The sequence below is a fragment of the Gemmatimonadaceae bacterium genome, from assembly GCA_016720905.1.
GTDB lineage: Bacteria > Gemmatimonadota > Gemmatimonadetes > Gemmatimonadales > Gemmatimonadaceae > Gemmatimonas.
The window spans coordinates 403,003-460,545 of the sequence record JADKJT010000029.1 but is presented as its reverse complement, the minus strand read 5'-3'; the positions used below and the strand labels follow the sequence as shown (position 1 = coordinate 460,545).

Sequence of the window (57,543 nt, the reverse complement as noted above, 5' to 3'; positions counted from 1 at the left end):
GGACGGCCTACGGGATTTCATACTCGGCGCTCCCGGTGACGACGGATTCGTTCGCGGCAATCCCCAGTCCCTTCGCGGCCGATGCGCGGTCGTTGGCCAACGGCCGACTGGAGTATCAGATCAATTGCGCGGTGTGCCACGGATATGCCGGAGATGCCAACGGGGGTCTCAAGCGCGTCAACGCTGGCTACGCGTTTGCGCCCAGCCTCCTCACGGACCTCGCGAAGACGAGAACGGTGGGATACATCTACGGCATCATTCGGAATGGTCGTGGCGTCATGCCCACCTACAACCGCGTTGAAGAAGCGGACCGGTGGGACGTTGCCAACTACGTGAAGGCGCTGCAGGCCGGTACCGCAGATACCACGATGGCCGGCATGCCCGGCGAGAACGGAACCACGGTGCCCGGCCCGTCGCAGACCGCTCCCACGGTGCCGTCGCGGTTTGCGCACCCCACGGTGGTGCCCACACGTGGCTCGTTGAACATCAACTCGGCCACCTTCAAGGGCGCGGAAATTAAAGCCCCTGAAGGCGCGGCGAGCAAGGAGAAGCCGGAGTGAGTCAGCACTATCACTACCCGACGCGCGAGGAATTCGCGCGACGCCTGGTCAACAAGCCGTTCCCCAAGGGGCTCAAGACGCTCTTCGCGGTGCTGGCGCTGATCGGGTTGGTCACCTTCCTGGGCGGTGTCTTCACCGGTCAGGAGCGCGCGTGGCATGCGTTGCACTTCAACTGGCTCTACTTCACCGTCATCAGCACGGCTGGCACGGCGTTCGCGGCTGTGCAGCGCATCGTCACGGGACGCTGGTCGCGACCCATCGTGCGCTTCGCCGAGGGCTTCGTGGCGTTCGTGCCCGTTGCGTTCGTGATTCTGCTGGTGATCCTCCTGTTCGGTAAAGAGCACATCTTCACCTGGGCCGGCCGGGAAGCCATCACGGTGCAGGAGAAGGCCACCTATCTGGCACCTGGTTTCTTCCTCGCCCGCGGCATCCTGATTTTCGGCCTGATCACGGTGCTGCAGCTGTGGTTTGTCTGGAACTCGGTGCGGCTGGACGTGGCGGTCATGCCGGAATACGGCGCCAAGTGGGCGGCGGGGCTGCGGGCCAAAATGCGGGCCGGCTTTGGTGATGAGCGCCGCGAGCTGCACTCGCAACACTCGCTGCAGGGCAAGGTGGCCATCGCCGTGTGCATGACCTTCGTGCTGGGATGGTGCGTGATGGCGTGGGACTACTCCATGACCCTGTCACTGCACTTCCAGCAGACCATGTACGCCTGGATTGTGTTCATGGGCGGGTGGGTGAACATGATCATGGCGGTGGCGCTGCTGGGCATGTGGTGGCGCAACCACCTCGGCATGAAGGACCTGGTCACCATCGACCACTTCTGGGATCTGGGCAAGTTGGGCTTCGCGTTCACAGCGTTCTTCGGTTACATCAGCTTCAGCCAGTATCTGGTGATCTGGTACGGCAACATGCCCGAAGAAACGTTCTTCTATCGCCTGCGACTGATGGGCGTGTGGAAGCCGGTGACGGCGCTCATCCCGATTTTTGGCTTCGTGCTGCCGTTCTTTGGCCTGATCTCGAAGGCGGCCAAGGTGTACCTGCCCACGTTCGTGGTGTTCGCCATCTGCAGCCTGATTGGCGTCTACCTGCATAGCTACATCGAGGTGTATCCGTCCATCTACGGCGAGGCCGCCAGCCTTCCCTACGGCATCTGGGAGGTCGGCATCACGCTGGGCTACCTGGGCGTGTGGGGACTGTGTTACGCCGCCTTCATGGATGCCTTCCCGGTCATGCGTGTGTTCATGATGACCTCACCGTTCCGGGACGAAGTGCAGGTGCCGGTGGATGCCCGCACCATGGAGCCGCTGCCGGCGCACGAGTAGATTGGTGGTATCGGCACGACGATCCCGGTCGTCGTGCCGCAGTGACGGGGCGTTAGCTCAGCTGGGAGAGCACCGCCTTTGCAAGGCGGGGGTCGTCGGTTCGATCCCGACACGCTCCACTCGATTTGCCTGTTTGGGGAAACGGAGAACCAATAGCGGGCCACCAAGAATTTTGGTGGCCCGCTTTCGGTCTCAGCCCGTGCCGTCTCGGCCGCCTTCCTCATGTCCTCGCGGTGTCGGGGACCACGCCATATACTCGACCCGGCCCCGGCTGGAAGTGCTACCCGCACGATCAACCGTGGCCGCTCGGCGCACCGGCGCGTGCGCTTGGCCGGTTCTCCGACGGCGTGCGTGCATTTCCCACTCGAGGAGGCATGAAAATGTGGCGTGCAAGCTCTGAGGCGGTCGCCCTGCTTCTGGCCATCGGCGCCACCGCATCCATCGCGCACGCTCAGGCGCCGAAATCTCGGGACAGCGCCGGCGTGCGGATTGTCGAGAATTCAGCGCGGGCCACGGCACGGGTGCTGTACACGCTCGGCCCTGTGGCGCGATTCGACGTGGGGGGGCTTGAACAGAATCCGGATATGGAGTTCAACCCGAACCAAGGGTACCTGCGAGGCGCGTGGCTCTCGAATCAGGGTCTGGCGGTGATCGACGAGGTTCGAGTGCACGTATTTGACAGCAAAGGCAAACGACTGACGATCGCGGGGAGGAAGGGGAAGGGGCCGGAGGAGTTCACATACATCACGTCGATTTGTCGTACGCGTTGCGACACGCTTGTCGTGAACGATGCCAATAGCCGTCGCGTGGCCGTTCTCACCGGAGCCGGTTCAGCGGTGCGCACCTTTCCCCAGGACTCGCTGGGTTCGCCTCCGTTCAGCGGGTGCTTCGATGACGGAACCGTGGTGTTGAACAAGTCGCTCAACAGCGCGCCCGGAATGCCGGCCACCATGCGATTGACAAGGGTGCGCGTAGATGGCACGCCGGTGAATCGGATTGGCGATTTCGATGCTGGAACGTTCGACATGGTGACGCAGAGCGCTCCTACGGTGGTCGTATCTGGTCAACGCATGTACTGGGGCGATCCGCGAACCAGCGAAGTGCGCGTCTTCAGTGCCACGGGGAAGTTGTTGAGCATCGTCCGGAGCGCCGACGTGGGCGCCGCCATTTCGAGTAGCGAGGTCGAACAGCGATTCCGTTCGACGATACCACGCAACACGCCGGAGTCAGAAGTAACGAAACGCCTCGACCGGATGCGCAGTCTCCCTCACGCCACTCATTGGCCGACGTATCGGGATATTCAGGTGGATCCGGCCGGACAGCTTTGGATCCAGGACTACGCGACGACCTACCCGTCGGCCGACGGTTGGACCCTGTTTGATGCAAAGGGCACCTTGGTCGGCCGTCTGGTAATTCCCGCTCCGAAAGAGGGTGAGCGCCCGCTCCAGATCATCAGCTTTGGCAGCAACGAGATCTTCGTGAGACAGAGCGATGCCGACGGCGCCGCGCACCTCAGGGTGTATCCACTTGTCATGAGGCGGTAACGCGCGCTCAAATCAGGCGGACTGTCGGCCATGCTCTATATTGTTGAAACTTCGCGACGGCTCGGTCCGAGAGCGTCAGAAACCATTACTCCCGCGACGACATGACAACGGCAGCCATCAACCCAATCAGAGTCGGCGATATCGCGCCAGATTTCAACTTGTGGTCAACCGCCGGAATAAATGTGACATTGTCCAGTTTTCGCGGACAGTCGCTGGTGCTGGTGGCATTCTTTCCATTGGCGTTCACCAGTACCTGTACCGCGGAACTGTGCGGGTTCAGCGAAGACTTCGATGTCTTTGGCGCCGAAGGCGTGGAAGTCCTTCCAATCAGTGTAGATGCGGTCCCATCCCTCAAGGAGTTTCGCAACAAGTATGACATGAAAGTGCACCTCTTGTCTGACTTCAGGCGTGCGGCATCTCGAGGCTTTGGTGTGATGCGTGAAGACACCCTCGTCGCCGTGCGTTCATACTTCCTGATTGACCAGGCAGGCGTGGTGCGATGGGCACATGTCGAGGAGAAAAGCGGTCAGAAGCGCGAGAACTCCGAGATTCATGCCGCGATCAAAGCGGTCACTGGCTGACGGAAAGTGCAGACGCTGATCGGTCAGCTTGCCCGATCAGCGACCGGGTCCTACTTTCCGTTTGTGACCCGGTCTCGTGTATCCCGATGAAGTCCGATTCGACCCTCGCCGAGCTCGCCGCACTCTTGGGCGAAACGTCGGCGTCGTCCACGCCCGAATCGCTGCGGCTGGTCTCGGACAAATTGCGAGGCCGTCTTGAGGTTCTCACGCCTGACGAGCGCGCAGTTTCTGCCGTGTGCGCTGACCTGCTGGCGCTGGTGGCCGCCCGCACCGACCAACTGCGGGTGCTGGAAGCCGAGCTTCATGCGCGGGTAAATGAAGTGGCCAGCCAGCGGACCTTCATCGAATGCGTCGTCGACTCGCTGCCGTTCGGCCTGTATGTGGTCGATCGCGAGTACCGCATCCATGCCTGGAATCACAAGCGCGAGACCGGTCTCCAGGGTGTGGCTCGTACCGACGCCATTGGCCGGACGATCTTCGAGGTCCTGCATCGCCAGCCGGCCTCGCTGCTCAAGCGCGAGTTTGACGAGGTGTTCGCCACCGGGCGCCTGCAGCAGTTCCAAATGGAAAGTGACGCCTTTGGCGACACCCGGACGTTCCGGATTTCCAAGATCCCCATGAGCGTCGATGGTGAGGCCGTCAGCCATGTGATCACCGTGGGGGAGGATATCACGGATTGGCGCGCGGCTATAGACCGCACGGCGCAATCGGAGAAGCTGGCGGCCCTTGGGCAGCTGGCGGCTGGGGTCATGCACGAGATCAACAATCCGCTGGCCACTATCGCGGCCTGTGGCGAGTCGCTGTCCCTGCACGCCGAGTTGGCGGCCGCGCTGCCGCCCGGCGCACCGGTGCCAGGGGCCAACCCCACCGAGATGCTGCGGATCATTGACCTGGAAGTGCATCGCTGCAAGCGCATCGTGAACGGGCTGCTGGACTTTGCGCGACCCAAGCCCGCCCAGCGCGAAACGCTGGACCTCAATGCCGTGGTGCGGCAGGGGCTCTTCCTGCTGCAGCACCATCCGCGATACAAGCGGGTGAAGATGGTCACGGAAATCGAGGAGTCGCGCCCGTTGTTGGTGGCCGGCGATGCCGATCAATTGGTGCAGGTGCTCATCGCCCTGGCGATGAATGCCCTGGACGCGACACCGGAGGGCGCGAAGATCATCATTCGCACCACCACGTTGCGTGGCGAAACCGGGGTGCCCAGTGTCGCGCTCGAGGTGGCCGATGAGGGCCCCGGCATCCCGCGGGCGTTGCAGTCCAAGGTGTTTGAACCGTTCTTCACCACCAAGCCACAGGGGCAGGGAACGGGACTCGGATTGGCCATCTGTTACGGCATCGTTATGGACCACGCGGGCCAGCTTGAGCTCGTGAGTGGCGAAGGGCATGGCGCCACATTTCGGGTGCTGCTGCCGGAAGTGACGCTGCTGAGTGGTGCCGTCGCATGACGATTCCGCAGACTCCGGCGCGCGGCGCGGAAAGTCTTTCGCCAATTCGGGTGTTGCTGGCCGAAGACGAGACGCACCTCGGGACGATTCTCGAGCAATACCTGACGGCGCGTGGCTTCGCGGTGACGATCGTGCGCAACGGACGCGACGCCCTCGACCGTCTGCGCGCGGAAACATTTGATGTGGCGCTGCTGGACATCGTGATGCCCGAACTTGACGGGTTGGAAGTCCTGCGCCAGGTCCGCGAAGAACCGTTGCCCCCGGAGATCATCGTCATCACCGGGAACGGCACCATTGAGACGGCCATCGCGGCACTCAAGCTGGGAGCGTACGACTTTCTGTCCAAACCATACCGCATGGCGGAAATCGATGCGCTGGTGCGACGGGCGTGGGAAAAGCGTATGCTCACGCGCGACAATCATGTGCTGCAGTCCCGGCTTCGCCGTTCCACTGGCGCGCCGCGCTTCGTTACTCAGTATGCGCCATTGGTGGCGGTGCTCTCGCTGATTGAGCGTGTGGCGCCGAGCGCTTCACCCGTACTCATCAGCGGAGAGTCGGGGACGGGCAAGGATCTTGTCGCCCGTTTGCTGCATGAACATGGCGGGCGCCCCGACGGACCGTTCATCGATCTCAATTGTGCCGCGCTGGCAGAGCCGCTGCTGGAGACGGAATTGTTTGGCGTCGAGAAGGGTGCGTTCCCCGGAGCGGATCAGCGCAAGCTGGGGCTCATCGAGTTGGCCGCAGGTGGAACGCTGTATCTGGACAACGTCGGCGATCTTGATCTCAAGTTGCAGGGCAAGTTGGTACGCGCGCTCGAGACCGGCGCGTTTTACCGCGTGGGCGGGACGCAGAAGGTCGAAGTGCAGGTGCGTATTGTCGCCTCCACCACGCGTGATCTGTCGCGCATGGCGGCGGCTGGCGGATTTCGTGACGACTTGCTGCATCGCATCAACACGATTCGTGTGGCGCTTCCGCCATTGCGCGAACGCCTGACGGATGTGCCGCTGCTGGCCGAACATTTCCTCTCGCAGTTCGGGAGTGGTGCGCCACCGCTGATCACCCCCGATGCCCTGTCGGTGCTGGAGCGCTATCGATGGCCGGGGAATGTGCGTGAGTTGCGCAACGTGATTGAACGCGCGGTTCTGCTTACCACGGACGGCAGCATTCGGGCGTCGGATCTGCCATTGGGGACCGATGTGGGCGCCGCCGGCCGAGCCACACCCACGGCCATGGTCACGCTCGAGGAACTCGAGCGCCGGCATATCGGCGACGTCCTTGAACGGACGCAGTGGCATCAGGGGCGCGCGGCCGCTCTGTTGGGTATTTCCCCCAAGACACTGTATCGGAAGATCCGGGAATTCGGCTTCCACCGGCCATCGGGCCGCACCTGACATGAACGACCCCACACGGGCACAGGTCCATTCGTGAAAATTCTGGTCATTGAAGACGACCCGACCGTGGGCGAGTTCGTGCGCCGCGGGCTCGAGGAGCAGCGCTGGCATGCAGACCTCGTGGCCAATGGCATCGATGGGGAGCGCATGGCACTGTCGCAGCCATATGACCTCATCATCCTGGACATGCGTTTACCCGGGCGCAATGGACTTGACGTGCTGCGTACGCCGGCGCACGCGGACTGGAACGACCGGTGCTGGTGCTCACCGCGCAGGATGCGGTGGACGCGAAGGTGGAGACGTTGCGCGCCGGCGCCGACGACTATGTCACCAAGCCGTTCGCCTTTGAGGAATTGCTGGCGCGCGCCGAAGCGTTGCTGCGTCGCCCGCGCGCCTTGGCGTCACCGCAATTGCGGGTGGGCGATCTGGGGCTTGATCAGGGCACGCGCGAAGTGCGCCGGGGCGAGGAACTCATCGAGCTCACGCCCAAGGAGTTTGCGGTCCTTGAGTATCTGATGCGACACGCGGGACGGGTGATGAGCCGCACGCTGATTACCGAATACGCGTGGGGCTATCACTTCGATCCCGGCACCAACATCGTGGACGTCGTGATCAACCACCTGCGCAAGAAGATCGACGCCAATCACGAGAAGAAGCTGATCACCACGGTGCGTGGGGTTGGCTACATGGTTCGCGCGTAGGTCGGGAGCGACCCGCCGGTGTGGTCCATCAGAGGTCGGCTGACGTCGGCGTATGCCGCGGCCATGATGGCCACGCTGGTGCTGTATTCGCTGACGTTGTTGTCGGTGCGACGAACCACGCTGATGAATGCGCTGCACCAGCGCGTGGCGGCGGAAGCCGACCAGGTGGTGCGTGCGGTGAGCCTGGCGCGTTCGAGCGGCATGGAAGCCGTCATCGCGGAAGACGATCCCTTGGCCGTGCGACGGGTCTCGATTCGCATGACGCTGTTCCTGTCGCTGCTGGAAGGCTACGTGCTGGTACAGGACAGCTCGGGGTACGACATCTACGCCTCGCCGTCGGTCCAGTCGCTCTCCGTCGAAGGGCGCGAAACGTTCAGCCGGGCGGCGCGCAACGACGTGCCCAACGGCACGACGCGACTGGTCGTGACGCGCGATGATGATGTGCTGCTGGCGGCGCGGGAGGCGCCCCTGGGCAAGGACTCGCACTATCGCGTGTTCGCGGGACTCAGCACCTCCAGCGTCAGCTACACGCCGCGCGATCTGGTGTCGACGATGCTGGTGATCGCGCCGCTGTTGCTGGGCGTCTCGCTCACCTTCGCCTATATCATCGCCGGCCGCTCGTTCCGGCCCATCGATCGACTGGTCGATCAGGCCGAGGCCATCAGTGATGGCCGCTCACTGCATCGTCGTCTCAATATCGGGGCCGCCGGACAGGAGCTCGCGCGACTGGCCGGCACCCTCAACGAAATGATCGGGCGCCTGGAAACCACCTTCGGCGCGCTGCGGCGGTTCACCGCCGATGCCAGTCACGAACTGAAGACACCGCTGGCCGTCATGCGCGTGGACGTGGAGCGCGCCATGTCGTCAACGGCCAGTGCCAACGACAAGGCGATCGCACTGGAGGAAGCGCTTGAGCAGGTGACGCGCATGGCCGACCTGGTGGATTCACTGCTGACCCTGGCGCGCGCCGACGAAGGCCGATTCGACTTGTTTCGCGAACCCGTACCGCTGGCGCCCGTGGTGCGAGAGGTCGTGGAGACGGCGCGGTTGCTGGGGGAGGACGCCGAGCTCGAAATTGATGCGCCGCACATCGAGGAGGCCGAAGTCCTTGGTGACCTCACGCGCCTGCGGCAGCTGATGCTGAACCTGGTGACCAACGCCATCAAGTACACGCCGCGTGGCGGTCACGTGACCATCGCGCTGATACGCGGCGAGGAAGTGGTCAGTCTCACGGTGGAAGATACGGGGATCGGCATCGCAGCCGCAGATCTGCCCTACGTGTTCGAACGATTCTGGCGCGCTGATCGCGTCCGCTCTCGCGCGTCGGAACGAGGGGGATTCGGACTGGGCCTCGCGATTTGCCAGTGGATTGCGCAAGCGCACGGCGGCCAGCTCACGGTGCAATCGCGACTCGGACGCGGCAGCACATTCACGGTGACGTTGCCGCTGGCGGGTGCGCCCGGCTCCGGCATGACTGGCGAGTACCCGGCGACGATGCCGGACGAGAGCATCGAATCGTCATGACGCCTTCATCGTTTATTCAGCACGTCGACATCGAGTGTTAATGCGTCAATCGTAGGCTGAGAACAGGACACGTCGCATCGGTCACCCGCACCGGAGGATGTCATGTTCCAGCTCCTGCTCGAATCCAATGCCGCATCGACCCCACGCGTCGGCGGATCGCTCGTCTCGACCATTGGGCATGTCGCGCTGGTGGCGGCGGCTGTGGCGCTGACGGCCTCGCCGCCCGAACGCATCGCACCGCCCGAAGAGCACCCGCTCACCTGGGTGCCCATCCCACCGCCGCCTGTGCTGCCATCTCCGCCGATCGATCGGGTATTCCAGAATACTTCGTCGTCACCCTCGGCCTATGGCACGCCCAGCCTGACGACCGTCATCGATATTCCGATTGGACTTCCCGCCATCGACCTGAACGGCCCTGCGACGCAATCGACCGACTTTTCAGGCGGGCCGCGCGGGATGCCAGACGGTAGCGGACACAGCAACGCCATCGGCTCCGGTGAGGCGGGAACCTATTCGGCCGAACAGGTTGAAAAGCCGGTGGTGCTGCGTCCGGGCGCGCGTGTTCCGGTCTATCCGGACGTGCTGCGTTCGATGGGTCTCTCCGGCACGGTGGTGGTCGAATTTGTCGTCGACACACTGGGACGCGTTGAACCGACCTCGCTGCAGACCCTCCAGGCTGACCACGATCTCTTTTCGGTCGCCGTCGGTCGGGTGGTGCCCACCCTCCGTTTTATCCCGGCAGAAGTGTCGGGGCGCAAGGTCCGGCAACGGGTGCGGCTGCCATTCCGCTTCGACCTGCATTCCTGACGAGGGAATACTCACCACGGATTAATCCGATCCTAATGTTCTTTCCATTGCTGGATCATGTCAGCGGCGTAGAATCGCCAAGTCGGTTCGCCGGGGACCCACCCGGCAACTGCACGTGGTCGTAACTCGTACACGGGACAAGCGAGATGTTCAACAACCTGCTTGAATCGAAGGCGAAGAAGCAGAAGCGCTTAGGTGGGACTACGACGTCGATTGTGGCACACGCCGTAGTGATCACTGCCCTTGTCATTGTCACGGCGAATGCCGGGATCAAGAATGACAAGGTCAAGGAAGAGAAGGTGGACTTTGTCGAGGTCAAAAAGGACGAGCCCAAGCCGCCCGAGCCCGAGAAGCCACCCCCACCACCAGACGCTGTCGTCGCGCCGCCGCCGCCGAAGGGATTTCAGGTGCTGTCGGCACCCGTAGAGATCCCCAACGTGATTCCGGATATCGACTTGTCGAAGAAGGTGACCGACGAGGCCGACTTTTCGGGTAAGGGCGTCGCGGGTGGTGTTGCCAAAGGTGTCGAAGGTGGCAAGGGACCGGTTCCCCAGGGTGATCAACCCTACTTCGACTTCCAGGTGGAAAAGCCGGTCGTGATGGCGCCAGGCACACAAGGGCCGGCCTATCCCGACATGCTACGCTCAGCCGGTATCGAAGGGCAGGTGCTCGCACAGTTCGTCGTTGACACAACCGGTCGGGCCGAGATGAGCAGCTTCAAGCCGCTCAAGTCGGACAACGACCTGTTCACCAACGCTGTGAAGAACGCGCTGCAGCGCATGCGCTTCCTGCCGGCCGAAGTCGGTGGCCGTAAGGTGAAGCAATTGGTGCAGCAGCCGTTCCAGTTCTCGTTGAACCGCTAGTTCTCGTTTTCTTCTTCCCGTTTTTCGGAGACCTGCGTCATGAACATGTCGATGATGGAGCTGTACCAGTCGATGGGTTGGTTCGCCAAGGGTATCGTGTTCACCCTGCTGGGCATGTCGGCCTTCTCGTTTACCGTGCTGTTCTCGAAGTGGTGGGCCATGCGCAAGGCGCAGGTCGAGACGCGCAAGTTTGCGCCCGAGTTCTCGCAGTTCCTGGAAGAAGACAATCTCGGCGAAGCGATCAAGCTGGCCGAAGGCTATAAGAAGTCGCACGTGGCGCGCGTGCTCGGTGGTGCGCTGTCCGAAATCCGCCCGCTCATTCAGGATGGCTCGGTGACGGTGGCCGACATCAACTCGGCCGAACGTGCGGTCGAACGTGAAATGCTGATGACGATCGTCGATCTCAAGCGCGGCCTGGGCGTTCTCGCGACGGTGGGTGCCACCTCGCCGTTCGTGGGTCTGCTGGGCACCACGATGGGCATCGTGAACTCGTTCACCGGTATGGCCACGTCGGGCGCCGGCGGTATCTCCGCCATTGCGGCCGGTGTCGCCGAGGCCCTCATCACGACGGCTATCGGTATCGGTGTCGCCATTCCCGCCGTGTGGGCGTTCAACTACTTCCAGACGAAGATCGACAATCTGACGGCCGAGATGACGTACACGTCGAAGGAAATGATCGACTATCTCATCAAGGGTGTCTCGGGTGAGTTCGGCCGCTCGCGCTTCACGCGTGAGTTCAACACGGCCAGCGGCCAGGCGATCTCGCAGTAATCGTCGGTCCAGCTACGCACGAACGAAACGGCCGGATGCTGGCGCCCCGATGGGGGCGCCGGCCTGACGGCTTCTCACAAGGAGTGGCGCGATGGGAATGAGCGTTGGCGGCGGGGGCGGCGTAAAGGCCGAACCAAACGTCACCCCCATGATCGACGTCATGCTCGTGCTGCTGATCATCTTCATGATCACCATTCCGCAGATCAACGCGGGATTCAAGGCGGTCCCGCCGGAAGGGCAGAATCTCAAGCCTCATCCGGAAGAAGATGGTGATCAGGTGCTCGGCATTGACGATCAGGGACGGTATTACCTGAACAAGAAACCGATCCGCAACGAGGATGCCCCGGCGCTGGTCGGGGAGATTTTCCTCAAGGAGCGTCCGGACTACATCATGTACATCAAGGCCCATAAGGACCTGGAGTACCTGAAGGTCATCAACGCGCTCGACATGCTCTCACGGAATGGTGTCCGCGTGGCGGCACTGATCACGGACCAGACGCCGAATACCGAATCGCTGATCGAGAGCGACAAGATTCTCGGCTCCAAGAAGGAGGACTAGCATGAGCATGTCGACGGGTGGTGGAGGCAGCAATCTCAACAACGACATGAACGTCACGCCGATGATCGACGTGCTCCTGGTGTTGCTCATCATCTTCATGATGATCATCCCCATGAGCCGAAAGGCGCTTGACACCCAGTTGCCGGACCCGACGCCGCAGCCGAATTCGGTGCCAAACCCGGATCAGATTGTGCTGGAAGTCCTCCCGGACAACAAGTTTGCGATCAACAAGGAACCGATCGAGAAGGCGCAGCTGTTCACCAAGCTGAAGTCCATTTACGATCCGCGTCCCGAGAAGATCATTTTCGTGAAGGGCGATACGACGGTGAAGTACTCCAGTGTCATCTGGGCGATGGATCAGGCCCGCGGCGCTGGCGTGAAGGTGATCGGCGTTCCACCGAAATGACCTGACCACTCGACGCCCGCGTGGCCCTTTTGGGGCGCACGCGGGTATCGAGTACGGGTTCGGCGTGTCGGTTTGCCGGACGGCGGACGAACCCCAGGGGGCTCGTCCGCCGTAGTAGTTTTCAGGAACCACCCGTTGCCAATGGACCCAGAAACGCCCTACACACCCATTCCGTTTAACGCGCCGCCGCCGCAGCCAGCACCTGGCGAGCGCGGGCGCTATCGGCCGCCCATCGGCATTCCGGTATCCAAGGGACGCCGCATCGGCGGCATGCTGGTTTCGATCGCCATGCACATCCTGGTGATCCTGCTGCTGATTGTCCCCTTCACGTCGCCTGAGTTGATTCGCGAAGTCATGGGCGCGGGTGGTCCCGGTCCGGCGGGCGGCGGCGGCGGTGGAAATCGTGGCACGGGTGGCCAGCCCAAGTCCGAGCGTCTGCAGTACGTACGGGTCGCGCCGGCACCAGCCCCTCAGGTGCTGCCCCCACTGGTGAAGCCTCCGGAAGTCAAACCCATTGTGCCGCCGCCGGTGGTGCCGCCACCCACGCCTCAGGCCAAGCCGACCGCTCCGACAACGCCGGCCGCTGATGCCGCCGAAGTGAAGTCGGCCGTGGCGGGCAGCGGCGGAGGTTCCGGTACTGATGGCAGCGCAGGGTCCGGTCCCGGCAGCGGGGGGGGCATTGGAGCCGGTGTAGGAACGGGGCGGGGCAGTTCCGTGGGGCCCGGCACGGGTGGTGGACCAGGCACCATCTATCCGCCCGCGCCGATCGAGCTATTCCTGCCGCCTATGCCCATCCCCGGAAAGGCCAAAGGGGAAGTGGTGGTGCAATTCGATGTCGATTCCACCGGGAGGGTGCTGGACATCCAGTTTACGCCCACCAAAGACGGCAATTACAATCGGAAACTCAGTGAAGCGTTCCGGTCGGTCCGCTTTCGGCCGGCGACCAATGGATTGGGTGTGCCCGTACGCGCCAAGTACGAAGTCGTCTACTCGCTCTGACGCGCTAGACTGAGATTCACTCTGGCTCGGCCTCGCGCCAGTCAGTAGCTTCACCGAGCTTTCGCCTGCCTGCGCCTCGACGACGCTCTTGCCTGTCGTCAACCACCCAGATCACTGCCACTCAGTCTGCCGCGTCGCGGTAGCGCCCTGACACGTACACCAGGAGCATCATGGGACTGTTCGACCGGAAGCCGATTGCCGCCGCCGACGAGGGTGGCCACGGCATGCGCCGCACGTTGGGCGCGGGTGATCTCATCATGCTGGCCATCGGTGCCGTTATCGGCGCCGGAATCTTTTCGTCGCTGGGAACGGCCGCGGCCGGCGAAGTACTCGCCGATGGCACGGTGGTGCGCTACGGCGCAGGGCCTGCGCTGGTCTTGTCGTTCCTGTTGCTTGGCGCCGTCTGTGGCCTGGCCGCACTCTGTTACGCCGAGCTGGCGTCGATGATTCCTCAGGCGGGCAGCGCGTATGCGTATTCCTATGCCACGCTGGGGGAAATTGTCGCGTGGATTGTCGGCTGGGCACTCATTCTGGAGTACGCGGTCGGCAACATTGCCGTCGCCATCGGATGGAGCGGCTACTTCGTGTCGGTCTTGTCCGGATTTGGGATCACCCTGCCGGGATGGCTCACTCACGGGTACTGGGCAGTGAAGGCCAGTGGTGATCCGGCGATGGTGTCGCTGCTGCAGAGTGCGCCGCGCGTGGCCGGAATTCCCATTCTCCTCAACCTCCCGGCGTTTGCGATTGTTGCCGCGGTCACCGTGCTGCTGCTGCAAGGGGTGAAGGAGAGCATGCGCATCAACAACATCATGGTGGTGATCAAGCTGCTGGTCCTGGCGCTGTTTGTCGGCGTGGGCGCCATGCACATCAACTCGGCGAACTACACGCCGTTCGCGCCGAACGGGTTTCGCGGCATTCACCAGGGTGCGGCCATTGTCTTCTTTGCGTACATCGGTTTTGACGCGATCTCAACCGCCGGTGAAGAAACCAAGAACCCGCAACGGAACCTGCCCATCGGCATTCTGGGCGGGCTCGCGATCTGCACGCTGATCTACATCGTGGTGGGCTTCGTGGCGACGGGATTGGTCCCCTACGAGCAGTTGCGTTCGAGTGACCCGTTGGCGCGTGCACTGGAACTCGCGGGCCTCTCCACCGCCAGCTGGATTGTGGCGGCCGGTGCGGTGGTGTCGATGACCGCCGTATTGCTGGTGTTTCAATACGGACAACCGCGCATCTTCTACGCGATGGCGCGCGATGGTCTGCTGCCGCGCTTCGCCGCCAAGCTGCATCGAAAGACGCGCACGCCGCACATCACGACCATCATCACCGGCGTCGCCGTCGCGGCCGGCTCGCTGGTGATGAACGACGCGTCCACGTACGACCTGACCAACATCGGGACTCTGGCGGCCTTTGCCGTGGTCTGCATTGGCGTGCTGGTCCTGCGTGTTCGCGAACCCCATCGGCCGCGCCCGTTTCGCGTGCCGTTCATCTGGGTGGTGTCGTTGCTGGGCGCGGGTTCCTGTGTCTTCGTCATGAAAGGACTCCCGGTCAGCGCGTGGATTGCGTTCGGGGTGTGGATGACGATTGGCCTGACCTGTTATTTCCTGTACGGCTACAAGCATTCGGTCCTTCGCAACCCCGGCGCAGCGCGGGACGTGCTGCCTCCACTCGATCACTGAGATCCCGTCACTGATGGCGCACACGTCTGCAGCGAACCCAACCCCCGCCAGTCGCGGCTTCCTGGGCATCGGATTCTCGCAATGGATCCTGATCTCCATGGTGGTCGGCATCCTGATCGGATGGCTGGCCCCGGACTTCGCACCGAATCTCAAGCCGTTCGCCAACATCTTCCTGCGCATGATCAAGTCGTTGATCGTGCCGCTGCTGTTTTCCACCCTGGTGGTCGGCATTGCCGGGCACGGCGACGACATGAAGAAGGTGGGCCGCCTGGCGCTGCGCTCCATCATCTACTTCGAGATCGTGACGACGGCGGCACTGGCGATCGGCCTGATTGCGGTCAACCTCGTCAAGCCAGGGGTTGGCGTGCAGCTTGGGACCACGGCTGGCACCGAAGAGTTCAAGGCGCTGGCCACCAAAACGCCGACCTTCAGTTCCGTGCTTGAGCACACGGTGCCGCAGAGTTTCTTTGAGGCAGCGGCCCAGAACGAAGTGCTGCAGATTGTGTTTTTCGCGATTCTGTTTGCGGTGGCATTGGCGCGCGTGGAAGGCCGGTCGAAAACGGTGATGCTGGATTGGTTGCAATCCCTCAGCGACGTGATGTTCAAGTTCGTCGGCATCGTGATGGCGTATGCGCCCATCGGTATCGGTGCCGCGATCGGCGTAACGGTCGGCAAGAGCGGACTGGGCGTGATGCTCAACCTCGCCAAGCTGGTTGGCACGCTCTATGTCTCGCTGATCGTGTTCGTGCTCTTTGTGCTGGTGCCGGTCGCCCTGATGTTCAAGATCCCCGTGCTGCGGTTCTGGCGAACGGTCAAGGAACCCTGGCTCATCGCGTTCTCCACCGCGTCCAGCGAAGCGGCGTTCCCGCAGGCGATGCAGGCGATGGAACGGTTCGGCGTGCCGCGCCGCATCGTGTCCTTCGTGCTGCCCACGGGCTACTCGTTCAATCTGGACGGCTCAACATTGTATTTGGCCATCGCGTCGGTGTTCGTGGCTCAGGCCGCCGGCATCGATATGCCGATCGGCAAGCAGTTGCTGATGATGCTCACCCTCATGCTCACGTCGAAGGGCGTGGCGGCCGTGCCACGCGCGTCGCTGGTGATCCTGTCGGGTGCCCTCACCCAGTTCGGACTGCCGCTGGAAGGCATCGCGGTCATCCTCGGTGTGGATGCCATCATGGACATGGCGCGCACATCGGTCAACCTGATGGGCAACTGCCTGGCAACCGCGGTCATGGCGCAGTGGGAAGGCGAGATGGGCGAGCCGACACCGGACGGGCAGGCGTTGCCTGCCTGATGGCGTAGGCACCGTGGGGATTATTCAGGCGTCCATTCCGTTGTTCTTCGTCCTTATCGGCGTGGAACTGGCGTTCGCCTGGCACCGGCATCGCCCATTGTATCGGCTCAACGATTCATTGTCCGATCTCTCGGCTGGTACCCTCAGTCAGATTGCCGGAATCTTCACGAAGGTGCTGCTGGTCGGCGCGTATGACTGGACGTTTGCCCATATACGTGTGCAGCGACTGGTCGCTGTTCCCGCGTGGCCGGATGGACCGCTCTACGCGCGCATCGATGGCGACATGCACTGGCACGCCACGGCCATCATCGGGTGGATCGCGACGTTTGTCGCCGTTGACCTGGCGTACTACTGGTTTCATCGCGTCTCGCATGAGGTCAACCTGTTCTGGGCGGGCCACGTGGTGCATCACTCCAGTGAGGAATACAACCTCGCCGTGGCGCTCCGGCAGACGGCGGTGGGCGGCCTGTTGTCGTGGGTGTTCTACGTGCCGCTCGCCCTGCTCGGCATCACGCTGACGCAGTTTGTCGCCTGCTACTCACTCAACCTGATCTACCAGTTCTGGATCCACACCAGGGCGGTGGATCGACTCCCGCGGTGGGCCGAAACGGTGCTCAACACGCCGTCGCACCACCGCGTGCACCACGGCGTGAATCCGGAGTATCAGGATCGCAACTATGCCGGTGTCCTGATCGTGTGGGATCGCTGGTTCGGCACGTTCACACCGGAACGTCAGGAACCGGTGTTTGGTCTCACCACCCCGTTGCGTAGCTGGAATCCGCTGTGGGCGCAGATCCACCAGTATGTGGCCATTGCGCGCAACGTTCGCCGCGCGGCGTCGTGGGGGGATCGGTGGCAGTACGTCTTCGCGTCGCCGGGATGGCGACCGGCCGCTGAGGGCGGTCCGGTGGTGATTCCACCGGTATCGTCTTCCACGTTTCTCAAGTTCGACCCGGCCGTCTCCACTGCGCTGGCATACTACGCACTGGTGCATTTCGCATTCGCGGTGCCGCCCGCACTGCTGCTGCTCTCCAACGCGGACAGGCTGTCGCCCTCGGCGCTGGCCGCCGGGAGTTTCTATGTCGCGTTGACGCTCACCAACGTCGGCGGCGTGCTGGAAGGACGTCGCTGGGCGTTGGCCACCGAACAGGCACGCTTGCTGTCACTGAGCGCTGCCGCCGTGGCGATGCGCCTGCTGGGCATGCTGGACGCATGGATGGCGGCCAGCGCGTTCGCCATCGGCGCGGTCTCCCTGTTGGTGCTCTGGCGCTGGCGCGCGCAGTTCACGATGCCCAGTGATGAGCGGATGGACGTCGGGTATCGCTAAGCGGACGCGCTGAGGCGTACGCCCGTCGGACGGGCATACGCCAGCTGCTCACACTTCCACACCCAGCAATCGCCGGGCGCGCCGCACGGCACCGCGCGCCGCGTCCACGTCGTCCGACCGCACCGTCGCGCCAGGCACCGCGCTTTTCAACCGTTGTTCGAGCCGTTTCCGCACCAACGAGCCCTTACCCATCAACCCACCGGCAAGGGCCACCGGAATGGCCGCGCGCTCATCCACGAAACTCCGTCGCGCCAGCGTGCGGATGTGCAGCATCAGTTCCTCGACGCACAGACTGATCAGGGCATTCGCGCGCAAGTCGCCCGTTGATGCCACCTGACAGATGACCGGCACCAGCGCGGCGAGTTGTGCGGGAATCGCGTTGGCGGCCCACGGGATGAGCGCGTCCAGCGATTCAAGTTCCAGCGCCGTGAGCACCGCGCCGGTCAACGCCGTTTCCGGTTCGCGACCGTCCTGTGAAGCGGTGACGACACTCAGCGCACGACGGCCCAGCCACGCGCCGCTCCCTTCATCACCCACATTGGGCCCCCATCCACCGCAGCGTTCCAACCGACCGTCGGGGGCGCGCGCAAAGGCCACCGAACCGGTTCCCGCTATCAACAGGATGCCAGCGTCATCGCCAAAGGCATCATCCAGGGCGATCGTCGCGTCGGCCTGCACCGAGACATCGTCGGCAACCCGACGTGTCGCCAGCGCGGACCACAGCGCCTGCGCGGCACGCTCCTGACCGCCACCGGCGACGCCCACCACGCAAACCGCCGGCCGCACATCAGTGCGTTGGGCGGCGTCGAGTACCTCGGCAATCAAGGCCTGAATGAGGTCGGCCGCAGCGGCCTCGTGACCGGGACTGAGCGCCGTGCCCGCACCTTCCGCCCGAGCCAGCACCGTGCCGCTGGCGTCGGCCAGCACCACGCGGGTGCGCGTGCCGCCGCCATCGATGCCGACAACGAGTGGAGAAATATCGAGCGGTCCAGCGCTCATGCGCGCGACTCCGGAATCGTGGGCGGCCCCGAAGGCGCCGCATGGGTGAATGAGGAGAGCATCCCGGTGACGAACGTAATCGAAGTGCCGATCAACACATACCATGGCCACGCAATGGTGGCCACGCCACCCAACGTCTGTCCAAGATCGGGGAATGCCGCCACCAGCTGTTTGGCGAATACGATGAATGCCATGCTGCTGATGCCGATGCTCATGCCGATGATGGCATCGCGCTGCACGGCCCGCCGCCAGAACAGTCCGAGGGAGAATCCTCCCAGCAGGCCGCCATATGTGAATGAGGCAATCGACAGCGCGATGACGACCACCGGAGTTCCCTGTTCCTTGAACATCAACGCGCCCAGCGTGAGCACGATGCCCCAGGCCAGCGCGAAGAGTTTGCCAACCTTGAGCGTCCGGGGATCCTCGGCGCTGCGCTTGGTCAGTGGCAGGTAGATGTCGTGTGTGGTGGCCGCGGCCAGCGCGTTGATCGTGCCCGAGTGCGTGCTCATCGTCGCCGCCACGATCGCCGCCACGATGAGACCGACCAGGCCGTGTGGCATCCGCTCGATGATGAACGACGGAAAGATCTGGTCCGCTGCGGAAAATGGCTTTCCACCGTACAGGACCCACAAGCCGACGCCGACCATGAGGAACAGCGTGAACTGCACAAACACCACCAGGCCACTGCCGATCAGGGCACGTTGTGCTTCGCGCAGTGAGCGACTCGAGAGCAACCGCTGCACAATCAATTGATCGGCACCGTGCGACGCCATCGCCAGGAACGCACCGCCGATCACACCCGCAAAAACGGTATGCGGTCGGTCGAAGCCGGTGTACCAGTCAATCGCCTGCAGCTTTCCGCCGGCGCGCGCCAGATCAATGATGCTGGACCAGCCGCCCGGCACGCTTTGCCCGATCAGGACGATGGCGGATAGGCCGCCCACCACATAAATGCTGGCTTGCACCAGCTCCGTCCACACCACGGCCTTCATGCCGCCCCGATAGGTGTACAGCACCGTCAGCGCGCCCAGCACAATGATGGCTGTGGGCATGGCATACTGCTTGGGGAGCGCCGGGCCGATGATGAGCGCCACCGGGATCGCCGTGGCAAACACGCGCACGGAGTCGGCCAGCGCGCGCGTGCACATGAACACGATCGACGTGAATCGCCGCGTCAGCAGTCCGAAGCGCGTTTCCAGCAGGGCGTACGCCGTGACCAGCTGCCCCTCGAAGTACCGGGGGAGCAGCGTGTACGAAACGACGATGCGGCCGATGATATAGCCGACCACCACTTGCAGGAATCCCAGGTTGCCCGTGTAGGCGAGGCCCGGAATGCTGATGAACGTCAGTGCCGAGGTCTCGCTGGCCACGATGGAGAACAGCACGGCCCACCAGGGAATCGCGCGTTCGGCCACAAAGTACTCGGCGGCGGTGCGTTGGCCGCGGCCAATCCACATCCCCAGCGCCGTGGTCCCCGCGAGGTAGGCGAGGAGGACGGCGAGGTCCAGCAGATTGAATCGACCGATCATGCCGCGTTCTCGTTAGACGATGACATACGCTTCCATAGCGAAGTACTCTGCCAGTCCCAGTTGATCGAGTTCGGCGGACGTCGACTTATTCCGTTGTTCGACCCGCTGCCAGAACTCCCGTTCATCCTGACCGGGGAAGGGCATCGAATCCTTCTGTGACTGATGCTTGAAGATCGCCTGGATCTTGAGCGTCAATTCTTCCTGCGACATCGGGCAGAGGACGGTTGCCTCGGTCACCGGCCACTCCTGCCATGCGCCGCGATACAGCCAGACCTGCGGACGGGTCGGCGCGCTGGCCGTTCCGTCATACACCTCGTCCATCGCCGCATCGATCGCTTCCTTGCACATGCGATGGGTCCCATGCGGGTCGGAGAGATCACCGGCGACAAAGACGATTTCCGGACGTTCGGCGCGCAGCAGCTGCGCGACAATCTCGACATCGGCCGGTCCGATCGGGTCCTTCCGCACTTTGCCCGTCTGATAGAACGGCAAGTTGAGGAAACGCGCGTGCTGGCGGCCAAGTCCCATCACCTCAATGCCACTGACGGCCTCCGATTCGCGAATGAGACGCTTGATGTCCTGCACCTCGGCGATATCCACCGCGCCCGGTGCCTTGCTGTCCAGGAACGCCCGTACCGTCGTCGCCAATCGACGCGACGCCGACCCTTCGCTCACCCGTTCATAGTCGAGGCGTTCGAGAAAATCGATATAGCGACGGACATCGTGGTCGAATACGGCAATATTGCCGCTGGTCATGTACGCCACCGTGATGTCGTTCTCGTTCTCCACGAACTTGCGGAGAATTCCTCCCATCGAGATCACATCGTCATCCGGATGCGGTGAGAAGCAAATGACACGCTGTCCGCGTGGCAGCTTGCTCTTGCCCCGGATTTTCGCGCCGAGCGCGTTGAACACCATGCCGTTGACGGCGCCCGGCGTGCCGTGCCGCGAGACGAGCGACGACAGCTGGTGCTCGGCGTAATCGTGTTCCGTGAGTTTCAGGATGGCCTTGCCCGTCTGCTTGGCCAGCCAGGTCACCGCACGAAGTTCCAGCGCGTCATCCCAGTCGATTTCATCGAGCAACCACGGGGTCGCGATGCGCGTGAGTTCGGCCGACGCGCTCTCGTCGAGATAAAACGTGGTGTTCGGGTGGCGCTGCAGAAACGTCGCCGCGACGGCGCGGTCGATCTCGCCCTCGACCGCGCGCCGCACGATGCCGGACTTGTGCTCGCCGGTGGCGAGAATGGCGATCTCGCGCGCAGCCAGAATGGTCGCGATACCCATCGTGATCGCTTCGCGCGGCACGTTCGCCTCACCGAAGAAATCGGCCGAGGCATCGCGACGCGTGACACTGTCGAGGTGAATCAGTCGCGTGCGACTGCCCTCGCCCGACCCCGGCTCGTTGAACCCGATATGTCCTGTCTTGCCGATGCCCAGCAGCTGGAAATCGATGCCGCCGGCGGCGACGATCGCGGCCTCGTAGTCGCGACACGATTCGTCGATGCGCTCGCGCGTCCAGTTCCCATCGGGGATGTGCACATGGCTCGCGTCAATGTCCACGTGGGCGAACAGATTCTCCCACATGAAGCGATGATACGAGTGGATGCTGTCGGATCGCATCGGCCAGTATTCGTCCAGATTGAACGAGGTCACATGGCGAAAGCTCAGTTGCTCATCGCGATGCAGGCGAATGAGTTCGCGGTAGACGCCGATGGGTGTCGAACCGGTGGCCAGACCCAGCACCACGCGACGCCCTTCGGCCTCGCGCGCACGCATCAGGGTGGCGATGCGGCCCGCCACTTCCCGGGCCAGATCATCATGCGAGTCGACGACGACGGTGCGGATGCGTTCGCGCGACGTGCTGTTGGCACTGCCGGGCGCAAAATGAGAAGAAGACATGGTGGGGAATGTGCACAGGCCCGCGCCATCAGACGAGGGCGCGGGCCTGCAAATTCTGGATTGGTCTGGCGATCGGGCGCCGACAGCGGCGTGGTCCCGACCGGCCGGGGGTTACGCCGAGAAGGAACTCCCGCAGCCGCAGCCGCCGGTCGAGTTGGGATTCTTGAAGGTGAATCCCGATCCCTGCATCGAAGTGGTGTAGTCGATGACGGTGCCGGAAAGGTACTGGGCGGAGAACGGGTCGACGAACACGTTGAAGCCGTCGTTGGCGACCACCAGATCATCGTCGGCCATCTTGTCTTCAATGACCAGCCCGTACTTGAAGCCGCTGCAGCCGCCAGGCATCACCGAGACTCGCAGACCGCCCTGTTCGGCCGTCACACCCTCAGCTTCCATGAACTTGCGAACTTCGACGGCGGCGACCGGCGTGATCACGACCATCACCTCGGGTTGCTGCATCGTGCTCATTGTGTCTCTCCGAATCGATAGTGGTCAGCGTGACCGAAGATCGATCTGTGTAAGTGCTTGCCCGTCCGGTTCACCGCAGGCGCGGCGTCCGAGCGGGCAGGTCACGGATGGCTAGTCGAAAAATAACGAGTGGATCGCTCCCCTTCAAGAAACCCCACGCCCGCCAGGAGTTCCCCACGACCGTCAGTTCCCCCCTCGGGTGCTGCGCCACGCCCCGAGGGCGGCGTCCGCCACGTCGACTCGTACCGAGGCGATCTTCCGGTTTTCACGGGTCGGATTCACCCGGTTCGTCAACAGCAGCACGAAGATCCCGTCGCGAGGCTCCATCCAGAGCGAGCCGCCGGTGAATCCGGTGTGTCCGAACGCGGCCGCCGACATCCGGTGACCCGCTGAATTACCACCGGTGGGGGTCTCCCAGCCCAGCGCCCGGCGCGACACCGTACTGTCCTGCATACGGGTCAGCGCGGCGACCGTGGCAGAGTCCAGGATCCGGGTTCCGTCGAGGGTCCCGTGATTGAGGTACATGCGTGCGAATCGCACCAGATCGCGCCCGCTGGCGAACAGGCCGGCGTGCCCTGACACGCCCCCCAGCATGGCGGCATTCTCGTCATGGACCTCGCCACGAAGATGGCGCTGTCGCCACGGGTCCTGCTCGGTTGGGGCGATACGACGCCGCCACGCGTTGGGCGGGAGATACCGCGTGTCACGCATGTGCAGCGGTCCGAACACGTGCGCCGTGTCGTACTGGGCCAGCGGTTCACCGCTGACGCGCTCGACCATCTTGCCCAGCAGGATGAAACCGAGATCGCTGTACAGGAACCGCACGCCGGGTACGGTATCGGGTGCGGTCGCGTAGAGTTTGAGCAAGGCATCCGCCGACGACGTCGCTTCCTTGTAGAAAGGACGCCAGGCCGGCAGCCCGCTGGAATGTGTCAGCAGGTTCCGCACGGTGATCCCCGCCGCGCCGGGGGCCTTCCAGTCCGGGAGATAGCGAACGACCGGCGAATCGAGCGCCACTTTGCCTTGCTGGACCAGTTGCATCACCGCGGTGGTCGTACCGACGACCTTGGTGAGCGACGCGAGATCCCAGATGGTGGAGGCGTCCGGGCGCTGATGGTCATCGGCGTCGAGTCGGCCCACGCCGACTTCGGCAATGACGCCGCGCGCGGTTCCCACGGCGGCATAGGCGCCCGGAAACGCGCCGTCCGCCACGGCGCGCTGCAGCACCACGGTGATGGAATCACGAACCGTGCGCGCCCGCAGCGCATCGACCGCTGGATCGCGGGAAAGGTGCGTGGCGCCAAACCCCCACGCGCACGCGCCCAGCAGCACCGTCGAGACGCCGAGCGTCCGCACGAGAATCCGGATGGAGTCGACCGAACGATTCATCGTTTGTTTCCGGAGGGGAGTGCGCCGGACGCGCGCATCAGGCCCTCACCCCGCGAGAAGTATCCGGGCAGTGATACCGGAGTGTGACCACTGATGCCGATGCGACCCATGACGGCGCGCGCGGCGGCGCGCTCCAGTGCTTCACCGCGCCCGTAGGTCACCAGGTAACTCGGAATCTGGGGCATCTGTCGAATTTGGTAAGGGTTGCCACCGGCGACGACCACCAGTTTGCCGCTCTCTGCCAGTCCGCTTACGAAACGGGCGATCGCCGCGGGAATCGCCAGGCGCCCATCGCCTTCGAGTGTGCGTGTATAGGTGTACACCACCACGCGATCGGCACGCGTCGCGTCGACTGTCAACGAATCCAGTTCGGCCTGACCGGCACGGGGAGAGAGTCGCGTGGTGCGAACGCGCGCGCCGCCCAACCGCATCTCACCGGCAAACCATGTTCCCGAGAGCGGATCGTTATCGGGGGCGAATGTGATCACGTGCACGGAGGCGGTGGTGGCAATCGGCAGCAACGCATCCCGATCGCGCAGGAGCGTGATGGCGTGATCGGCCACCTGCTGTGCTTGCTGCCGATGCTCCGGTGAACCCACGGAATCGCGAAGGACGTCCAGTGACACGAGCGGGCGGCTGACCGCGCCCGTGCGCAGTTTGAGTTCGAGGATGCGGCGCACGCTCTCGTCGATCCGTGTGGCGGGAATGCGACCCGACTCAACGGCACCGACGATGGCGGTGATGGCGCGCGTGACATCCGGCGGCATCAGCAGCACGTCGTCTCCGGCTTCGACGGAACGAATACTGCTTTCTTCGATGCCGTACCCCTTCGCGATCCCTTCCATGGTCATGGCATCGGTGACGGTCACACCGCGAAAACGAAGCGTATCGCGCAACAGGCCGAGCATGATGCGTGCCGACAAGGTCGCTGGGGTGCTGTCGCCATAGGCGATTGGAAGGGCGATGTGCGCCGTCATCATGCCGGCGGCCCCCGCCTGTATCGACGCGAGAAACGGCACCAACTCGATTTCATCGAGACGCTGGCGCGGCACCGAAATCACCGGCAATCCAAGATGCGAGTCGGTATCGGTGTCGCCGTGGCCGGGGAAGTGCTTGGCGGTGGCGGCGACGCCGGCGTGCTGCAGGCCGCGAATGAACGCGGCGGAGAGTGCGGCGACACGCTGCGGATCCTCACCGAATGATCTCGTGTTGATCACCGGATTCGACGGGTTGTTGTTGACGTCCACCACTGGCGCAAACGCCATGTGAATGCCAACGGCGCGGGCTTCGCGTCCCGTGATCTGCCCCATGGCCTCGGCCTCCGTCTCGCTGTTCGCGGCACCGATGGCCATGTTGCTGGGCAGCACAGTGGCCGATCCGGCCGAGTACGCGGATGTCACGAACACCCCACCTTCAAGTCGCCCCAGCCCTGGCTCGACATCGCTGGCCACGAGCAGCGGAATGCGCGCGACGCGCTGCAGGCTATTGACCTTCTCGGCCACTTCGATGGGCGAGCCCAGCGACATCACCAGGCCGCCCACGCCCTCGCGTTTCACCTGATCGACGAGTTTGAGGTAGCCCGGTTCGCGTGCGTTCGTGTAATCTCCAAGGACCCAGATCATGACCATCTGGGCGACGCGCTCGCGCAAGGTGAGCGAGGTCAGTGTGCGGTCAATCCAGCGGCGATGGGCCTCGGGAAGCGGCGTGCCGGGTGCGAGAGACAGTAGGCCGGGCGCGCTCGGTGGGTGAGGGGTCTGGTGCCCGGGGCGACCGGCACCGGCGCAGCTGATGCACAGCGCGAGGGTCGCGGGCAGGGCGCGTCGGGACACGAGGTCGAAGACGGAGTGCGGGTAGGGGCGCTGGTCCATCGTGTGTTGGCGGGGAAGCGGGACCGATTCGCCAGTGTGGCGCGTCGGCATCAATCGGAGGACTGCGTGACGCATCGGGAAAGCGGGCTGGAACGCGTGTCGGCGCAGGTGCGTCGAAAGGAACAGCGAGACCGGTTGATTCGGCGTGCGGTCGTACTCGCTCTGGGGATGTTCGCGGCGGCGTGCGCCTCGAATGGCCCCCCGGACAATGGACCGATGCCCGACGACGGCATCGACGGTATGCCCTTTCGCGGGAACCGCAAGGTCCGACTCGGCATCACGGTGTTGCTGGACGATAGCATCAAGCTGGTCGCTGGCAAGCGCGTGGCGCTCATCACGAATCAGACCGGCGTCGATGAGAAGGGACGGCGCACGATCGACCTGTTGGCCACCGACCCCCGCGCCCAGCGGGCAGGGGTGAAGCTGGTGAGGCTTTTTGCGCCGGAGCATGGGGCGAATGGGACCGCCGACAAGCCAAACCTCGCCGATGATACCGACCTGAAGACCGGATTGGTCGTGTACTCGCTCTATCAGCGCAGCACCATCGCCCCCCCGGACAGCCTGCTGAAGGACGTGGATGTGTTGGTGGTCGATTTGCAGGACATCGGCACGCGCACCTGGACGTACGTCGGCGTCATGCTCTTTGCCATGAAGGCCGGCGAGCGCCGAAGCATTCCGGTGCTGGTCCTCGATCGACCCAATCCCATTACGGGATCCCGCACGGAGGGCGCCGTACTGGATTCCGCCCTCGCCAATCCGAACGAGCCGACGGCCGATCGTCCGGGCAACGGGTTTGCCTTATACCCGATGCCGCTCCGGCACGGGCTCACCATGGGTGAGTTGGCCAGACTGTTTCAGGTGCAGCTCAAGCTCGGTACGCGCCTGACGGTGGTGCCGATGCGCAACTGGCGTCGCCAGATGTGGTTCGACGAAACGTCGATTTCCTGGGTACGACCATCGCCGAATCTGCCGCATTTGGTCAATGCGCTCCTGTATCCAGCGCTGGTGCCGTTCGAATCGAGCAATTTGTCAGTGGGTCGCGGCACTTCCGAGCCGTTTCAGCGCTTCGGCGCCCCCTGGCTGCGGGCTGACACGCTGGTGCAGTTGCTGGAAGACCTGTCCCTGAGCGGCGTGCGTTTTCGGGCCGAACGATTTACCCCCAACCAGCCGGGCGATGGCAAGTACGGCGGGCAGTCCATTCCGGGCGTGCGGATTGAAGTGACCGACCGCGACCGGGTGCAGCCGGCCCGCATCGGCGCGGCCATCCTCTGGGCCCTCAGTCGTATCCAGAAGGACAGTCTGCGTATCACGGCCAGCGGTTTTGACTTGCGTATGGGCTCTTCCCGCGTGCGGGAATCGATCCTCGCCGGCGCAGATCCTGACGCCGTCATGGATCGACAGTTGCCGGCCGTCGTGGCCTTCGAACGGGACGCGCGGAGAATTCATCTCTACCGTTGATGCGTCGGCGGTCCTAGTTTTGTAGGGCTGGCCCTGCCACTTCGAGCGGCCCAGCGGCGCCGCGGGACGAGGCACGCCTCGTCCCGCGGTCGTTTTCCGCCAAACGAACCGCAGCCCACGACATGCTCTCACTCTGGAACGCGATCATACGCGGCTACTTGCGGGTCATCGAACCCCTGGCCGCCTGGCTCGTGCGCCGGCGAGTGCATCCGAATACCATCACCACGGTCGGCACGCTCTGCACGATCACGGCCGGCGGCATCTTCGCGACCGGTCATATCATGACTGGGGGATGGTTTCTGGGGCTGACCGCCGTCTTCGATGTGCTGGACGGCACTGTGGCGCGACGCACGGGTCGGAGTTCCACGTTTGGCGCCTTCTATGACTCGACGCTCGATCGGGTCGCCGATGGATGTCTGATGGGTGGACTGGTGGTGTTCTATGCCACCAGTCCCGTCCACCGCAGCGATCCGCTGCTGATCATTACGCTGTTCGGACTTGTCGGGACCTTTCTGACATCGTACACCCGTGCCCGGGCCGAAGGACTTGGTCTCGACGCGCGCGTTGGCCTGCTGCAGCGACCGGAGCGCATCACGCTGCTGTCCGCGCCGCAGGCGTTTTTCGGACTTGCCCTCAATGGGTGGGTGCTTGCCGTTATCGTCACGCTGCTCTCGGTGACCGCATGGATCACTGCGGTGCAGCGTATGCTCTATGTCTACCGCACGACCACCGCACAGGGAGAACAAGCGAAGTGACCGAATCGAATCGCGGCACCCCCGGGTCCGTCGTCCCCGCCACGGGGAAGCTGGCCATCTTCACGCCGGGTCTCGGCGCTGTTGCCACCACGTTCATTGCCGGCGTCGAACGGGTTCGCCGTGGACTCTCCACGCCGATCGGCTCGTTGACCCAGATGGCGACGATCCGCCTCGGCAAGCGCACCGAAGCGCGCAGCCCGTTCATCCGCGATTTCGTGCCACTGGCGGCGCTCAACGATATTGTGTTCGGTGCCTGGGATCCCATTCCCGACGATGCCTTCACCGCAGCCACCCGCGCGGGCGTGCTGGAGAAGTCGGACATCGATCCGATTGCCGATTTCCTGAAGACCATCAAGCCGATGCCGGCGGTGTTCGAAAGCCGGTACGTCACGCGCATTCACGGCGCGACCAATGTGAAGACGGGCAAGAACAAGCGGGATCTGGCCGAACAGATTCGCGCCGACATCCGCAACGTGATGACGTCCAACGGCTGCACGCGCGGCGTCATGGTCTGGACGGGATCCACCGAGACGTACATCAAGGCCGGTCCGCAGCATCAGACGCTGGCCGCGTTCGAAGCGGCGATGGAATCCAATGATGACGCCATTGCGCCGAGCATGCTGTACGCCTACGCGGCCATCATGGAGGGGCTCCCATACTGCAACGGTGCGCCCAATCTGTCCGCCGATTTTCCGGCGCTCACGGAACTCGCGATCGAGCGCGGTATCCCGATTTCCGGCAAGGATTTCAAGACCGGCCAGACGTGGATGAAGACGATCATCGCCCCGGGCCTCAAGGCGCGCATGCTGGGACTCGAGGGCTGGTATTCCACGAACATTCTCGGCAACCGCGACGGCGAAGTCCTCGATGATCCGGCGTCGTTCAAGACCAAGGAAGAGTCGAAGCTGTCGGTGCTGCACAACATCCTGCAGCCGGAGATCTATCCGGAGCTCTACAAGGATTTCTCGCATGTGGTGCGCATCAACTACTATCCGCCCCGCGGCGACAACAAGGAAGGCTGGGACAACATCGACATTAAGGGGTGGCTGGGCTACCCGATGCAAATCAAGGTGAACTTCCTGTGCCGCGACTCCATTCTGGCGGCCCCGATGGTGCTCGACCTCGCGCTGTTCAGCGACTTTGCCAAGCGCGCCGGCATGAAGGGGATTCAGGAATGGTTAAGCTTCTATTACAAGTCGCCACAGGCCGCTCCGGGATTGCAGCCCGAGCATGATCTTTTCATTCAGCAGACCAAGTTGAAGAACACGCTCCGTCACCTGATGGGTGAGGAGCAGATCACTCACCTCGGACTTGAATACTACCAATGACAACCTGGCGCGCGCGTCTGTCCCGGTTGGTGTGCATCGCGGCGGTGCCTGTGCTGGCGGCCGCGTGTGATGCCGACACAACGCCCAAGGGCGAACTCCGATTCCGCACGGATTCATTTACGGTGCGGATTTCACCGGAATCGCGACCGACGCGCGCGCTGGATCAGGTGGTGTGGCGGATCACGGTCCACGATCGGACGACGGGCACGCCGATTCAGGGTGGTCAGGGTCGCATTTTTGCCACCAGCAAGGATCACAAGTCGATTGCCAATGGTCTCGAGGAGACGGGAGAGCTTGGGACCTACCACGCCACCTTGATGTACGTCACCGCCGGCATGTGGGCGATGGCGCTGGAATTCCGCCGCGATTCGACGCAGAAGCTGCAGCGGACGGAAGATTGGACGCAGGATATCCTCTCAGCGAACGAGCCTGGTGATTTCACGCCGCCGTCGTCGCGGCCGCCCGATACGACCAGGCGCAAGGTCCCCTGATCGTGCGCCACTTTCATCGTACGGCGCTGGCACCGGACTCGGTGCTGGCATCGGCCGACGAGTACTTCGTCACCATCGGCCTGACGCGCGTTGGACACACCTCGCGGACACGCGGTTTTTCCGGCGTGCTGGGGACGATGCGGCTGACCGTCAGGATGGAAGGGGGGCATTACACGCTGGTGGATGTGCACACTGATCAGGCGGGGGAAAGCCGACTCGACAAGAACGTCAAGAAGTTCTTTGTCGCGTTGCATCGGCAGGCGGATCCGCGTCACCTCATCGAAGCCGGATACTGATGGCCGAGGATCGGGTGGGCCGCAATATCGGTGTCGGATGCTTTACGTTCTTCATCGGCGGCGCGAGCGGCGCGATGATTGGGGTCGGGATCGGCAAGCTGACGGGGTTCATGGCCCGATGCTCGCCATTGCCGGGCTTGCCGGCGTGCGAGTGGTGGGTGTTCGCCGGGTACGGGGCCGCGATCGGCGCGATCTCCCTGCCCACGTTGGCGCTGTGGCGGTTGCGGCGCGCCGATCGTATCGCCGATCGCGTCGCTTCTGACGCGTCGTTGGCAGGCACTTCAGATCGAGGATGAACGAGTGGCACGAATAGACGTCCCCATGCCGCAGATGGGCGAATCCATCGCTGAAGGCACGGTGTCACGATGGCTCAAGAAGATCGGTGATTCCGTGAAGCGTGATGAGCCGATCTTTGAGATCTCGACCGACAAGGTCGACGCCGAGATCCCATCCCCTGCGGCGGGCGTACTGGTCGAGATCATCATCGGTGAGGGGCAAACCGTGGCCGTCCAGACCATCGTGGCCCGCCTGGAAACCGACGCGGCCATTGCCGCCAGCGGAGCTGCGCCGACGCCTGTGCCGATCGTGGTCGCCGATGCACCAGTGGCCCGGCCGGCACTGGCGATTCCCGCAGCGGCGGTTCCCGCGGCACCATCGTCGTCGCCCGTGGTCAGTGGGCCGGCCGGATCGTTCGAGGAGCGCATTCGGACCAAGTCATCACCGCTGGTGCGCAAGATTGCTGCCGAACAGGGTGTGCCGTTGTCGCAGCTCTCGGGCTCGGGCATTGCGGGACGCGTGACGAAGAAGGACCTCGACGCATTTCTGGCCGCGACGCCGGCGACCCGGTTGACGTCGACGGCGACTGAATCGCACGGTCCGCTGCCGACGCCGTGGGCGGGCGACACGGTTGAGACGATGTCGAAGATTCGGAGACTGACGTCCGAGCACATGACGCTCGCGCGCCGCACCGCCGCACACGTTACCTCGTTCTTCGAGGTCGATCTCACGCGGGTGGCGCGTATCCGACAGGCGATGCGAAAGGATTTCGAGGCGCAAACCGGGCAGAAGCTCACCTACCTGCCGTTCATTCTTCAGGCCGTGGGCCTGCAGCTCAAGCGCCATCCGGTGCTGAACGCCGCCGTGGCCGGTACGGACGTCATCTATCGCAAGTCCATCAACCTCGGCATTGCCGTCGCGCTCGATCCGTCGGGATTGATCGTGCCCGTGGTCAAGCATGCCGATGAGTTGTCGCTGACCGGGCTCACCAAGACGGTCAACGATCTCGCGGCGCGCGCGCGCAGCAAGAAACTGAATCCGATTGAAGTGCAGGACGCCACGTTCACGGTGACCAATCCCGGCGTGTTCGGGTCGCTCTCCGGCACGCCCATCATTCCGGTGGGGACCACGGCCATCCTCTGCCTCGGCGCCATCGAAAAGCGCGCCAAGGTGCTGACCGGACCCGACGGCGAGGACACGATCGCCATTCGGACGTGCGCGTATTTTTCGATCTCGTTTGATCATCGCGTTGTCGATGGCGCCGACGCTGACCGTTTCATGTCGGATCTGAAGAAGAGTCTCGAGACGATTCCGGAAACGGGGTTTTGAATCATGGCAGCGGCACGCGTGCTCACCATGGTTGAGCGACGGGTGTCGGCGATCGAACGCGACACGTTTATGCAGGCACTCGACGCCCGACGCCAGTTGGCGCACACGGTGCGCGCGAACGTGTGGGTATTCGAGAGCGCCGACGAGCCCGGACGGTTCATTGAGTTCACGGAGGCGGCCGACGTGGCCGACGTGGCGACAGTGCACCAGGGTACGATGCCCGCGCCGGTGTGGCGCGAAGTGCGAGGAGACTGAGATGCCGGCACGATGCATCCGGATCGACGAGCGCGACTGGCGCGTGTATCCCTCGGGATTCCTCACGCCGTCCATGGCCGACGAGTTCGGGCTCATCTTCGTGCATGGCCAGGGTGAGGCGCGCGAGGTGCGTGTGACGCGCTACTCGCCGGTGGCCCAGGCCGCGAGCACGGCGCGGGAGCAATCGCTCGCCGCCCTCAGCAACCGGGAACTCACATCGCTCTTTCGGTCGTCGCAACCAAGCGAACGCTCGCCTGAAGCCGGATACCAGTCGTGACGTTGGCCGAGGGTGCCGACGCGCCAGACACCACATCGCTTGACGCTCCGGCCTTCGTCGACTTGCAGGTGCACACCACGGCATCCGACGGCGCGCTGCCCCCGTCGCACGTGGTGGAAGCGGCGCAGAAAGCCGGCCTCGCCGCGATTGCCATCACCGATCACGACACGATTGATGGACTGGCCGAGGCGAGCGAGATGGGGGCGCGCCTTGGTGTACGCATTGTGCCCGGCGTGGAGCTGAGCACGCATTTCGGTGGCGACGAGTTGCACTTGCTGGGATTGCATCTGTCAGATACCGAGGCCATGCGGTCGGCACTTGCCGGATTCCAGCATGATCGCATTTCGCGCGCGGAGCAGATCGTTGGCCTGCTGAATCGGACGGGCGTTCCGGTCACCATGGACGCGGTGTTGATGGAGGCCGGTGCGGGAGCTGTCGGTCGACCGCACATTGCTCGCGCCATGATCGCCGGCGGTTGGGTCAGGGACTTCCGCGAGGCGTTCGATCGTTGGTTGGGATTTGGGCGTCCGGCCTACGTCGACAAGCCGCGCTTCGACGTGGCGGACGGCATCGCGTTGGTGCACCGTGCCGGCGGGCTGGCCATCTGGGCGCATCCCAATGAGTTTGCGACCGCGTCACGGGTGGCGACGCTGGCCGCAGTGGGCCTGGATGGCGTCGAAGTCCTCCATCCGGGTCATCCACCGGTGATCGCGCAGAAGCTCTTTTCGATCGTGGAAGCGGCGGGCTTGCTCCCCAGCGGTGGATCCGATTGGCACGGGACGCACGATGGGCCGCGCCGCCTTGGCGGTCAACTGGTGCCCAAGGCGTGGCTCGATCGACAGGACGCGGCCATTGCCGAGCGTCGCTCGGCCTTGGGATCGATCAGGTGACCGATTCGCGCGTCACCCTGGTGACCGGCGGCGCACGACGACTCGGCGCGGCCATCGTGCGGAGTTTCGCGGCACGCGGTGACGCGGTGGTGATTCATCATGGCCGATCGCCCGCGGACGCGGAGGCGCTCGCCTCGACCCTTCGCGTCGCCGGCACCGAGGTGCATGTCGTCGAGGCGGACCTCACTGATGCGACGGCTCCCCGCCGCATTGTCGATGACGTCATGGCGACATTCGGGCGGCTCGACGTGGTGGTAAGCTCGGCATCGGTCATGACCCGACACGCGTTCGACGCGGTCACGCCCGATGAATGGGACGTGGTGGACGCCGTGAATCTGCGTGCCCCGTTCTTCCTCATGCAGGCGGCCGCACGCGTGATGCCGGATGGTGGCGTGATCGTGCAGATGTCTGATCATCTCGCATTCGAGGCGCGTTTTCCGCAGTTGATTCCACATCAGGTCACGAAATTCGCGGTGACGCAACTGGTGCAAACGGTCGCTGCGGCGCTTGCACCGCGTATCCGCGTCAATGCCGTGGCACCCGGACTGGTGCTGGCGCCGGAGGATTTGAGCGACGAGGCGTTGGAGCAGTTCCTGCGGGACGTGCCGCTCGCGCGCGGCGGCAGCCCTGCCGACGTCGTGCAGGCCATCCACTATCTCGTTGATGCCCCGTATGTCACCGGGATCACGTTACAGGTGGACGGTGGACGCCACCTCTGGCGCTGAGGCGGCCGCTGCTGCGCTGGTGTCACGCGAGCCGTTGGCGTTCGGTCGCATCGTGGTCATTGGCGGCGGGTGCTATGGATCATGGTACGCGCAGCAGTTGACGCGGGCGACCTTGCGCGGCGCACTGCGGGCGGAGGCGATTATCGTAGTCGATCGCGATCCGGACTGTCAGGTGGGACGGCGCCTGGCCGTCGGTGCGTACGAAGCGGCGCCAGTGCAACTGGTCACCGAATCGTGGAGTGCGTATCTCGAGCAATGGCTCGCTGCAGGCGCCGGAGCCCTGACTCGGGACGCGATGGTGCCGTCGCCCCTCATGCCACACCTGTGTCTGGATTGGTTGATGGCGCGTGCTCGCGATCGCTGGCCCGGGCGGGCCATCTCGATTCAATCGTTGCCGACCACGCCACCGATGCCGTGGGAGCGGGCCGCGCCCGACGGGCGTCATTATGTCAGTTATGCCACATGGACCTGTCCGGTCAACTGTATCGAACCCGCCACGTGTCCAGCCACCCGAACCACACGGGACTGGAGCATGCCACCGGCCCTTGAGGCGTTTGTGGAACACCAGCGCGGCGCCATCGACGGATCGCTTATCTTTCCCTGTGTGCATCGCACCTACGGCGTGGGCATGATCGACGCGCACCGCATTGCCGGTGCCGACGACGTGCTCTCGTCGTGGTCTGGCGATACGCCGCTCCGTGTGCTGGTGGGCACCGTCTCCCATTGCCACGGCGCGCTGGGCATTCTGACCATCTCGTAATGTGGCGCCGGCCGTTTCAGTGCTCGCCGCCAACTGCCTCAACTGCGTGTACCTGCCATGAACGAACATCGCACCGAACAGATTGTCATCGTGGGATCCGGGCCGGCGGCATGGACGGCCGCGATCTATGCGGCGCGCGCGAATCTCCAGCCGGTCGTCGTTGAAGGAGAGCCGGTCGGGACGGAGCTGCCGGGCGGACAGCTGATGCTGACCACGGAGATTGAAAATTTTCCGGGGTTTCCGGAGCCGATATCCGGTCCCGATCTGATGGATCGCATGAAGGCGCAAGCTGTCCGCTACGGGACGCGCGTCGTCTCCGAACTGGTCAAGTCGGTGGACCTGTCGGTGCGGCCCTTCGTCGTGACGCCAAACTACAGCGCGCCATTCGCGGCGCGCGCCCTGATCATCGCCACCGGTGCCGCGGCAAAATGGATTGGCTTGCCGGACGAGATTCGCTTGGCACAGAGTGGTGGAGGTGTATCCGCTTGCGCTGTGTGCGACGGGGCCATCCCGTTCTATCGGAACAAGGTGCTGGGCGTCGTCGGCGGCGGCGACACGGCCATGGAAGAGGCGATGTATCTCACCAAGTTTGCCAGTGAGGTGGTGGTGATCCACCGACGTGACAGCTTCCGCGCGTCGAAAGTGATGGCCAATCGGGTCCTGACCCATCCGAAAGTCCGCGTGATCTGGAATGCGCGCGTCTCACAGGTGCTGGGTGACGACGTGATCAGCGGGGTTGAGTTGACAGACATGCTGACGGGCGAAACGCGGATTGAGGCGCTTGGTGGCTTGTTCGTCGCGATTGGCCACGCACCCAATACCGCGTTTCTGGAGGGGCAGGTGGAGCTCACCGCGAGCGGCTACCTCAAGGTGGCCAACTGGCGCACGGAGACCAATGTGCCGGGCGTGTTCGCCGCGGGCGACGTGCACGACGAGTACTACCGGCAGGCCATCACCTCCGCCGGATCGGGGTGCATGGCGGCCTTGGAGGCAGAGCGCTGGCTGTCGCATCACGAGGCATCCTGAGCGTGCCGTTGAACGTCAAGGGATTCGCCGTTGGTCCGCTTCAGGAGAACAGTTGGCTGATCACCGAGCCGTCTGCGAACGCGGCCGTGCTGGTGGATCCTGGTGACGAAGCACCGCGTCTGCTGGCGGCGGTGGCCGACAGCGGCTGCACGCTGCAGGCCCTCTGGCTGACCCATGCGCATTTCGATCACCTGGGTGCCGTCGCCGCCATCCTGCGCCATGTGCCGGTCCCGGTATTTCTGCATCCGCTGGATCGCCCACTCTATGATCTGGCGGCAGCAAGCGCACAGCGCTTTGGCCTGTCGATCGAGCAGCCAACGGCAGATACCGTCTCCCTCGGGGAAGGGGATGTGCTGTCGATTGGCGAGACGGAGTTCCGCGTGTGGCATCTGCCTGGCCACGCCCCCGGCCACGTGGCGTTCATCGGCGCAGGGCTGTGCGTGTCGGGTGACGTGCTGTTCGAGGGTTCTATTGGACGAACGGACCTCCCGGGGTGTGATCCGCGGGCGATGCACCAGTCGCTCCAACGGTTGGCGACACTCCCACCCGATACACGGGTGCTGACCGGTCATGGCGAACCCACGACCATCGCGCGGGAATGCGAAACCAACCCGTTTCTTCGTGGCGTCGCGCGCCCGGTGGGCGCCTGAACGGTGCGTCAACCGCGGTGGGAGCGCACATTGTACGATCATCATCCTTCCTCATGGCAGGCTCCGATGCACAGTCGCTCAGTATCTATTCGTCGTCGCGCTGCCCGACATCTGGCGGTGACGACCTCTTGTGCCCTCGCGCTGGGCGCGTGCACAAGCCTGACGGAGTCCAACCCCGTGGCCAATCGCTATGGCTCGATCAGTATCCGCGCGCAGAACGCGGCCAACAGTCGAGCCACGGCGAATGCCACCGCCATCATCTTTGAAGCCTACACAGCGGCGGTTCCCAATAGCGCGCTGCAGCAGAGTGATCAATGCGTGTACGCGGCGGTCGACACGGCGACGCCGGTGGTGCGAGGGGTGAAGAAGGCCGGCGCGCAAGTATCACTCGCCTTCGGTGGCTCCACCGTGAACCTGCCATACGACGATTTGAACTTCCGGTATGCGAATCCCGCAAACACGCCATTCAGCTATGCCGCGGGCGACGTTGTTCAAGCGAGCATTCCGGGCGACGGAACCGTCTTCCCGTCCGCGACAATCAGTGTGCGACTCGCCGAGCCGCTCATTCCCGGGGGGATCACCGTGCCCACGGGCACCACGCCCATGGCGTTCAGCTGGAATGCCAGCAACGATAGCACGGCCGCGATCATTCTGTCGTTGCGCTATGCGAATCCGGCAACGTCGTCGTACGCGAATGAACAGATCTACTGCTCGCTCCGGGATGACGGCGCCCACCAACTGCCCACCAGTGCGCTCGCGGCATTCCTGGCGTCGCCCAACGCGAAACGGACGCTGCAACTCACACGGTGGCGTACCCGCGAAACAATCATTGACGCGCGGACCATCCTGCACATCGCGACGTCGGTGGATACCACGATGACCTTCCCGCCGTGATCCGTGGGAACGACTGAGGCGGGAAGTGGCGCCACCGCCACACGCATCGAGCGGGATCCGCTTGGCGAACTGCCCGTACCCGCCGACGCGCTGTACGGCGTGCAAACGGCGCGCGCCGTCTCGAATTTCGCGATCAGCGGATTGCGTCCGCTGGAACCGTTCGTGGTCGCGCAGATCTGGATCAAGAAGGCCGCCGCGTTAACCAACCAGGAGACCGGTCGGCTGGACGCCACGCGCGCCGGGGCGATCGTGGCGGCGGCAGACGAGGTGCTGGCGGGACGGCACCGCGATCAGTTCATCGTCGATCCGTATCAGGCCGGCGCCGGTACGTCGCACAACATGAACGCGAATGAGGTGCTGGCGAACCGCGCCAATGAGTTGCTGGGTGTCGCGCGCGGGACGTATGCGCCCGTGCATCCGAACGACCATGTGAACATGGCGCAGAGCACCAACGATACGATTCCCACCAACATCCGTCTGGCCGTGCTGCGCCAGTTGCCGCCGCTGCTACAGGCGATCGAGGCCTTGCGCGATGCGCTGGCCGACAAGGGCCGGGAATTCGATGGCATTGTGAAGGCCGGTCGGACCCACCTGCAAGACGCGATGCCGATTCGCCTGGGCCAGGAGTTCACGGCGTATGCCGGTACGGTGGACCGTTGCCGTCGCCGCGTCGTGGAGGCCGCAGACTATCTCAACGATCTGGGCATTGGCGGATCGGCCGTGGGAACCGGCGTCACCGTCGATCCGCAGTACCCGGCGCTCATGAACGGACACCTGCGTGTCATCACCGGGATTGCGACGCTGCGCGTGGGCGCCGACCGGATTCAGCTCATGCAGAGCATGGGTGATGCCGCCGCGTTCTCGGCGTCCCTGCGCGGACTGGCCATCGACTTGTCAAAGATCGTGAGCGACTTGCGTTTGATGGCCTCGGGGCCGCGCACGGGTCTGGACGAAATCGTCCTCCCGGCGGTGCAGCCGGGATCGTCGATCATGCCTGGCAAGATCAATCCGTCCATCCCGGAGATGGTCAATCAGGTTTGCTTTCAGGTGATCGGGTGCGATACGACGGTCGCGATTTCGGCCGAGCACGGGCAGTTGGAGTTGAACGTGATGATGCCGGTGATGGCACACAATATTCTCCTGTCGATGCAAATCCTCACGAACGCCATGGACGCGCTGACCGCGCGATGCGTGAAGGGGATTGCGGCGAACGCCGAGATGTGTGCGTACTGGGTGGAACGGTCTGCGGCGCTGGCAACGGCGCTGATGCCGCAGATCGGATACGCGGCGGCGGCCGACATTGCCAAACGGTCTGTCAGGGAGGGTGTGCTCATCCGGGACCTGGTGAAGCGCGAGCAGATCCTGCCCGACAACGAGGTCGATCGCGTGCTCGATTTGCGCAAGATGACGGAGATCGGCGTACCGACCGGCACGCACTCGGCATCCGCAGGAGGTTAACGGCGTCGGCCCCATCGCCACAAAGGAGCCCGAAAGCCCCGAGGCGCTTGTCCGGTGAGTCCGCTGCCCCTAGTCTCAATGCATGCGCATTACTACCTGGGCCGAGTACGGGCTGATCTGCGCGCTGCATCTGGCGCGTCGTGCGGGCACGGGACCCGTCACCGGCCGTGACATCGCAACGCGTGAACACCTTCCGGCGGACTATGTCGAGCAGATTCTGCTGCGCATGCGTCGGGCCGGTATCGTCGATAGCACGCGGGGCGCTCGGGGGGGCTACGCGTTGTCCCGTGACGCAGCGTCCATTTCGGTGCGGGATGTCATTCAGGCCTCGGAACTGACCACGTTCGACCTCCATTGTGTTTCGCATCCCGTCGATTCTGTCCGCTGCGGCGATTCGGAGAGTTGCAGCATTCGCCCCGTCTGGCTGCTGCTGCAGCAGCGAATTGATGAGGTGCTTGAGGGCGTGAAGCTGAGTGACTTGCTGGCGGATGAATCGGTGGTGCGGGAGCGAGTGGGACTCCCCCCCTTTCGTGTCGACACCGTCGTCCGCGCTGGCGCACTACCCGTGTTGCAGCGCTGACCGCGAATGGGGTTTATCGCAGACTGGCGCGCCGCGCGGGAACGCCGACGTCGGGCGGACCGCTTCCTTCACACGCTGCTGACGCCGCCGGAGTCCGCCGACGTCGACTGGTTGAGTGCGCTCACCGTCCGTCGAGAGCTGGCCGTACGCGAGCTGACCTTTGCCCGCCGGGCTTTGGGTCTGCTGGTTGCCGAACGCGATGCGTTGGACGATCGAACCGCGGCCGATGTGGCGCACGCGCTGGCTCCGCTGATTGAGGCGGAGGCCAGGAAATCGCCGGATGCCGGAAGCGCGTGGGCGGCTCGTCGGCGCGCCTATTCGGCGGCGATGACCGTTCGCGGGCAATCGGATGCGCCGGCTACCCGATTCGCTCGCGTCCTGCTGGAGGGAGCAGGTCTGTCCGAGCCCGCTGAAGAAGCGGTCGTGCGGGCCGCAGCGTTCGTGCAGGTAACGCGAAGTCAGGCCAACGAGGCGCTCCGAGCCGCCTTTGGTGTCGCCTCCCTGCCGGAAGACGTCCGACCGTCAGCCATCCGGCCCTGATCGTCACAGGGGGTGTCGCACCGGTAGCGCATACGCACTGAGCCGGCCATGATCAGGGAGACCGGGCGCCGAGGCACCGCGATTCTCACCGTTCATGACCGGCCCAGATTGTGTAGTGCCGAAGGCCGGACTCGAACCGGCACGCCCTTGCGGGCACTGCGCCCTGAACGCAGCGCGTCTACCAATTCCACCACTCCGGCAATTGGCTTGGCCGAAGCCAAGTGTACAGGGACGGGAAGAATAGACCGTGCACCATTCGGAAGTCAACTGACTAGTTTGCCACGCAGTATGGCGACCACTGACACCGACGACCCGATCGAGATGATCGCGCGGAACAAACGCGCGCGTCACGACTACGAAATCCTCGATACCTGGGAGACGGGCATTGTGCTCACCGGGACCGAGGTCAAGGCGTTGCGCGAAGGGCGCGCCAACCTGACAGATGCCTTTGGCGTCGTGAAGGACGGGGAGGTCTATCTGCTCAATCTGCACATCGGCTCGTATGGGCAGGGCAACATGTTCAACCATGAGGCCACCCGGACGCGCAAGCTGTTGTTGCATCGACGCGAGATTCGGCGGCTGATCGGCGCCGTGGAGCGTCAAGGGCTGACGCTGGTGCCGCTTGATCTCTATTTCGTGCGGGGGCGCGTGAAGGCGCGCCTGGCGCTGGTACGGGGCAAGCAGCAGCACGACAAGCGCGAAGACCTCAAGAAGCGCGACGCGCAGATGGAAATCGCGCGGGCGCTTCGGTCGCGATAGTCGCACCGCTGGCATGCTGCTGACTGCGCTGGGTTGTGCCCTGCAACTGGCGGTTGCGCTGCCGAAGGCGCTGCCGGTGGTATTCGGCGATCGGCGCCGATCCGTACCTGTGGTGGCCCACCCGGACGGCGGGGTGGCCTTGCGCGCCGACCTGCTGGGAGAAGCCATTGGTGGCCAGTTCACGGCTGACGGCGGCGTTCGGTACCACCTGCAGGTCGCGAACGTGCGCATCGACGTCGAGACCGGAAGCGCGCTGGTGCGGGTGGACCGGGATACCCTGCCGCTGACCTCATCGATCTATCGCAAGGCCGGTGTGGTGTACGTGCCACTCGCGTTCGCCAGCGAGCTCCTGCCGCGCGTCGTCAGCGGCGTGCTGTACGATGGCGATCGGGGAGAACTGCGACGATTCGGCAGCGTCACCGCGCGTCGCGCGCCCAGCGTATCGCCCAGCGTATCGCCCAGCGGATCGGCCAGCGGATCGCCCAGCGTTGCCGCGCCTCGTGAACCGATGACGGCGGGTCCGTCTGGGGCGGGGCGCCCCCAGGGCCTGCGACAGCGAGTGGTGGTCGTGGATGCCGGACATGGCGGCGTCGACAAGGGCATGTCCGGGCCCATTGGCGCGCCGCGAAAAGTGTACGAGAAGGACATCACGCTGGCGGTGGCGCGGGAAGTCAAGGCGGCGCTCGAACGTCGCGGGATTGCGGTCGTCATGACGCGCAAATCAGACACACTGATCGCGCTCGGCGACCGTGGCCGAATCGCGAATCAGGCGAAGGGCGACCTGTTCATGTCGGTACATGTCAACGCCGCGAATCCTCGGTGGAACGAGCCGGGTGGTGCCCGCGGGTTCGAGACGTATTTCCTCGCCGAGGCGAAGACCGAGGATGAACGACGGGTCGAGGCGATGGAAAACGAAGCCATCAAATTCGAGACGTCGGCCGAGACCACGCGTGACGATCCGCTGGGATTCATCATCCGGGACATGGCGCAGAACGAACATTTGCGCGAGTCGTCTCGTTTGGCCGATCTGGTCCAGTCGGGATTGCGAAAGGTGCATCCCGGCCCCAATCGTGGCGTCAAGCAGGCCGGCTTCATGGTGCTGGTGAAGGCATTCATGCCAGCGGTGCTGGTTGAAGTCGGATTCGGCAGCAACCGGAGTGAATCCGCGTACATGACCAACCCTGACAGTCAGCGCGCACTGGCCGAGGCGCTGGCCGACGCCGCCGAGGCGTTCCTGGCCCAGTACGAACGAAAGGTCGGGGGCGGCTCCTGATGCGTACTCCGCCGTCGAGCCGACGACGCGGATGGCGGGCGTTCCTTGTCGCGGCATTGCCGGTGTTGATATCAGGCTGCGTGTATTACAACGGTGTGTACAACGCGAAAGAAGCTGCGCATACCGGCGATGCGCGCCTGCGGCGCGGTGACGAGAGCGACGCGGTCCAGTTCTTTCAGCTCTCAGCGGCCAAGGCCGAGTCGATACTCGTGCGCCACCCGACGTCCAAGTGGCGGACGCGCGCCTTGTATCTGGCCGGTCGTGGCGCGGCGCTGGCGGGGCAGTGCGAATCGGCGATGCACCGACTGCCGGAGTTCCTCACCATTCCCGGGAGCACGGAGGACGATCGCGCGCGCGCGCGGGTCGCACTGGCCTCCTGCGAATTGCGGTCGGCGCTGATCCCCGCCGCACGACGGCGACTCGATTCCCTGATCGATGCGCCCAACGCCGAGATCGCGCGACAAGCGCGGCTCTGGGCGGCCCGCGCGGCGCTGGCGGACGGCGACCGCGATGCGGTCGCGCGCCTGCTGGGTGGAACCGAGGACGGTGCGATGCCCTGGGAATTGCTGCAGTCCTCGCTGTCGGCACACGAGTATGTCCGGGTGGAATCGTTGCTGGTGCAACGCGCCCGGCGTGCCGACTATCGCGACGACGTGACGCGCGCGCTGCGCGAGATGTTTGCCGCCGGCCGATGGGACGCCGTGGAAGCGGTGGTACACGGATACGACCTGTCGCGCGTCCGCGATGCCAGTCGTGCGTCGATGCACTTTGTGGTGGGAGACCTCAACGTGCGGGTGGGTCAGGACTCCGTCGCGCGACAGCACCTGTTGACGGCGCGGACGCTGGCCGGGCGCGACACCGTGATCGAACGCGAATCGGCGGCGCGCATCGCCTACCTGGCGATGCGTCGTGTTTCGACGCTGCGGGAAGTGGACACCATCGTGGCGCGCGAGGATAGTGCCGTGCGCCGGACTCCGTATGCGCGTCGCCTCAACGAGCAACTGCTGCTGGTGCGTCTGCTGGCGCAGCAGGCGGAGCCGACCGGGGCCGCGTGGTTTCTGGCGGCTGAGGTAGCCCGCGATTCGCTTCGCGCGCCGGAACTGGCGCGCGCGATGTTCCTGCGGGTGGTGCGGGAAGCACCGCAGGCACCACTCGCGCCGCATGCGCTGTATGCAGCGGGCTTGCTCACGCCCGACAGCGCGAGTGTGTGGGGCGCGCGCATTCGTCGCGACTTCGCCGGGTCGTCAGTGGCCGCCTGGTTGAGCGGTGCGGATCCGGCCGGTCGTGCGGACTTTGCCCTGACGCCCGATCTGCTGCAACTTCGGTGGACGGAAGCCCTGCGCACCTGGTCGGACAGCGTACGCAAGTTGCGAACGCCGCCCAAGCCCACTGTTCCCTCGACCAACCGAGATTGATGGCGACGATGAGCGGGACCAGCGGCGGGATCTCGATGCACGTTGCCGGACTCGATTTCCGAAATCCCGTTATCCTGGCGGCCGGGACCGCCGGGTATGGACGGGAAGTCGACGACGTGCTGGATCTCACGGCGCTGGGTGGATTGGCGACCAAAGCGGTGAGCGTCGCCCCTCGGCACGGCGCGCCTCCGTTGCGCGTCAGCGAGTTTGCCGGCGGCATGATCAACGCGATCGGTTTGGCCAATCCCGGCCTCGACGTGGTTCGTCGTGAGGCGATGCCCTGGCTGGCACGGCGCGACGAGGGGCTGCGTGTGCTGGTCAATGTGGTGGGCAACAGCATCGACGATTTCGTTACCGTGGTTGGCGGGCTGGATGCAACGCCGGGTGTGGATGCGTTCGAGCTGAACGTCAGCTGCCCCAATGTGCGCTCCGGAGGACTGGAATTTGGTGCCGATCCCGAAGCGCTTGGCCAACTCGTCCGGGCAACCCGCGCGAGCACGCACCGACCACTCTTCGTCAAGCTCTCCCCGACGCTGGGTGCCGGGATCGTCGAGGCGGCACGCATCGCGGTGGATGCCGGTGCCGACGGACTCACTTTGGTGAATACGATGCCGGGTCTGGTCATCGACCCGGAACGCCGTCGCCCGAAAATCGGATTTGGTACCGGTGGCGTCAGTGGGCCGGCGCTCCTGCCGCTGGGCCTCCTGGCGACCTGGCGCGTCTCGCGGGCGCTGCCGCACACTCCGATCATCGGACTGGGTGGGGTGTCTTCCGCGCGTGATGCGGTGGGGTATCTGCTCGCCGGTGCGTCACTGGTCGGTGTGGGCACGGCGGCGTTGCGCGATCCCCGCGCGCCAGAGCGCATCGCGCGCGGCGTCGCGCGCTGGGCGCTCGAACACCGTGTGACCGATCTTCGCTCTCTCATTGGAACACTCGAATGGCCCACCTGACCATGACGACGCCCACGGTGCCGATCGTGGCCCTTGACGTGCCGGACGCGCTGTCCGCTCGCGCGCTGGTATCACGGCTGGGTGTCCATTGCGATTTCTACAAAATTGGACTTGAGCTCTTCGCCGCCGAGGGCCCCGCGATCGTCGAGTGGCTGCGCGGAGAAGGGAAGCAGGTGTTTGTTGACCTCAAGCTTCACGATATCCCCAATACGGTGCGCGCCGCGTCCCGCAGCGTAGCCCGACACGGCGCGTCACTGCTGACGGTGCATGCCTCGGGTGGTTCCGACATGGTCCAGGCCGCCGTTGAGGGCGCTGGTGAAGGGGCGTCCGATCCGGAAGCGACCTGTGGGATTCTTGGCGTAACCATCTTGACGAGTCTGGACGGCGCGTCCGTGGGGGCGGCCTGGGGTCGCCCCCCGGTCGATGTGCAACAGGAAGTCCTGCGCCTGGCCGGACTCGCGCAGTCGGGAGGTGCCGTGGGCATCGTCTGTTCCGGTCACGAAGCGGCCGCCGTCCACGCGGCGTATGCCGGTACCCTGGGGCTGCTGATTCCCGGAATTCGGCTTCCGGGCGGGGACCGTCATGATCAGCGACGCGTGATGACCCCGGAGGCCGCGATCCAAGCTGGGGCTCGCTGGCTGATCCTCGGCCGGGCGGTGACGGCGGCGGTCGACCCGATCGCCGCGATGCAGTCCGTCCATGCGGCGATACGTTCCCCCAGCGTTTGAGCGATTGGACCGACAGCGGGGGTTGTCGGAGCAGCCTATGCCAGCTAAGATGAAGGGCTTACCGGTTTTCCGGTGACATTTTCGAGGCCGATCCGCCGGCCACATTCGCTGTCACGCGTGCGCGGAATCGTTCGTCATCTCGACGCCGATGCTTCACGCGTGATGAACACATGGGGAGTCCAGCCGGCCAGCGCGTGCAGCGTGCACACGTCGGTGCGGGAGATTCCATCGGCGCCGACGCGCCGAGGTGGCCCGTGAAAGTTCGTAGCAGCGTCAAGCCGATTTGTGAGCACTGCAAGGTCGTCAAGCGACAGGGCGTGACTCGCATCATCTGCAAGCGCAACCCGAAGCACAAGCAGCGTCAAGGCTAAGGGGAACGCACAGACATGGCACGTATCGCAGGCGTCGATCTCCCTCGTGAGAAGAAGGTTGAGATCGGCCTCACCTACATTTTCGGCATCGGGCGCAAGATGGCCCAGCGCATTCTCGCGGCCACGGGCGTCAGCCCGGCGCAGCGGGTGCGCGACTTGTCCGACTCCGACGTCAACAAGCTCCGTCAGGAACTCGAGCGCAATCATCGGGTCGAAGGTGCGCTGCGCACCGAAGTCGCGATGAACATCAAGCGCCTGATGGATATCGGCTCGTATCGTGGCACGCGCCATCGCCGGGGCCTCCCCGTGCGCGGGCAGCGGACGCACACGAACGCGCGCACCAAGAAGGGGCCGCGCCGCGCTATCGCGGGCAAGAAGAAGGTGACCAAGTAAACCATGGCTACCGCGAAGAAAACCAAGCGCGTCGTCGAGGCGGAAGGCATCGCCCACGTCAGCGCCACGTTCAACAACACGACCATCACGATCACCGACATGCATGGCAACGCCGTGTCGTGGGGATCGTCCGGCAAGGCCGGCTTCAAGGGGTCGAAGAAGTCCACGCCCTTTGCTGCCACGGTGGCGTCCGAGCAGTGCGCGCGCGAGGCGCTCACCGCCGGCGTGCGCCGGGTGCATGTCCGCGTGCAGGGTCCGGGCTCGGGCCGCGAATCGGCCATCCAGGCGCTGGCGACGGCGGGTCTGCAGGTGAAGTCCATTCGTGACGTCACGCCGATTCCGCACAATGGTTGCCGTCCCCCCAAGCGTCGGAGGGTCTGACCATGGCTCGCTATACCGGTCCCAGCTGCCGCCAGTGCCGTCGTGAAGGCCAGAAACTGTTCCTGAAGGGCACCAAGTGCTTCACGGAGAAGTGTCCGGTGGAACGCCGTCCGTACGCGCCCGGCCAGCACGGCCAGGCGACGGCCCGCCGCAAGAAGTTGTCGGAGTACGCCAAGCAGTTGCGCGAGAAGCAGAAGATCAAGCGCATGTACGGCATCAGCGAGAAGCAGTTCCGCAACACGTTTGAGCGCGTGGCGTCCTTCCCGGGCATCACGGGCCACAACCTGCTGGCGGCGCTCGAGACGCGTCTCGACAACGTGATCTATCGCATGGGATTCGCGCCCAGTCGCAAGGCCGCGCGCCAGCTCATCCGGCATCGTCACATTGAAGTGAAGCAGCGCATTCTCGACGTGCCGTCGTATCAGGTCCGTCCGGGCGAGGAAGTCCGCGTGAAGCAGTCCTCGCGCGAACTGCTGCTGGTGCAGGCGGCACTCGAACAGAGCGGGCGTGGTTCATCGCTCTCCTGGATTGCGGTCGACAAGGAGTCGTTCAGCGGCCGGGTGCTCGAGAAGCCGGCGCGTACGGCCATTCCGTTGGCGGCACAGGAGCAACTCGTGGTGGAGTTGTACTCGAAGTAAGTACTTAGTACTTAGTACTTGGTACTTGGTACTTGGTACTTGGTACTTGGTACTCAGTACTCAGTTTCGATCGGGACCCGAACTCCCGTACGGGTCTGCCACGCGTTCGGGGCGAGGCAGAGCGTCTTCGATTCCGTTCGAATCGATGTGATCACCTAACACCATAACATTCCATGGCGAATACGATCGATCTCAGCGGACTGGTTCGTCCGCAGCTGGTTGAAGCGACGAAGCGCGATGATACGCCGAATCTGGCGGAATTCCGGCTGCAGCCGCTGGAACGCGGCTTTGGGCACACGCTGGGCAACGCGATGCGTCGACTGCTGCTGTCGTCGTTGCGCGGTTCTGCGGTGTGGGCCTTCCGCATTGACGGCGTGGTGCATGAGCACCAGACCATCGCCGGCGTGGTCGAGGATGTGCACCAGATCATCGGCAACCTGAAGACGCTGACACTGGCGCTGCCCGACGAAGTCGAGCAGACCGTGCTGCGGATCAGCAAGTCGGGACCCGGCGTGGTGACGGCCGCGGACATTCAGGTGCAGGCCGTTGGCGGCGTTCGCGTCGTCGATCCGTCGCACCACCTGTTCACGATCACGGACGAGCGCGATTTCAACGTCGAGCTCTACGTGAACAAGGGGCGCGGGTACGTCGAAAGCGACCAGCATCCCGCCGACAAGAATCTGTCGGTGGATGTCGTACGCATCGATGCGATCTACAATCCGGTTCGTCGCGCCAACTTCACCGTCGCGGAAACGCGCGTCGGCCAGCGCACCGACTACGATCGTCTCACCCTTACGGTGGAAACGAACGGCACGATGTCGCCCGAGGAAGCGGTCAGCTACGCGGCCGCGCTGGCCCAGACCCACTTCCAGTACTTCGTGGGTTTTGGGTCGTCGGCCTCGGCACAGCCGGGCGCAGCAGGTGATGGCGCGAACAGCGACGCCCTGCGGCTGGCGGAACTGTTCCGGACCCCGATTGACGATCTCGAGCTGTCCGTCCGATCAGTCAACTCACTCAAGAATTCCAACATTCGCTCGCTCGGTGATCTGGTTCGCCAGACCGAGGCGCAGATCCTTCAGGTGAAGAACTTCGGCAAGAAGTCCCTGCAGGAAATCGCCGCACTGCTCGAGAAGGAAGGGCTCAATTTCGGAATGCGCTATGAAGAGAGCACGGACGGTGTCCGGATTCTCGACATGGGCACGGCGCCCAGCCGCGCCGCCGAAAATGCGCCCGATGACGACGACGACGAGGAATAACGTCCCATGCGCCACCGTAAGGCCAATCGCCAACTCCGGCGGACCAGCGAACAGCGTCTCGCGCTGCTTCGCAACCTCGCCACCTCGCTGATCGAGTCTGGCGCGATCGAAACGACGGAAGCCAAGGCGAAGGAACTCCGCCCGTTCGTCGAAAAGCTTATCACCAAGGCTCGGAGCGGCACGCTGCACGCGCGTCGCCTGGCCGGCAAGCACGTCCAGAAGCGTGAGGCGGCGGACAAGCTCTTTCAGGAGATTGGACCGAAGTTCGCCACACGCCCGGGCGGCTACACGCGCATTCTCAAGACCGGCCACCGCAAGGGTGACGGCGCGGAGATGGCGCGGATCGAATTGATCCTCAGCTGACAGGACGTATCGTCATGGCCATCAATCGTCATCGCTGCTTCTGCTGCGACAAGGGCGTCGCGTTCGGAAACAGCGTCTCGCACGCGAACAACAAGACCCGCCGCACCTGGAAGCCGAACCTGCAGGTCGTTCGGACACTCCACGACGGCACGATCATCAAGGTGAAGGTGTGCACCCGGTGTCTCGCGGCCGGCAAGATCAAGCGCGCGCCGCGTGGTCAACTCGCCGTCGCCTGATTTCACCGTGATCAACGCCAGGCGGGGAGCTCATTTGCATCGGGCTTCCCGCCTTCGCGTATCTGGCACACGTCGTCTCTCGGTCCACGTCCATCCGACGCCGCGCAACGGCCCATCGGCTTCGAAGACCCTTCTGCCTATTGCTCGATGAAGACCGCGCTTATTACCGGAATCACTGGTCAGGACGGGTCCTATCTGGCCGAGTTCTTGTTGGCCAAAGGATATCGTGTCGTGGGTATTGTGCGGCGGTCATCGACCACGCCCTATGAGCGCATTGCCCATCTCGTCGATCGTGTGGAGCTGGCGTCGGCCGATCTGCTTGACCAGACCTCGCTGACCGATGTGGTCGAGGCGACCAAGCCGGATGAGATCTACAATCTGGCGGCGCAGAGCTTCGTCCAGACGTCGTGGCAACAGCCGGTCCTTACCGGCGAGTTCACGGCGCTGGGCGTGACCCGCATGCTCGAAGCCATGCGCAAGGCGGCGCCGCGGGCGCGGTTGTATCAAGCCAGTTCCAGCGAGCAATTCGGCAAGGTCATCGAGACACCGCAGCGCGAGTCGACGCCGTTCTATCCGCGTTCGCCCTACGGGGTCGCCAAGGTATACGGGCACTGGATCACCGTGAACTATCGCGAGAGCTTCGATCTCTTCGCGGTGTCGGGCATCCTGTTCAATCATGAATCGCCGCGTCGCGGACTGGAATTCGTCACGCGAAAGATTTCCGACGCCGTGGCCCGCATCAAGACGGGGCTGCAGCGTGAACTGCGCCTGGGCAATCTGGACGCGCGTCGGGACTGGGGATTCGCCGGCGACTATGTGGACGCCATGTGGCGCATGTTGCAACAGGACACGCCGGACGACTTTGTCATCGGGACCGGCGAGACGTTTTCCGTGCGGGACTTCTGTCAGGCGGCGTTTGAGGCCGTCCAGTTGGATTATCGCGAGTTCGTGGTGCAGGACGAGAAGTTCTTTCGTCCGGCCGAGGTCGATCTGTTGGTAGCCGATCCGTCAAAGGCGAAGGCCCAGTTGGGGTGGACGCCAACGGTCACGTTCGCGCAGTTGGTCCGGATGATGGTTGAAGCGGACCTCGCCCGGTACGCTACCGCGCGGTGATCGCCCCGCCCGCCATCCCTCCAAGGCCTCGCGTGGGACCATGCGCGCGCTGATCACCGGCGCGGCCGGCTTTGTCGGCCAATGGCTCACGCGTGCTCTGCGTGAAGCCGGCATGGAGGTCACCGGGTTGGCGCTGGCGGACGACGTCACGTCGCGTGTCATCGCCGACACCAAGCAAACCGATGACCACTCTGCCGCCCGGTCGTCGTTGACCTGGCGCACCGGCGATTTGCGCGACAATCGCTTCGTGCAGGAGGCCGTCAACGAGGCGTGCCCGGATGTCGTGGTGCATCTGGCCGCCATCTCGCATCTCCCGACGGCCGCCGCCGATCCGGCCATGGCGTGGGACATCAACGTGACGGCCACCGCCCGCCTGCTGGCGCATCTGGACCGACTCCGCGCCACCGGCGCCGCCGATCCGGTGATCCTGCTGGTGGGCAGTGCCGAGCAATATGGTCGGCAGGAGGGATCGGCTCGCGCGCTCCCGGAGGACACGCTGCAGGCGCCACGCACGGTCTACGCCGCCACCAAGGCCGCGCAGGAGGTCATGGCCTTGCAGTGCTGGCGCGCGAGTGGACTGCGCGTGATGATCGCGCGGAGCTTCAACCACAGTGGTCGCGGACAGGATCCGCGATTTCTGCTCCCCGCACTGGCGGCGCGCGCGCTGGCGCTTCGCGACGTGGCGCCTGGTACGCCGCTCGTGGTCGGCAACACCACGCCCATCCGCGATTTCCTCCATGTGAGCGATGTCGTGTCGGCATATATTTCCCTGCTGAAACGCGGAACGCCGGGTGAGGCGTACAACGTGGCAAGCGGCACGGGCCGATCGGTGCAGGACATCGTGGAACGGGTGCTGGAACGGGCGGGCGTCCAGGCGCCGCTGGCGGTCGATCCGGCACTTGTCCGTCCCGTGGACGTGCCGGCGTTGATTGGCGATCCGCGCAAGCTGCAACAGGCCACCGGGTGGCGCGCACAGCGCACCTTTGACGATATCATCGACGAACTGATACATGCCGCGACGCACTGACCTGCACCGCATTCTCGTGATTGGCTCCGGGCCGATTGTGATCGGGCAGGCCGCCGAGTTCGACTACTCAGGCACGCAAGCGATCAAGGCGCTTCGTGAGGAGGGGTATGAGGTCGTGTTGGTGAATTCCAATCCGGCCACGATCATGACCGATCCGGAGTTCGCCGATCGCACGTACATCGAACCCGTGACACCGGAGTTCGTTGAGAAGGTCATTGCGCGGGAACGCCCGGATGCGGTGCTCCCGACGATGGGCGGGCAGACCGCGCTCAACGTGGCGTTGACGCTGTACGATTCCGGTGTGCTGGCGCGCTATGGCTGCGAGCTGATCGGCGCCAACGCGCGCGCCATTCGCGTGGCGGAGGATCGCAAGCTCTTCGCCGAAGCGATGGAAAAAATCGGGCTCAAGTGTCCCACCGGACGCACCGTGACGTCGCTGGACGACGCCTTGGCGGCCGTCGAGGACACCGGGTTCCCGTCCGTCATTCGTCCGTCCTTCACACTGGGCGGAACAGGCGGGGGTATTGCGTACAATCGCGAGGAGTTCGAAAGCATCGTTCGGCGCGGACTCGACTTGTCGCCCGTGCATTCCGTGCTCATCGAGCGCTCCCTATTGGGCTGGAAGGAATTTGAACTCGAAGTGATGCGCGATCACGCGGACAACGTCGTCATTGTCTGCTCCATCGAGAATCTCGATCCGATGGGCGTGCATACCGGCGATTCAATCACGGTCGCGCCGGCCATGACGTTGACGGACCGCGAGTATCAGCTCATGCGTGATGCGGCTGTGGCCATCATTCGCGAAATCGGGGTGGATGCGGGTGGATGCAACATCCAGTTCGCGGTCAGTCCCACCACCGGGGAGTTGATTGTCATCGAGATGAACCCGCGCGTGTCGCGCTCATCCGCCCTGGCGTCAAAGGCCACGGGATTCCCGATTGCCCGTATCGGGGCGAAACTGGCGGTGGGGTTCACCCTCGACGAGATCCCCAACGATATCACCAAGACGACACCGGCCAGTTTCGAACCGGTGCTCGACTACGTGATCGTGAAGTGTCCACGCTTCGCGTTCGAGAAGTTTGTATCGGCCGATCCGGGTCTCACCACGCAGATGAAGTCGGTCGGCGAATCGATGGCGATTGGCCGAACCTTCAAGGAAGCGTTTCAGAAGGCACTCCGGGCGCTGGAAAATGGACGCCCGGGATGGTCGGTGGGTGAGCGACTGGTGGACGATCGACTCACGGAGGAATCGAGGGAAGCGTTGCGTGGTGCGCTGCGTCGTCCGACGCCGGAGCGGATCTTCCAGCTCAAGCGCGCCATGCAGTTGGGGATGGGCACGGCCGAGCTGCATGAGATCACCGGCATCGACCCGTGGTTCCTCGACCAGTTGCACGAGTTGCTGGACGCCGAAGCGTGGTATCGTGCGCTCCCGGCCATTGATGCCGACGCGATGCGCGCGATGAAGCGCATGGGTTTTTCGGACCGGCAGCTGGGCACGCTGCGCGAGGAGTCGGAACCGCAGGCGCGGGCGCGCCGCTGGGCGCTGGGCGTGCGTCCGTCGTACAAGATGATCGATACGTGTGCGGGCGAGTTCCCGTCCAGCACGCCATACCTGTATGGCTGCTATGACGAGGAAAGCGAGGCGGTCACCGCGGGACGACCCAAGGTGATTATTCTCGGATCAGGCCCGAATCGCATTGGGCAGGGAGTGGAATTTGACTACTGCTGCGTGCGCGCCGTGCTCGCGCTGCGCGAGCAGGGCTACGAGGCCATCATGGTCAACTCCAATCCGGAAACCGTATCGACCGACTTCGACATTTCCGACAAACTCTTCTTTGAGCCGCTCACGCTCGAGGATGTGCTGGAGATTGTCGAACGGGAACAGCCCCTGGGCGTGATTGTGCAGTTGGGTGGTCAGACACCGCTCAAGCTCACGCGCGCCCTTGAGGCGGCCGGCGTGCGCATTCTTGGCACGTCACCCGATTCCATCGACATCGCCGAGGATCGCCGGCGATTCGAGAAGCTCACGCGGGAACTGGGCATCGTGCAGCCCGCCAATGGCACGGCCACCAGCGTCGATGAGGCGGTGGCCATTGCCGACCGCATCGGGTATCCGGTGCTGGTGCGCCCATCGTATGTGCTGGGTGGCCGCGCGATGGAGATCGTGCACGACGCGACCTCGTTGCGCGACTATTTCGAGCGGGCCGCCCGGGTGAGCGAAGACCGACCGGTACTGGTGGACCGGTTTCTTGAGGATGCGTTCGAAGCCGACGTGGATGCGCTCAGTGACGGCACGGATGTGGTCATCGGTGCCGTCATGGAGCACATCGAAAGCGCCGGCATTCATTCCGGCGATTCGGCGTGCGTGTTGCCGCCCTATCTCATACCGCCGGCCGCCGTCGAGCAGATGAAGGTGCATACGGTGGCTTTCGCGAAAGCCCTTGGCGTGGTGGGGCTGATCAACGTGCAATACGCGTACAAGGACGGTGTTGTCTACGTGATCGAGGTCAATCCTCGCGCGTCGCGCACGGCGCCGTTCGTGTCCAAGGCGATCGGGGTGTCGCTGCCGTCGGTGGCTGCCCGGCTGATGCTGGGCGAGACGCTGGCCCAGGTCGGCTTCACCCGGGAGATCATCCCGCCGTATGTCAGTGTGAAGGAAGCCGTGTTTCCGTTCAACAAGTTCCGGGAGTTTGATCCCGTGCTGGGCCCCGAAATGCGTTCGACCGGTGAAGTCATGGGTATCGATGACGATTTCGGGACTGCATTCCTCAAGTCACAACTGGCGGCGGACAATGCGTTGCCCCGCGAAGGCGCCGTGTTCCTGACGCTCAATGATTCCGACAAACCCAACGCCGTGCCGCTGGCCCGCCGCTTCCGTGCGCTGGGCTTTCGCCTGTTCGCCACCAGTGGCACGGCCGCGCACCTGCGCGCTCAGGGTGTCGAGGTCGAGTCGGTGCTCAAGGTGCATGAGGGTCGTCCGCACGGCGTCGACCTGATCCTGAATGGCGAGGTGCAGTTGCTGGTGAATACCCCACTGGGCAAGCACGCCCAGGTGGACGATGAACGACTGCGGCAGGCGGCCATCGCCAATCGCGTGCCGTACACCACCACGTTGTCGGCGGCCAGCGCGGCCGCGGAGGCCATCGCCGCGCGACAGACGCGCGAACCGACGGTTCGGGCCTTGCAGGAATGGCACGAGCAGCTCGGGGCTCCGGGCACGTGAACGAGATGATTGATGCGCCAGGTCGTGGGCATGTCGGTCGCGGCGTTTCGCTGGGCGCCGGCGCGCTGGTGCACGAGTCGGCGTATGTGGATGATGGCGCGATCATTGGGGCGGGGACGCGCATCTGGCACTTCACCCATGTGATGGGCGGTGCGGTCATTGGCGCCGGGTGCTCACTGGGGCAGAATGTGGTCGTGATGAACACCGTGCGCATTGGCGACAACGCGAAAATCCAGAACAATGTGTCGTTGTACGAGGGCGTCGAGCTTGAGGCCGATGTGTTCTGCGGTCCGTCCATGGTGTTCACCAACGTCTACAATCCGCGCAGTGCGGTCTCGCGCAAGGCTGAGTATCGCCGCACGCTGGTGCGTCAGGGCGCCAGCATCGGTGCCAACGCCACCATCATCTGCGGCGTGGAGATTGGTCGGTTCGCGTTTGTCGGCGCGGGTGCCGTGATCAATCGCAATGTGCCCGACTACGCCCTCATGACGGGCGTGCCGGCGCGGCGCATCGGGTGGATGTCCGAGGCCGGGTATCGACTGGAGTCGTTGGGATTGGCGACTGACGATGCGGCGCGCGAGCTACTGCGCTGCCCGGGAACCGGAGCACTCTACGAGCGCGTCGGCGACGTGGTAACGCCACACGCAACGAGGTCTGCATGACGGATCACTTCATCGCTGGAGATCGTCCCATTCGCCTTGCCCTCGTGGGGTGTGGCCGCATCAGCCGCAATCACTTTGAGGCGATTGCCAAGCTGGACGATCTGGAACTGGTGGCCGTCTGCGACATTGTGGAGGCACGCGCCCGCGAAGCGGGCGAGTCCCAGGGCGTGCCGTGGTTCACGAGCTACGAGCAGATGCTCGCGCAGGTGCCGAGCGACGCGGTAGTGGTGGCAACGCCGTCCGGCCTGCATCCGCAGCATGGGATGCTGGCCGCCAACGCCGGGCGTCATGTGATTTCCGAAAAGCCCATGGCGATTTCGCTGGCCGCAGCCGACGCGTTGGTGCAAGCGTGCGACGACAATCACGTGCAGTTGTTCGTGGTCAAGCAGAACCGGCTGAATCCGCCCATTCAGCTGCTGAAGCGCGCGGTCGATCGCGGACGCTTCGGACGGATCTACATGGCCAACTGCACGGTGCGCTGGACCCGCCCCCAGGAGTACTACGACCAGGCGCCGTGGCGCGGCACGTGGGAGTTCGATGGCGGCGCATTCATGAACCAGGCGTCCCACTATGTCGATCTGATCCAGTGGTTGGTGGGTCCGGTGGAAAGCGTCATGGCCAAGACCGCGACGATGGCACGGAAGATCGAGGCGGAAGACTCCGGGGTGGCGGTGCTGAAGTTCCGGTCCGGTGCGATTGGTACCATTGAAGTGACGATGCTGACCTTTCCCAGGAATCTGGAAGGCTCGATCACCATCCTGGGCGAGAAGGGCACGGTGAAGATTGGCGGGACGGCGGTGAACAAGGTGGAACACTGGCTGTTCGCTGACTACGACGATGACGACAAGCTCATCGAACAGGCGAACACGAACCCGCCATCCGTGTATGGCTTCGGACATGAAGCCTATTATCGGAACGTGGTGGGGGTCCTGCGCGGCGCCGCCATTCCCGATACGGATGGGCGGGCCGGCCGGAAATCGCTGGAGTTGATTCTGGGGATCTACGAGTCGGCCAAGACGGGCCGAGACGTTCCACTCCCGCTTCGTGTCAGTATCTGATGCCCCACATTTCTTTTTGCGAGCGGAACTGATCCCATGGCCGTTCCTCTACTCGATCTCAAGGCGCAGCACGCGACCATCAAGGCTGATGTCGTGGCGGCGCTCCTGGATGTCGTCGAACAACAGAACTTCATCCTCGGTGAGCCGGTGGGCAGACTGGAGTGTCAGGTGGCCGGCCTGTCACACACGAAGTACGCCATCGGCTGCGCCAACGGGACCGATGCGATCCTCCTGGCGTTGCGCGCGCTGGATGTCGGGCGCGACGATGAGGTGATCACGACGCCGTTTACATTCTTCGCCACCGGCGGAACCGTGCACAACGTCGGGGCGCGCCCGGTGTTCGTGGATATCGAACCCCGCACGTTCAATATCGCGCCCGACGCCGTACGCTCGGCCGTCGGGAGTCGCACCAAGGCCGTCATCGCGGTCGACCTGTTCGGGCAGATGGCACCGATTGAACAGATCACGGACGCGGCATCGGGCCGGCCCGTCATCGAAGATGCCGCGCAGTCCATCGGCGCCAGTCGCACCATCGGGGGCAAGACCGTGATGGCCGGCGAGGCCGCGGCGATCGGCACGTTCAGCTTCTTCCCGTCGAAGAATCTCGGTGGGTACGGCGACGGCGGCATGATGGTCACGCAGGACGACGCGTTGTTCGAGACGCTGATGAAACTGCGCACGCATGGCAGTCGGAAGACGTACTATCATGAGATGGTCGGATACAACAGCCGTCTGGATACGCTGCAGGCGGCGGTCCTCCTCGCCAAACTGCCGCATCTCGCCGGGTGGAGCGATGCCCGTCGCCGGAACGCCGCATTCTACGATGCCGCATTTGCCGATGTGGCCGAGGTGCAGACGCCGTACATCGATCCCGCGAATACGTCGATCTACAATCAGTACACGCTGCGCGCCGATCGTCGGAATGACCTGCAGGCACACCTCAAGTCGCTCGGCATCGGTCACTCCGTGTACTATCCCTTGGCGCTGCACCTGCAACCCTGCTTCGCGTACCTCGGTTACCGCGAAGGACAGTGCCCGGAGAGCGAACGGGCCACGCGCGAAGTGATTTCGTTACCGGTATTTCCTGAACTCACCACGGCGCAGCGCGATGAAGTCGTCGCCGCCGTGCGCACCTTCTACGGGCGCTGAGCGCCTCACGACGGCGAAGACCATGACCATGAAAGCGCAACTCCTCGCAAGAATCCACGATCGCAGCGCGGTCATCGGCGTGGTCGGACTCGGCTACGTGGGGCTGCCGTTGGCGATGGAGTTCGCGCGGGCGGGCTTCCGCGTCATCGGCTACGACGTCAGCCAGCGCGTGGTCGACCTGCTGATGGCCGGGCAGTCGCACATCCAGGACGTGCCCGGCAGCGACGTGCAGTCGGCGGTGAGCGCGGGGCTGTTCGTGGCCACGAACGTCGAGGCCCGGCTCAAGGAGTGCGACGCGATCTCCATTGCCGTGCCCACGCCGCTGTCCAAAACCCGCGACCCGGATATGGCGTTTGTGCTGTCGGCCGCCGACGCGATTGCCCGACAGGCGCATCCGGGCATGTGCGTGGTGCTCGAGAGCACCACCTATCCCGGCACCACGCGCGAACTGCTGCAGCCGCGGCTTGAGGCGATGGGGCTGGTGGTGGGGCAGGATGTGTTCGTGGCGTTCAGCCCCGAGCGGGTCGATCCGGGCAACGCCGTCTACCACACCAAGAACACGCCCAAGGTGGTCGGTGGCATTACGCCGGCCTGCGTCGAGGTGGCCAGTGCGCTCTACGCGAGTT

The 57,543-nt window shown here is 64.2% G+C and carries 59 protein-coding genes, 2 tRNA genes and 1 pseudogene (2 of these 62 cut by a window edge); 55 read left to right on the top strand and 7 right to left on the bottom strand.

The genetic code is table 11. The features are described from left to right. The 18 genes and pseudogenes from IPP90_18830 to IPP90_18745 form a co-directional block, all read left to right on the top strand. Positions 1-560, top strand: partial view of a cytochrome c gene (locus IPP90_18830; protein ID MBL0172719.1) — the 3' portion only. 223 nt of this gene lie to the left of the window's left edge; only the last 560 of its 783 coding nucleotides appear in the window; the start codon falls outside the window, past its left edge; it ends in the stop codon at positions 558-560. Continuing rightward, positions 557-1,885: a hypothetical protein gene (locus IPP90_18825; GenBank protein MBL0172718.1), complete on the top strand. Its 1,329-nt coding sequence runs from the start codon at positions 557-559 to the stop codon at positions 1,883-1,885. Before IPP90_18830 ends, IPP90_18825 begins: the two co-directional genes overlap by 4 nt. Positions 1,886-1,931: 46 nt before the next feature. Further along, positions 1,932-2,004: transfer RNA gene (locus tag IPP90_18820), tRNA-Ala, on the top strand. A 261-nt stretch (positions 2,005-2,265) separates the two neighbouring features. After that, positions 2,266-3,429, top strand: a complete 1,164-nt coding sequence (locus IPP90_18815; protein ID MBL0172717.1) for a hypothetical protein — start codon at positions 2,266-2,268, stop codon at positions 3,427-3,429. 101 nt (positions 3,430-3,530) lie between these two features. Further along, entirely contained in the window at positions 3,531-4,010 is a 480-nt protein-coding gene (locus IPP90_18810) for a redoxin domain-containing protein (protein ID MBL0172716.1), read from the top strand. 86 nt (positions 4,011-4,096) lie between these two features. After that, positions 4,097-5,458, top strand: coding sequence for a PAS domain-containing protein (locus tag IPP90_18805; GenBank protein ID MBL0172715.1), 1,362 nt, complete (start codon positions 4,097-4,099; stop codon positions 5,456-5,458). After that, complete coding sequence (locus IPP90_18800) at positions 5,455-6,849, top strand: sigma-54-dependent Fis family transcriptional regulator (GenBank protein MBL0172714.1); 1,395 nt, start codon at positions 5,455-5,457, stop codon at positions 6,847-6,849. The genes IPP90_18805 and IPP90_18800 overlap by 4 nt, the downstream gene beginning before the upstream one ends. A 33-nt stretch (positions 6,850-6,882) precedes the next feature. Beyond that, a pseudogene (locus IPP90_18795) lies at positions 6,883-7,550 on the top strand (response regulator transcription factor). Positions 7,551-7,568: 18 nt separating this feature from the next. Beyond that, positions 7,569-9,074, top strand: a complete 1,506-nt coding sequence (locus IPP90_18790; protein ID MBL0172713.1) for a HAMP domain-containing histidine kinase — start codon at positions 7,569-7,571, stop codon at positions 9,072-9,074. 102 nt (positions 9,075-9,176) lie between these two features. Then, positions 9,177-9,881 (top strand): energy transducer TonB, encoded by a 705-nt coding sequence (locus IPP90_18785; protein ID MBL0172712.1) that lies wholly within the window; start codon positions 9,177-9,179, stop codon positions 9,879-9,881. 146 nt (positions 9,882-10,027) lie between these two features. Further along, positions 10,028-10,744, top strand: a complete 717-nt coding sequence (locus IPP90_18780) for a TonB family protein (GenBank protein ID MBL0172711.1) — start codon at positions 10,028-10,030, stop codon at positions 10,742-10,744. A 39-nt stretch (positions 10,745-10,783) separates the two neighbouring features. Further along, on the top strand, positions 10,784-11,515 hold the full coding sequence (locus tag IPP90_18775; protein ID MBL0172710.1) for a MotA/TolQ/ExbB proton channel family protein: 732 nt from the start codon (positions 10,784-10,786) through the stop codon (positions 11,513-11,515). Between the two features lie 91 nt (positions 11,516-11,606). Continuing rightward, positions 11,607-12,074, top strand: a complete 468-nt coding sequence (locus tag IPP90_18770) for a biopolymer transporter ExbD (protein MBL0172709.1) — start codon at positions 11,607-11,609, stop codon at positions 12,072-12,074. 1 nt (position 12,075) lies between these two features. Beyond that, entirely contained in the window at positions 12,076-12,480 is a 405-nt protein-coding gene (locus tag IPP90_18765) for a biopolymer transporter ExbD (protein ID MBL0172708.1), read from the top strand. Positions 12,481-12,615: 135 nt separating this feature from the next. Then, a complete protein-coding gene (locus tag IPP90_18760; GenBank protein MBL0172707.1) occupies positions 12,616-13,479 on the top strand; it encodes an energy transducer TonB in 864 nt (287 codons plus the stop codon). 170 nt (positions 13,480-13,649) lie between these two features. Next, complete coding sequence (locus tag IPP90_18755) at positions 13,650-15,158, top strand: amino acid permease (protein MBL0172706.1); 1,509 nt, start codon at positions 13,650-13,652, stop codon at positions 15,156-15,158. 13 nt (positions 15,159-15,171) lie between these two features. Further along, positions 15,172-16,455: a cation:dicarboxylase symporter family transporter gene (locus tag IPP90_18750; protein ID MBL0172705.1), complete on the top strand. Its 1,284-nt coding sequence runs from the start codon at positions 15,172-15,174 to the stop codon at positions 16,453-16,455. A 13-nt stretch (positions 16,456-16,468) separates the two neighbouring features. Further along, a complete protein-coding gene (locus tag IPP90_18745; protein MBL0172704.1) occupies positions 16,469-17,782 on the top strand; it encodes a sterol desaturase family protein in 1,314 nt (437 codons plus the stop codon). A gap of 48 nt (positions 17,783-17,830) precedes the next feature. On the opposite strand, the gene IPP90_18740 is transcribed toward IPP90_18745, so the two are convergent. From IPP90_18740 to IPP90_18715, 6 genes are all read right to left on the bottom strand, one after another. After that, entirely contained in the window at positions 17,831-18,781 is a 951-nt protein-coding gene (locus tag IPP90_18740) for a hypothetical protein (protein ID MBL0172703.1), read from the bottom strand. After that, the gene (locus tag IPP90_18735; GenBank protein MBL0172702.1) at positions 18,778-20,310 is read right to left on the bottom strand and encodes a sodium/solute symporter; all 1,533 of its coding nucleotides are present in this window, start codon (positions 20,308-20,310) and stop codon (positions 18,778-18,780) included. The genes IPP90_18740 and IPP90_18735 overlap by 4 nt, the downstream gene beginning before the upstream one ends. Before the next feature lie 12 nt (positions 20,311-20,322). Beyond that, on the bottom strand, positions 20,323-22,209 hold the full coding sequence (gene nagB / locus IPP90_18730; protein MBL0172701.1) for a glucosamine-6-phosphate deaminase: 1,887 nt from the start codon (positions 22,207-22,209) through the stop codon (positions 20,323-20,325). A 111-nt stretch (positions 22,210-22,320) separates the two neighbouring features. Then, entirely contained in the window at positions 22,321-22,650 is a 330-nt protein-coding gene (locus IPP90_18725; protein MBL0172700.1) for an iron-sulfur cluster assembly accessory protein, read from the bottom strand. A 210-nt stretch (positions 22,651-22,860) separates the two neighbouring features. Next, the gene (locus tag IPP90_18720; protein ID MBL0172699.1) at positions 22,861-24,066 is read right to left on the bottom strand and encodes a beta-lactamase family protein; all 1,206 of its coding nucleotides are present in this window, start codon (positions 24,064-24,066) and stop codon (positions 22,861-22,863) included. After that, positions 24,063-25,895: a glycoside hydrolase family 3 C-terminal domain-containing protein gene (locus IPP90_18715; GenBank protein ID MBL0172698.1), complete on the bottom strand. Its 1,833-nt coding sequence runs from the start codon at positions 25,893-25,895 to the stop codon at positions 24,063-24,065. Before IPP90_18715 ends, IPP90_18720 begins: the two co-directional genes overlap by 4 nt. Positions 25,896-26,000: 105 nt before the next feature. Here IPP90_18715 and IPP90_18710 point away from each other — a divergent pair, with 105 nt between their 5' ends. The 18 genes from IPP90_18710 to IPP90_18625 all read left to right on the top strand — a co-directional run bounded on the left by IPP90_18710 (position 26,001) and on the right by IPP90_18625 (position 39,922). Further along, entirely contained in the window at positions 26,001-27,392 is a 1,392-nt protein-coding gene (locus IPP90_18710; GenBank protein ID MBL0172697.1) for a DUF1343 domain-containing protein, read from the top strand. Between the two features lie 122 nt (positions 27,393-27,514). After that, a complete protein-coding gene (locus tag IPP90_18705; GenBank protein MBL0172696.1) occupies positions 27,515-28,147 on the top strand; it encodes a CDP-alcohol phosphatidyltransferase family protein in 633 nt (210 codons plus the stop codon). Next, the gene (locus tag IPP90_18700; protein MBL0172695.1) at positions 28,075-29,475 is read left to right on the top strand and encodes an inositol-3-phosphate synthase; all 1,401 of its coding nucleotides are present in this window, start codon (positions 28,075-28,077) and stop codon (positions 29,473-29,475) included. The genes IPP90_18705 and IPP90_18700 overlap by 73 nt, the downstream gene beginning before the upstream one ends. Next, the gene (locus IPP90_18695; protein ID MBL0172694.1) at positions 29,472-29,966 is read left to right on the top strand and encodes a hypothetical protein; all 495 of its coding nucleotides are present in this window, start codon (positions 29,472-29,474) and stop codon (positions 29,964-29,966) included. The genes IPP90_18700 and IPP90_18695 overlap by 4 nt, the downstream gene beginning before the upstream one ends. Before the next feature lie 2 nt (positions 29,967-29,968). Next, entirely contained in the window at positions 29,969-30,262 is a 294-nt protein-coding gene (locus IPP90_18690) for a hypothetical protein (GenBank protein MBL0172693.1), read from the top strand. After that, positions 30,262-30,558 carry a hypothetical protein gene (locus IPP90_18685; GenBank protein ID MBL0172692.1) on the top strand — a complete coding sequence of 99 codons (297 nt, stop codon included), beginning with the start codon at positions 30,262-30,264 and terminating at the stop codon, positions 30,556-30,558. Before IPP90_18690 ends, IPP90_18685 begins: the two co-directional genes overlap by 1 nt. Before the next feature lie 25 nt (positions 30,559-30,583). Further along, a complete protein-coding gene (locus tag IPP90_18680; GenBank protein ID MBL0172691.1) occupies positions 30,584-31,867 on the top strand; it encodes a 2-oxo acid dehydrogenase subunit E2 in 1,284 nt (427 codons plus the stop codon). A 3-nt stretch (positions 31,868-31,870) separates the two neighbouring features. Next, positions 31,871-32,122, top strand: a complete 252-nt coding sequence (locus tag IPP90_18675) for a hypothetical protein (GenBank protein ID MBL0172690.1) — start codon at positions 31,871-31,873, stop codon at positions 32,120-32,122. Between the two features lies 1 nt (position 32,123). Further along, positions 32,124-32,399 (top strand): hypothetical protein, encoded by a 276-nt coding sequence (locus tag IPP90_18670; protein MBL0172689.1) that lies wholly within the window; start codon positions 32,124-32,126, stop codon positions 32,397-32,399. After that, the gene (locus IPP90_18665; protein ID MBL0172688.1) at positions 32,396-33,289 is read left to right on the top strand and encodes a PHP domain-containing protein; all 894 of its coding nucleotides are present in this window, start codon (positions 32,396-32,398) and stop codon (positions 33,287-33,289) included. The genes IPP90_18670 and IPP90_18665 overlap by 4 nt, the downstream gene beginning before the upstream one ends. Then, positions 33,286-34,014 (top strand): SDR family oxidoreductase, encoded by a 729-nt coding sequence (locus IPP90_18660; GenBank protein ID MBL0172687.1) that lies wholly within the window; start codon positions 33,286-33,288, stop codon positions 34,012-34,014. Before IPP90_18665 ends, IPP90_18660 begins: the two co-directional genes overlap by 4 nt. Then, positions 33,992-34,774: a hypothetical protein gene (locus tag IPP90_18655; protein MBL0172686.1), complete on the top strand. Its 783-nt coding sequence runs from the start codon at positions 33,992-33,994 to the stop codon at positions 34,772-34,774. Before IPP90_18660 ends, IPP90_18655 begins: the two co-directional genes overlap by 23 nt. A 57-nt stretch (positions 34,775-34,831) precedes the next feature. Continuing rightward, positions 34,832-35,800, top strand: a complete 969-nt coding sequence (gene trxB, locus IPP90_18650; protein ID MBL0172685.1) for a thioredoxin-disulfide reductase — start codon at positions 34,832-34,834, stop codon at positions 35,798-35,800. A gap of 8 nt (positions 35,801-35,808) precedes the next feature. Further along, a complete protein-coding gene (locus IPP90_18645) occupies positions 35,809-36,450 on the top strand; it encodes an MBL fold metallo-hydrolase (protein MBL0172684.1) in 642 nt (213 codons plus the stop codon). 117 nt (positions 36,451-36,567) lie between these two features. Further along, entirely contained in the window at positions 36,568-37,344 is a 777-nt protein-coding gene (locus IPP90_18640) for a hypothetical protein (protein MBL0172683.1), read from the top strand. Positions 37,345-37,347: 3 nt separating this feature from the next. Next, positions 37,348-38,802, top strand: coding sequence for an aspartate ammonia-lyase (locus tag IPP90_18635; protein ID MBL0172682.1), 1,455 nt, complete (start codon positions 37,348-37,350; stop codon positions 38,800-38,802). A gap of 82 nt (positions 38,803-38,884) precedes the next feature. Further along, complete coding sequence (locus tag IPP90_18630; GenBank protein ID MBL0172681.1) at positions 38,885-39,382, top strand: Rrf2 family transcriptional regulator; 498 nt, start codon at positions 38,885-38,887, stop codon at positions 39,380-39,382. 6 nt (positions 39,383-39,388) lie between these two features. Next, on the top strand, positions 39,389-39,922 hold the full coding sequence (locus IPP90_18625; protein MBL0172680.1) for a hypothetical protein: 534 nt from the start codon (positions 39,389-39,391) through the stop codon (positions 39,920-39,922). Positions 39,923-40,038: 116 nt separating this feature from the next. Here IPP90_18625 and IPP90_18620 read toward each other — a convergent pair. Then, positions 40,039-40,122: transfer RNA gene (locus tag IPP90_18620), tRNA-Leu, on the bottom strand. Between the two features lie 88 nt (positions 40,123-40,210). On the opposite strand from IPP90_18620, the gene smpB reads away from it, so the two are divergent. From smpB to IPP90_18525, 19 genes are all read left to right on the top strand, one after another. Continuing rightward, the gene (gene smpB / locus IPP90_18615; GenBank protein ID MBL0172679.1) at positions 40,211-40,681 is read left to right on the top strand and encodes an SsrA-binding protein SmpB; all 471 of its coding nucleotides are present in this window, start codon (positions 40,211-40,213) and stop codon (positions 40,679-40,681) included. Between the two features lie 13 nt (positions 40,682-40,694). After that, positions 40,695-41,954, top strand: coding sequence for an N-acetylmuramoyl-L-alanine amidase (locus IPP90_18610; protein ID MBL0172678.1), 1,260 nt, complete (start codon positions 40,695-40,697; stop codon positions 41,952-41,954). Beyond that, entirely contained in the window at positions 41,954-43,369 is a 1,416-nt protein-coding gene (locus IPP90_18605) for a hypothetical protein (GenBank protein ID MBL0172677.1), read from the top strand. The genes IPP90_18610 and IPP90_18605 overlap by 1 nt, the downstream gene beginning before the upstream one ends. An 8-nt stretch (positions 43,370-43,377) precedes the next feature. Then, positions 43,378-44,319 carry a dihydroorotate dehydrogenase gene (locus tag IPP90_18600; GenBank protein ID MBL0172676.1) on the top strand — a complete coding sequence of 314 codons (942 nt, stop codon included), beginning with the start codon at positions 43,378-43,380 and terminating at the stop codon, positions 44,317-44,319. Positions 44,320-44,321: 2 nt separating this feature from the next. Beyond that, entirely contained in the window at positions 44,322-45,047 is a 726-nt protein-coding gene (gene pyrF / locus IPP90_18595) for an orotidine-5'-phosphate decarboxylase (GenBank protein MBL0172675.1), read from the top strand. A 254-nt stretch (positions 45,048-45,301) separates the two neighbouring features. Beyond that, complete coding sequence (rpmJ, locus tag IPP90_18590; protein MBL0172674.1) at positions 45,302-45,418, top strand: 50S ribosomal protein L36; 117 nt, start codon at positions 45,302-45,304, stop codon at positions 45,416-45,418. 15 nt (positions 45,419-45,433) lie between these two features. Continuing rightward, positions 45,434-45,811 (top strand): 30S ribosomal protein S13, encoded by a 378-nt coding sequence (rpsM, locus tag IPP90_18585; GenBank protein MBL0172673.1) that lies wholly within the window; start codon positions 45,434-45,436, stop codon positions 45,809-45,811. 3 nt (positions 45,812-45,814) lie between these two features. Next, positions 45,815-46,192, top strand: a complete 378-nt coding sequence (gene rpsK / locus IPP90_18580; GenBank protein MBL0172672.1) for a 30S ribosomal protein S11 — start codon at positions 45,815-45,817, stop codon at positions 46,190-46,192. Positions 46,193-46,194: 2 nt separating this feature from the next. After that, positions 46,195-46,830 carry a 30S ribosomal protein S4 gene (rpsD, locus tag IPP90_18575; GenBank protein MBL0172671.1) on the top strand — a complete coding sequence of 212 codons (636 nt, stop codon included), beginning with the start codon at positions 46,195-46,197 and terminating at the stop codon, positions 46,828-46,830. A 173-nt stretch (positions 46,831-47,003) separates the two neighbouring features. Beyond that, positions 47,004-48,086, top strand: coding sequence for a DNA-directed RNA polymerase subunit alpha (locus IPP90_18570; GenBank protein MBL0172670.1), 1,083 nt, complete (start codon positions 47,004-47,006; stop codon positions 48,084-48,086). A gap of 6 nt (positions 48,087-48,092) precedes the next feature. After that, the gene (gene rplQ, locus IPP90_18565; GenBank protein ID MBL0172669.1) at positions 48,093-48,449 is read left to right on the top strand and encodes a 50S ribosomal protein L17; all 357 of its coding nucleotides are present in this window, start codon (positions 48,093-48,095) and stop codon (positions 48,447-48,449) included. A 14-nt stretch (positions 48,450-48,463) separates the two neighbouring features. Next, on the top strand, positions 48,464-48,685 hold the full coding sequence (locus tag IPP90_18560; protein ID MBL0172668.1) for a 50S ribosomal protein L28: 222 nt from the start codon (positions 48,464-48,466) through the stop codon (positions 48,683-48,685). A 147-nt stretch (positions 48,686-48,832) separates the two neighbouring features. After that, positions 48,833-49,798 carry a GDP-mannose 4,6-dehydratase gene (gene gmd / locus IPP90_18555; GenBank protein ID MBL0172667.1) on the top strand — a complete coding sequence of 322 codons (966 nt, stop codon included), beginning with the start codon at positions 48,833-48,835 and terminating at the stop codon, positions 49,796-49,798. Between the two features lie 40 nt (positions 49,799-49,838). After that, positions 49,839-50,825 carry a GDP-mannose 4,6-dehydratase gene (locus IPP90_18550; protein MBL0172666.1) on the top strand — a complete coding sequence of 329 codons (987 nt, stop codon included), beginning with the start codon at positions 49,839-49,841 and terminating at the stop codon, positions 50,823-50,825. Beyond that, complete coding sequence (gene carB, locus IPP90_18545) at positions 50,809-54,048, top strand: carbamoyl-phosphate synthase large subunit (protein ID MBL0172665.1); 3,240 nt, start codon at positions 50,809-50,811, stop codon at positions 54,046-54,048. The genes IPP90_18550 and carB overlap by 17 nt, the downstream gene beginning before the upstream one ends. A gap of 5 nt (positions 54,049-54,053) precedes the next feature. After that, positions 54,054-54,710, top strand: coding sequence for an N-acetyltransferase (locus IPP90_18540; protein MBL0172664.1), 657 nt, complete (start codon positions 54,054-54,056; stop codon positions 54,708-54,710). Next, positions 54,707-55,768, top strand: coding sequence for a Gfo/Idh/MocA family oxidoreductase (locus tag IPP90_18535; GenBank protein MBL0172663.1), 1,062 nt, complete (start codon positions 54,707-54,709; stop codon positions 55,766-55,768). The genes IPP90_18540 and IPP90_18535 overlap by 4 nt, the downstream gene beginning before the upstream one ends. A 36-nt stretch (positions 55,769-55,804) precedes the next feature. Beyond that, positions 55,805-56,917, top strand: a complete 1,113-nt coding sequence (locus IPP90_18530; GenBank protein ID MBL0172662.1) for a DegT/DnrJ/EryC1/StrS family aminotransferase — start codon at positions 55,805-55,807, stop codon at positions 56,915-56,917. A gap of 22 nt (positions 56,918-56,939) precedes the next feature. Further along, positions 56,940-57,543, top strand: the 5' portion of a protein-coding gene (locus IPP90_18525) for a nucleotide sugar dehydrogenase (GenBank protein ID MBL0172661.1). Its footprint extends 743 nt past the window's final position; the window shows 604 of its 1,347 coding nt (coding positions 1-604); its start codon is at positions 56,940-56,942; its stop codon lies beyond the right edge, outside the window.

What these genes read in the sequence shown, in the direction of transcription:
- IPP90_18560 (MBL0172668.1), top strand. Translation starts at nt 48,464, where the DNA reads ATGGCCATCAATCGTCATCGCTGCTTCTGCTGCGACAAGGGCGTCGCG.
- carB (MBL0172665.1), top strand. Translation starts at nt 50,809, where the DNA reads ATGCCGCGACGCACTGACCTGCACCGCATTCTCGTGATTGGCTCCGGG.
- pyrF (MBL0172675.1), top strand. Translation starts at nt 44,322, where the DNA reads ATGACGACGCCCACGGTGCCGATCGTGGCCCTTGACGTGCCGGACGCG.
- IPP90_18695 (MBL0172694.1), top strand. Translation starts at nt 29,472, where the DNA reads ATGACAACCTGGCGCGCGCGTCTGTCCCGGTTGGTGTGCATCGCGGCG.
- IPP90_18805 (MBL0172715.1), top strand. Translation starts at nt 4,097, where the DNA reads ATGAAGTCCGATTCGACCCTCGCCGAGCTCGCCGCACTCTTGGGCGAA.
- smpB (MBL0172679.1), top strand. Translation starts at nt 40,211, where the DNA reads ATGGCGACCACTGACACCGACGACCCGATCGAGATGATCGCGCGGAAC.
- IPP90_18550 (MBL0172666.1), top strand. Translation starts at nt 49,839, where the DNA reads ATGCGCGCGCTGATCACCGGCGCGGCCGGCTTTGTCGGCCAATGGCTC.
- IPP90_18810 (MBL0172716.1), top strand. Translation starts at nt 3,531, where the DNA reads ATGACAACGGCAGCCATCAACCCAATCAGAGTCGGCGATATCGCGCCA.
- IPP90_18675 (MBL0172690.1), top strand. Translation starts at nt 31,871, where the DNA reads ATGGCAGCGGCACGCGTGCTCACCATGGTTGAGCGACGGGTGTCGGCG.
- IPP90_18750 (MBL0172705.1), top strand. Translation starts at nt 15,172, where the DNA reads ATGGCGCACACGTCTGCAGCGAACCCAACCCCCGCCAGTCGCGGCTTC.
- IPP90_18535 (MBL0172663.1), top strand. Translation starts at nt 54,707, where the DNA reads ATGACGGATCACTTCATCGCTGGAGATCGTCCCATTCGCCTTGCCCTC.
- IPP90_18625 (MBL0172680.1), top strand. Translation starts at nt 39,389, where the DNA reads ATGGGGTTTATCGCAGACTGGCGCGCCGCGCGGGAACGCCGACGTCGG.
- rpsM (MBL0172673.1), top strand. Translation starts at nt 45,434, where the DNA reads ATGGCACGTATCGCAGGCGTCGATCTCCCTCGTGAGAAGAAGGTTGAG.
- nagB (MBL0172701.1), bottom strand. Translation starts at nt 22,209, where the DNA reads ATGTCTTCTTCTCATTTTGCGCCCGGCAGTGCCAACAGCACGTCGCGC.
- IPP90_18775 (MBL0172710.1), top strand. Translation starts at nt 10,784, where the DNA reads ATGAACATGTCGATGATGGAGCTGTACCAGTCGATGGGTTGGTTCGCC.
- IPP90_18630 (MBL0172681.1), top strand. Translation starts at nt 38,885, where the DNA reads ATGCGCATTACTACCTGGGCCGAGTACGGGCTGATCTGCGCGCTGCAT.
- gmd (MBL0172667.1), top strand. Translation starts at nt 48,833, where the DNA reads ATGAAGACCGCGCTTATTACCGGAATCACTGGTCAGGACGGGTCCTAT.
- IPP90_18680 (MBL0172691.1), top strand. Translation starts at nt 30,584, where the DNA reads ATGCCGCAGATGGGCGAATCCATCGCTGAAGGCACGGTGTCACGATGG.
- IPP90_18670 (MBL0172689.1), top strand. Translation starts at nt 32,124, where the DNA reads ATGCCGGCACGATGCATCCGGATCGACGAGCGCGACTGGCGCGTGTAT.
- IPP90_18765 (MBL0172708.1), top strand. Translation starts at nt 12,076, where the DNA reads ATGAGCATGTCGACGGGTGGTGGAGGCAGCAATCTCAACAACGACATG.
- IPP90_18780 (MBL0172711.1), top strand. Translation starts at nt 10,028, where the DNA reads ATGTTCAACAACCTGCTTGAATCGAAGGCGAAGAAGCAGAAGCGCTTA.
- IPP90_18570 (MBL0172670.1), top strand. Translation starts at nt 47,004, where the DNA reads ATGGCGAATACGATCGATCTCAGCGGACTGGTTCGTCCGCAGCTGGTT.
- IPP90_18600 (MBL0172676.1), top strand. Translation starts at nt 43,378, where the DNA reads ATGAGCGGGACCAGCGGCGGGATCTCGATGCACGTTGCCGGACTCGAT.
- IPP90_18740 (MBL0172703.1), bottom strand. Translation starts at nt 18,781, where the DNA reads ATGAGCGCTGGACCGCTCGATATTTCTCCACTCGTTGTCGGCATCGAT.
- IPP90_18530 (MBL0172662.1), top strand. Translation starts at nt 55,805, where the DNA reads ATGGCCGTTCCTCTACTCGATCTCAAGGCGCAGCACGCGACCATCAAG.
- trxB (MBL0172685.1), top strand. Translation starts at nt 34,832, where the DNA reads ATGAACGAACATCGCACCGAACAGATTGTCATCGTGGGATCCGGGCCG.
- IPP90_18725 (MBL0172700.1), bottom strand. Translation starts at nt 22,650, where the DNA reads ATGGTCGTGATCACGCCGGTCGCCGCCGTCGAAGTTCGCAAGTTCATG.
- IPP90_18785 (MBL0172712.1), top strand. Translation starts at nt 9,177, where the DNA reads ATGTTCCAGCTCCTGCTCGAATCCAATGCCGCATCGACCCCACGCGTC.
- IPP90_18700 (MBL0172695.1), top strand. Translation starts at nt 28,075, where the DNA reads ATGGATCACTGCGGTGCAGCGTATGCTCTATGTCTACCGCACGACCAC.
- IPP90_18685 (MBL0172692.1), top strand. Translation starts at nt 30,262, where the DNA reads ATGGCCGAGGATCGGGTGGGCCGCAATATCGGTGTCGGATGCTTTACG.
- IPP90_18755 (MBL0172706.1), top strand. Translation starts at nt 13,650, where the DNA reads ATGGGACTGTTCGACCGGAAGCCGATTGCCGCCGCCGACGAGGGTGGC.
- IPP90_18815 (MBL0172717.1), top strand. Translation starts at nt 2,266, where the DNA reads ATGTGGCGTGCAAGCTCTGAGGCGGTCGCCCTGCTTCTGGCCATCGGC.
- rpsD (MBL0172671.1), top strand. Translation starts at nt 46,195, where the DNA reads ATGGCTCGCTATACCGGTCCCAGCTGCCGCCAGTGCCGTCGTGAAGGC.
- IPP90_18770 (MBL0172709.1), top strand. Translation starts at nt 11,607, where the DNA reads ATGGGAATGAGCGTTGGCGGCGGGGGCGGCGTAAAGGCCGAACCAAAC.
- IPP90_18735 (MBL0172702.1), bottom strand. Translation starts at nt 20,310, where the DNA reads ATGATCGGTCGATTCAATCTGCTGGACCTCGCCGTCCTCCTCGCCTAC.
- rplQ (MBL0172669.1), top strand. Translation starts at nt 48,093, where the DNA reads ATGCGCCACCGTAAGGCCAATCGCCAACTCCGGCGGACCAGCGAACAG.
- IPP90_18705 (MBL0172696.1), top strand. Translation starts at nt 27,515, where the DNA reads ATGCTCTCACTCTGGAACGCGATCATACGCGGCTACTTGCGGGTCATC.
- IPP90_18720 (MBL0172699.1), bottom strand. Translation starts at nt 24,066, where the DNA reads ATGAATCGTTCGGTCGACTCCATCCGGATTCTCGTGCGGACGCTCGGC.
- IPP90_18610 (MBL0172678.1), top strand. Translation starts at nt 40,695, where the DNA reads ATGCTGCTGACTGCGCTGGGTTGTGCCCTGCAACTGGCGGTTGCGCTG.
- IPP90_18605 (MBL0172677.1), top strand. Translation starts at nt 41,954, where the DNA reads ATGCGTACTCCGCCGTCGAGCCGACGACGCGGATGGCGGGCGTTCCTT.
- IPP90_18540 (MBL0172664.1), top strand. Translation starts at nt 54,054, where the DNA reads ATGATTGATGCGCCAGGTCGTGGGCATGTCGGTCGCGGCGTTTCGCTG.
- IPP90_18800 (MBL0172714.1), top strand. Translation starts at nt 5,455, where the DNA reads ATGACGATTCCGCAGACTCCGGCGCGCGGCGCGGAAAGTCTTTCGCCA.
- rpsK (MBL0172672.1), top strand. Translation starts at nt 45,815, where the DNA reads ATGGCTACCGCGAAGAAAACCAAGCGCGTCGTCGAGGCGGAAGGCATC.